The sequence below is a fragment of the Streptomyces sp. NBC_00878 genome (genome assembly GCF_026341515.1).
Classification (GTDB): domain Bacteria; phylum Actinomycetota; class Actinomycetes; order Streptomycetales; family Streptomycetaceae; genus Streptomyces.
Map to the genome: position 1 here is coordinate 7387298 of NZ_JAPEOK010000001.1, position 57671 is coordinate 7444968.

A 57671-nucleotide genomic window follows, 5' to 3' on the forward strand; every position below is an offset into this window, starting at 1 on the left:
GCCTCGTAGCCGCGCCGCCAGAACAGCTCGAGGGCCGACTGCAGCGCGGCGTCCGGATCGAACTCCTTGGTCCTGGCCACGTACCGCAGCCTAGGCCTTTCTGAAACGATCGGTCAAGATGAGATCCGGTGAGCGTGCCTACCGCGCCCGCACCTCGTACGTCGCCACCTTTACCGTCTCGTCGTCCAGGCACTGGCCCGACTCCAGGTCGAAACGCTGCTTGAGGAGTGGTGAGGCGACGAACGGGCGGCCCTGGTGGGTGCCCGTGAGCCCGCGGGAGAGGACGGCCGCACCGGAGAACGGGTCGCGGTTGTCGATCGCGTACATCTCGCCCGCGCGGTCCCTGAAGAGCGCGACCTGGCGGCCGTCCGGGAGCAGCGCCGCCACCCCGCGGCCGGGGGTCAGTACGGAGAGGTCGCAGACCGTGAACCAGCCGTCCGTCAGCTGGAGTTGGACCGTGGTGGTGGTCGTCGTGGTCGTCTCGGGGGCCAGGGTCATCGCTGGGCGCTTCCTTCCAGGGGACGTGTGCCGATGGTCAGCAGCGGCAGGTCGGGCTTGATCTGGTCGCGCTCGGGGACGAAGCCGACAACCGGGTCGGGGGTGTCCGGCGCGTTCACGAAGGAGACGAAGCGGGACAGCTTCTCCGGGTCGTTGATGGTCTCGGCCCACTCGTCGCGGTAGCCCGCGACATGCGCCGCCATCAGGGACTCCAGCTCCTCGCAGATGCCCAGCGAGTCCTCCACGACCACCTCGCGGATGTGGTCGAGCCCGCCGGGGATCCGCTCCAGCCAGGTCGAGGTGCGCTCCAGGCGGTCGGCCGTGCGGATGTAGAACATCAGGAAACGGTCGATCAGGCGGATCAGTTCGGCGTCCGAGAGGTCCTGGGCGAGGAGGTCGGCGTGGCGCGGGGTGGCGCCGCCGTTGCCGCCGACGTACAGGTTCCAGCCGTTCGCGGTGGCGATGATGCCGAAGTCCTTCGACTGGGCCTCGGCGCACTCGCGGGCGCACCCGGAGACCGCCGACTTGAGCTTGTGCGGGGAGCGCAGACCCCGGTAGCGCAGCTCCAGGTCGATCGCCATCCGTACCGAGTCCTGGACGCCGTACCGGCACCAGGTCTGCCCGACACAGGACTTGACCGTCCGCAGCGACTTTCCGTACGCGTGCCCGGACTCGAAGCCCGCGTCCACCAACCGGGCCCAGATCAGCGGCAGTTGTTCGACGCGCGCGCCGAACATGTCGATCCGCTGACCGCCGGTGATCTTCGTGTAGAGGCCGAAGTCCCGGGCCACCTCGCCGATCACGATGAGCTTCTCGGGGGTGATCTCGCCGCCGGGGATGCGCGGCACGATCGAATAGGAGCCGTTCTTCTGGAGGTTGGCGAGGAAGTGGTCGTTGGTGTCCTGGAGCGAGGCCTGCTCGCCGTCCAGGACATAGCCGTTGGCGCCGATCGTGGGCGCCAGCGAGGCGATGATCGAGCCGACCGTGGGCTTGCAGATCTCGCAGCCGTCGCCGCCGCGCGCGTTCTCGCGGCCGTAGCGGTCCAGGAGTTGCCGGTACGAGGTGATGCGCAGGGCGAGGACGATCTCGTACAGCTCCTCGCGGGTCTGGGCGAAGCAGCCGCACAGGCCCTTGTCGACCTCGATGCCGCTCGCCTCCAGCTCGGAGGTGACCAGCTGGCCGAGAACCTTGACGCAACTCCCGCAGCCCGTACCGGCCTTGGTGCACTTCTTCACCTCGGGCACCGTCGTGCACTCGTGGTCGGTGACCGCGCCGCGGATCGCGCCCTTGGTGACGTTGTGGCAGGAGCAGATGATCGCCTCGTCCGGCAGCGCGGACGGACCGAGCTGGACGGACGCGCCGGCGCCGGCCGGGAGGACCAGCTGCTCCGGGGAGACCGGCGGGACCGAGCCGGTGAACGCGCGCAGCGTGCCGTACGCCTCCGCGTCGCCGACCAGGATGCCGCCGAGCAGCTCGCCGTTCCGGCCGATGACCAGCTTCTTGTACGTACCGGAGCGGGAGTCCGAGTAGACGACGTCGAGGCAGTCCTCGGCCGTGCCGTGCGCGTCGCCGAAGGACGCCACGTCCACGCCGAGCAGCTTCAGCTTGGTGGACAGGTCGGCGCCGGTGAACGACAACTGCTCGCTCTCGTCGGCGGCGATGGACGTGGTGGCCGAGATGGCCGCGGCGGCCGTCTCGGCCTGCTCGTAGCCGGGCGCGACCAGGCCGTACACCCGGCCGTCCGACGCGAGCGCGCACTCGCCGATCGCGAACACGTGCGGGTCGTTGACGGTCCGGCACTGCTCGTCGACCGTGATGCCGCCGCGCTCGCCGACCGTCAGACCGCAGTCGCGGGCGAGCTGGTCGCGGGGGCGGACACCGGCCGAGAACACCACCAGGTCGGTGGCGAGCTCGGAGCCGTCGGACAGCTTCATGCCGGTCACGGCGCCCGAGGCGTCCGTGACGATCTCCTGCGTACCCACTCCGGTGTGGACGCTCAGGCCCATGTCCTCGATGGTGCGCAGCAGGGCCGCGCCACCGCCGTCGTCGACCTGCACCGGCATCAGGCGCGGCGCGAACTCCACGATGTGGGACGTGAGTCCGAGCCCCTTGAGCGCGCCCGCCGCCTCCAGTCCGAGCAGCCCGCCGCCGACCACGGCACCGGTCGTCGCCTTGGCCTTCGCGTACTCCTCGATCGCGAGCAGGTCCTCGATCGTGCGGTAGACGAAGCAGCCCTCGGCGTCCTTGTTCGGGACCGGCGGCACGAACGGGTACGAGCCGGTGGCCAGGACGAGCGTGTCGTAGTCAACTGTCAGGCCGGAGCGGGCCGTTACCCGCTTCGCGGCCCGGTCGACCGTTTCCGCCGGGTCGCCGACGTGCAGCTCGATTCCGTGGTCCTTGATGAACTCCATGTCCGTCATGGACAGTTCCTCGGGCGTGGTGCCCGAGAAGTACGAGGTCAGCTGCACGCGGTCGTACGCGGGACGCGGCTCCTCGCACAGCACGACCACGCGGTGTGTGGCGGTCAGGCCGCGCTCGGCGAGCGCTTCGAGGAAGCGCTGGCCGACCATGCCGTGGCCGACGAGCACGATCGTGGGGGTGGCCCCCAGGCTGGCGGTCATTCAGGAGCCTCCATCGTTGGTGAGCAGGTGGAGCAGAGGGCCGCCGTCGGAGGGCAGCGGCTCTGCTCCCTCCCAGGCGCGCGCGAGCGCGCCGACGGTGCCGAGCTCGCCGACGAGCACCCCGCCGACCAGGCGGTCGTCGCGGACGACGACCTTGCGGTACGTGCCGCGGGTGGCGTCGGCGAGCTGGATGACGTCGTCGCCGGGGCGCGGGGTGTGCTCCCCGAAGGCGGCGAGGTCGAGCGGGGTGCCGGAGGCGAGGGCGGGGCGGGTGAGGGTGAGCCGGGTGAGGGCTCGGGTGCCGGTGTAGCCCGCGGGAGCCCTGGTCGCATCCGCGTAGGCGTTGCCGTCCGCGTCCGCGACTGCGTCCGCATTCGCGCCCCGGTTCCCTCCGGCCAGCAACTCGGCCAGGACATCGGCCTGTTCGAGGGCGGGCGCGGCGAGACCGTAGACGTTTCCGTCGTGCTGCGCGCAGTCGCCGATGGCCCGGATGTGCGGGTCGGAGGTGCGCAGTTGGTCGTCGACGATGACGCCCTTGTGCACGGCGAGGCCCGCGTCCTGGGCGAGGCCCACGCGCGGGTGCACCCCGCAGGCCAGGACCACCAGGTCGGCGTCGAGCGTGTACCCGTCGGCCATCGCGACCGAGCGGACCGCGCCGTCGACGCAGCGCACATCGCGCACCCGGCACTCGGTGTGCACCTCGACGCCGAGGTCCTTGAGGTGCCGGAGCACCAACTTGGATGCGGACGGGTCGAGTTGACGCTCCATCAGCCGTTCGGACTGCTGGGCCAGCACTACCTGCGCCCCGCGCTCGGCGAGGGCACGGGCCGCCGAGACACCGAGCAGGCCGCCGCCGATGACGACGGCCCGGGAGTCGTGCCGTACGGCCTCGGACAGGCCAAGGCAGTCGTCCATCGTGCGGAACGCGTGGACGCCCGCGGGCAGTTCGTGCCGGTCAGGGCCGAACAGGCCGCGCAGGGGCGGAAGGACCGGGTTCGAACCGGTGGCCAGGACCAGCGTGTCGTATGCGATCACCGATCCGTCGGCGAAGTGCACCTGCCGCTCCGCGCGGTCGATGTGCACCGCCCGGCCGCGGGTCAGCCGCTCGGGCGTCGGCAGCGCGATGACCTCGGGGGCGTACCGCCCGGCCAGGACCTCCGCGAGCAGGACCCGGTTGTAGGGGGTGTGCTCCTCGTCACCGACGAGCACGGCGGACACACCGAGCTCTCCGAGCCTGCGGGCGAGCCGTACGCCCGCGAGGCCGGCGCCGATCACCACCACACGCGTTTTCGAGGTCATGCATCGCAGCGTGCGGTGCCGGTGTTACCCGGTCGCATCACCACTGTTTCCCGCGGGGAACGCTGCCCTCAGCGGGGGCGGGGCGGGGATGTGAGGGTTTTCGGCGGGCGGGGAGAGGGCGCTGTGAGTCGGTGGGGCGACTCGGCCAGGGGCCGCCGAGGACCTGGTGAGGGCATGACGGGGGCATGACGGGGCCTGGTGGGGGCCTGGCGGGCCGGGCCGGGCCGGGTCGGGTGGGTCCGGCCTGAGGTGCGGATGAAGGCAAGTGGGTTCTCGTCGTCGGCGCCCTGTCCGTGACCACGCTGGGGTTGTGGGTGCTGGCACTGACCGTACGGGGCACGCTCGCACTCGGGTCGGCCCAACGGGCCCTGGCCCGACGGCTGTTGGGCCTGGAGATCGAAAAACCGCCGACGCCTCCCGCCCAGGGGGTTCTCGGCAGGCGGCGGGCCCTGCTCCTCGGCCGGACCGGATGGCGGGCCGTCGGCTGCGCGCTGGGCACACCCTTCACGGCCATCCTCGGATACGTGGCGCTGCTGGGCACGTACGCGTACGGAGCCCAACTCGCCCTGCACCCGCTGCTCAAGCGGTGGTCGGACGCGGCGGCGCGGCGAATCGGCGTGGGCTCCGGGCTCACCGGCCTGCTGACCCGCGTACGGACCGTCGACGGCACGCTCACCTGCGACAGCCCGCCGGCAGGGCCTACGGTGGTCACGGTCGAACTGCCGTACTGAGCCGCCGAAGTCCCATACTGAAGTCCCATACCGAGCCGCCGTACCGAACTGCCTTACTGATCACGGGGGTCAGATGCGCGTCGTCATCGCCGAGGACTCCGCCCTCCTGCGCGACGGGCTGGCCCAGCTCCTCCAGTTGCGGGGCGTCGAGGTCGCCGCGGCCGTCGGGGACGCCGACGCGCTGCTCGCCGCCGTGGCCGAGCACCGCCCGGACGCCGCCGTCGTCGACATCCGGCTGCCGCCGACCCAGACGGACGAGGGGCTCCGGGCCGCCGTACGCCTGCGCGCGGACCACCCCGGCACGGGCGTGCTGATCTTCTCCCAGTACGTCGAGACGAAGTACGCCGCACAGCTCCTGGGCACCAACCCGGGCGGCGTCGGCTACCTGCTCAAGGAACGGGTCGTCGACATCGGGGAGTTCGTGGACGCGCTGGAACGGGTCGCCGCCGGCGGCACCGCCCTCGACCCCGAGGTCGTCGCACAGCTCTTCGGCGCCGGCCGCCGCGCGACCGCCCTGGACACCCTCACGCCCCGCGAACGCGAGGTGCTCGCCCTGATGGCCGAGGGCCGTACGAACCACGGCATCGCCACGTCCTTCACCGTCTCCGAGCGAGCCGTCGAGAAGCACATCGCCAACATCTTCACCAAGCTCGGCCTGATGCCCTCCGACACGGGAAACCGCCGGGTGCTGGCGGTCCTGCGCTACTTGGAAACGGCGAGCCGAACCCCGTAGCCCACTGGCGTGGAACCTCTGAAGATCCTCAAGGTTCCCAGGATCCGTGGACGGCACATCTACCTCGTCCCTAGGGTCGCGATCATGCCCGACATATCGCTGACCATGGTCGTTGCCCTGTGCCTGGCCGCTCTCGCGGCGGGCTGGATCGACGCGGTGGTGGGCGGCGGCGGCCTCCTGCTGCTCCCCGTGCTGCTGCTCGGCCTGCCGAACTCGGGATCGGCCGCCCAGTACGCCCTCGGCACCAACAAGGCCGTGGCGATCGTCGGGACCACGGGCGCGGCGGTGACGTACGCGCGCAAGGCGCCGGTGGACGTCGGCACGGCCGTACGGATCGGCCTCGCGGCGCTCGCCGGATCCACGGCCGGCGCGTTCGTCGCCGCCGGGATGAGCACCGATGTGCTGAAGCCGGTGGTCATGGTCGTCCTGCTCGGCGTCGGCACCTTCGTGATCCTGCGGCCCGCGTTCGGTACGGCGCCCTCGACCGAGCCCGTGTCCCCGCGCCGCGTCCTCGCCGCGATCGGGCTCGCGGGCCTCGGCATCGGCTTCTACGACGGACTCATCGGCCCCGGCACGGGAACGTTCCTCGTCCTCGCCCTCACCGCGCTGCTGCACCTCGACCTGGTGACCGCCTCCGCCACCGCGAAGATCGTCAACTGCTGCACCAACGCGGGAGCGCTCGCGATGTTCGCCTGGCAGGGCACGGTGTACTGGCAGCTGGCGGCCCTGATGGCCGTCTTCAACCTGGTCGGCGGGACGGTCGGGGCGCACACCGCGCTCAAGAAGGGCAGCGGTTTCGTCAGGATCGTGCTGCTGACGGTGGTCTTCGCGCTGGTGGCGAACCTGGCGTACCAGCAGTGGCTGGCATAGAGGCCGGTGCGGGGGCCGGTATGGAGGCCTGCGCAGGGGCTGGCACAGCGGTCGGCGTAGAGGCAGTCATGGCCGTCGGCTTCTACCGGCTGCCCGTCAGGTGGGCGAAGACGACCACGTTGCTCTGGTAGCCCGTCACCTCCGAGAAGCTGCCGCCGCAGGTGATGACGCGCAGCTCCGGGCGGCGCGCGGCCCCGTACACCTTCTCGTCCGGAAAGTCCCGGGCGTCGTACGCCTCGACCGCGTCGACCGAGAAGAGGGCGACCGTGCCGTCGCGGCGCCCGACCTCGATCGTGCTGCCCTTCTTCAGGGCGCCGAGCCGGTAGAAGACGGCGGGCCCTTCGGCGTTGTCGACATGGCCGGCGACGATCGCGGTACCCGTCTGGCCCGGCGCGGTACCGGCCTCGTACCAGCCCGCGAGGTTCTTCCGGTCGGCCGGCGGTATGCCGAGGCTGCCCTGCGGGGTGAGGCCGAGGCCCAGGAGGGGGGCGTCCACCCGGATCGAGGGGATACGGATGCGGTCGGGCGGGACGGGCGGCAGCGCGGGGGCCGCGGGCCGGTCCGAGTGAGCGTCCACGCGGGCGTCGGCGCGGGCCTGCGCGGCCGAGGGCTGCGGCGGGGCGTGCGTCGCGGCGCCGCTGCGCAGCAGCCAGGCGCCGGAGAGGAGGGCGACGAGGGTGACGGCGGCTATGGAGAGGGTGGCGAACCGGCGCACGTATGCCTCCTCTCTGGATCCGGGCGTCTTTGATCCGCGGCCTCTGATCCGCGGCCTCTGATCCGCGGTCTCTGATCCGCGGTCTCTGATCCGCGGTCTCTGAGCCTTGGGTCTGGTCCCGCGTCCCCCTCCGGGCCGCGAGGGGCGTCGGGCCAGGAGGGGGAGGGGACGGCGGTACCGGCGGACGGACAGCGGAGGGTGTCCGTCAGATCCCGTCGCCTCTCGCCCGGCGATGCAGGAGCCAGGTACCGCCCGCGGCGGCGACGGCCAGGGCCGCCACTCCTGCCGCGGTCTGCACGGGATCGGGGCCCAGTCCGCCGCCGACCCCCGTCTTCACACTTCCTCGCGGGTGCACCTGCTGCCCGCTCTCGCGGGTGGAGGTGACCGTGACCACCAGGTCGCTCGCCATCCGCGTACCGCTACCGTTCGCACAGCGCGCGACGATCTCGTACGTGCCTGGCTGGGCGGACGCCGGCACCCGGAAGTGCCCGACCGCGTCGCCCTCGTGCGGGCTGGGCAGCAGCGTGAAGGCACCCGCGCCGACGGCTCCGGCGTCACCGGACACCGCGTCCACCGCACCGCACGCCGCCGTGTTGACGGTGACCTCGGCGCCCGGGGCGACAGAGGCCGGGTACAGCTCGATGGATCCTGATCCGATGGACCCCGATCCCATGGACCCCGATCCCATGGACCCCGATCCCATGGACCCCATATCGACATCGACGCCGTACGCGGGCGCGGCGGCGAGGCCCACCGCGGCGACGGCGACGGCGAGCGCGGTACCGGTCGGCGGACGGGCTGTGCGCATCGTGCTTGCTCCTCCGAGGGGCACGACCCGCGGCACCCCCATGTGCCGCTGCGTCGATCACGCCCTGCCCTTCCGAGATAAGTGGCAGTCGGGGACACACGCCTCCTGATGAGGTGTCAGAAAGGATGTGAACTGATGCCGGGCGGGTGGTTCCGGCGGGCCGTCCGGGCATGTTTCGGCAGGTCACCGGCGTGTCGCCGCCGCATCGGCAAAAGAACCCGAAGAGAACGGGCGACGCGTGTGAACGGGTGACCGGCTTTCCCGGGCGACCACCTGCCCGGCCGACTTGACCTGAAGTTTGGTTGAGGTATGAGGCTGGGTCCCATGAACTCCACGACAGAGGTTCCTGTCCCCGCTGCCGCGCCCGTCCCCGCCCCGCTCAAGGTGGTGATCATCGTCGGCAGCAATCGGGAGGGCCGTTTCGGTCCGGTCGTCGCGGACTGGCTGCTGAGCCGGGTCCGCGACCGGGAGGACCTGGCGGTGGATGTCGTCGACGCCGCCGAGGTACGCCTCCCGACGGCGCTCTCCCACTCCCCGTCCGCCGAGGTGACCGCCGAGCTGGGCAAGGTCAGCCCGCACCTGGCCGGCGCCGACGCCTTCGTCGTCCTCACTCCCGAGTACAACCACTCCTTCCCCGCGTCCCTCAAGACCCTCATCGACTGGCACTTCCACGAGTGGCGGGCCAAGCCCGTCGCCTTCGTCTCGTACGGAGGCCTCTCGGGCGGCCTCCGCGCCGTGGAACAACTCCGCCAGGTCTTCGCCGAACTCCACGCCGTCACCGTCCGCGACACGGTGTCCTTCCACAACGCGGGCGCGTCCTTCGACGACAAGGGCCACCACAAGGACCCCGCGGCGGCGGACGCGGCGGCGAAGGTGATGCTGGACCAACTGGCGTGGTGGGGGCTGGCGTTGAGGGAGGCCAAGTCGGTTCGGCCGTACGCGGGTTAGGTCGGTAAAGGTACCGGCTGCCGAGGTGATGAGCCGTCGGCGCACACGAAAACCGGGAGGCGCCGCGCGGCGCCTCCCGGCCAGAGTCAAGTGGCGAGGAGAGCGAAAGGACTTGAGTCCATTTGCAGTGAATGAGAAGGAAGCCCCGTCATGGCCTCGCCGTGGGCAACGCTAGCACCTAGGCCCTGTCGTTTGGATCATCTCGGCGTCGCGGGGCATGGCACGCGCATCTGCGGCGTTGTCGTCGGTCGCCAACGCTCCGCGTTGACTCCCTCCTCCGCCTTGCAGCTGCACGCGCCATGCCCCGCTCGGGTCGGCTGAGAAGAACCGCACCTCACGGCCGAGCTGATCCAAACGACAGGGCCTAGATGAATGAGTCCGAGGGGTGTCGTTGCGGTCAGTGATCGTAGGCGGTCAGTGATCGCTTGATCGGTTGTCCGGTCTTGTCGTTGTGCCAGATCGCGGCGGTGAGCGCGAGGATCCGGCACAGGACGCGGGCCGCTACCCCTGCCGGGCTCTTGCCGCCGTGTCGTTCCAGGTCGAGCTGTCCCTTGAGGGTCTGGTTGATCGATTCGATGACCTGCCGCAGGGGCTTGAACAGGTGTGACCCGGCCCGCTCGGCCTCTCCCTTGCGGGCCGGCCGCAGCAGCTGAAGGTGACGCTCGGCAAGATCATGCTCGAACTCGCGGCCGTAGTAGTTCTTGTCCCCGATGATCGTCTGGCCGGGGCGGGCGGCTGCGGCATCGGGTGCGGTGTCGAGCATGTCGCGCAGCGTCTCGCGCTCGTCGGCCTTCGCGCCGGTGAGGGCGAACAGGACCGGCAGCCCGCCGAGTGTGCACACCAGGTGCAGCCGCAGCCCCCAGAAGTACCGTGAGTGCGACGCGCAGTAACCGTACTCGGCCCAGCCTGCCAGGTCCGAGCGTTTCGCCGTCTCGCGGGAGCAGCCGCAGCCGACCGGGGTGGAGTCGACCAGCCACACATCGTCGCTCCACAGCGAGGTGTCCCGGGCCAGGATCCGGATCATGCTGGTGAGCAGCGAGGACGCGGCACGCAGCCGCTTGTTGTAGCCGGACTGCTGGGGCACGTAGGGGAAGAGGTGGCCGAAGTCCCGCCCGACGCGGCGCAGCCAGCGCCGCTCGGAGGTGTAACCGAGCAGCGCCGACGTGACTGCGAGGGTGACCAGTTCGGCGTCACTGAGCGTGGGCGCGATCCCGACGGCGGGCCGGTACGGGGCCAGCCACGGCGAAGCCTTCAACTCGTCGTCGATCCGGGCATAGAGTGCCGTTGCGAGGGTGTCCAGGTCTGTCTTCACACACTGACCTTGGACGCCCTCGTCTCATGTCCGCAGGCCATCCCTTGGACTCATTCATCTAGCCAGGGATCAAGTCGCGCAGATTTTCGAGGGTGATGATCCGGGAGTCCGGGTGCAGTCCCTCGGGACGTTCGAGACCGATGTACATCACGGGCTCGTCCGGGACCGGCTCGCCGTCCCACAGATCCACGGCCGTGCTGTCGCCGGACATCAGGTCGATCAAATACCCCACCGTCAACTGCTCGCGCTCCACGAGGGCGCGCACCACCTTCGACACCGACACCTGGTTCTCCTCGACCCGGTTGGCCGACGAGATGCCCTTCAGATACAGGTGCAGCCACTTCGCGCGCCACCGGCCGTCGTCCCCGCGCCGGAACACCAGCGGCAGCGCCACCCGGCCCACCCCGCGCAGCTCCGACTTCATCCGCACCGTGCGGGGCTCGAACGGTCGGCCTTTCTGCTCACCGTCGCGCAGCATGAAGCCGAAGAACGACTCCTCGACCTCCTCGAAGCTCTCGCCGGAGTAGATGTCGACCTGCGGAACGATGAATGCACTGCGCACCCGGTCCAGGGACAGGTTGATGAACTCCGAGGCCCCGTCGGGCGCCTCGGTGACATCGCCCGAATGCTCGCCCCCGACACCCGTGAGGGCCGTGTAGGAGAGCCAGGAGTCGGTGCTGTAGTCGCTGTGGAGAAGCAGCGCCGACAGGTCGTAGTCGGTCCGGTCCTCGGTCTCCTTCCAGTACACGAAGAAGCGGAGCTGTTCGCCGTCGACCGCCGAGACCGAACCTCGCGGCAGTACGCCGAGCCCGGCCGCGGTCGCCCTGCCGCTGAGCGGGAGCGCCACGTCGAGGACGTCGGGGTCGAGCAGCAGCCGGCCCGGAGCCGGGAGCCGACGGCGTATCTCGGCGTCGAGGGCGGCGATCAGACGGTCGCGGTCGGCGGCCGGTACCGGCCGCCGAAAGTCGGGGGTCACCCAGGCGCGGCCCCGGCGGTTGACGAAGATGCGGGGTTCGTCGCTCTCCCGCTCCCGGTTGTGGAAGTGCTCGCGTACCGAGAGCACGACCCGGCCGGAGACCTCGGGAGCGACCCGCACCGCGGCGGCCACCACCGCGTCCCGTTCCTCCTGGTCGGCGGCGATGCGCAGCAGGAGGTCCAGGGCGCGGAACAGCTTGCCGGGAGCGGACCGCAGCAGCTTCACAGCACCGGGGACGTCGGACTCGTCGAGCAGCTTCTCGACCCGGCTGTCGAAGGAGCGCGCCTCTTTCTCGCCCCGCGCGACGGCGAACACATCGGCGGCGTGCGGCCAGCGCGGGTACTCGTGCGGGTGGAGACGCTCACCGAGCCGCTTGAAGGGCTCGCGGTGTGCGTGCACGTCGGCGAGCTTGGCGGGGTTCGCCGCGACCACGGCGTCGAGGCCCGCGAGCAGCCCTCGACGCAGCGGCCGCGACAGCGCCCGGAACCGGGTCGGCTCCTGGAGCGTCACGTCGCCGCCCGACAGTGCGCAGGCCAGCCGCAGCACATCGGTGACGGTGTCGAGGAGAAGGTCCGCCCCGTCGCCGAGGCGGGCCTCGTTGACGACCGCCCGGTTCTCCCGCACGGGGATCGCCTCCGGCTGGGGGCCCAGCGCGCACCGCCCGGCGAGGGCCTTCAGGTCACGCAGGTCGTCCTCGCCCAGCGGCGTCGTGCTACCCGCCAATGCCAGGTACAGGTCGGTGAGTTCGTCGTCCAGGTCCCGGCCGAGATGCAGGACGGTGACCCGGTCGCCCGCCGAGGCGATCAGCTCGTCCTGCGCCGCGAGCATCTCCTCGTAGGTGTGCTGGTAGCGGCCGTACGCGGGGAGGCTGAGCAGGTCCAGCACCCCGTGCGCCAGCTGCGTCAGCACGTTCTCGCGCGACTTCTCGTCGCCGAGCGCCTTCGCCACGCACCGCATCCAGAACTCTTCGGTATCCGGCACGTTCGCCGGGAAGTCGATGAAGTACGAGTTGTGCCGGACGTGGTCGCCCACCATCTCGCTCACGGTACGCAGCGTCTGCTTGGCAGTGTGCACGACCGCGGCCTCGGACAGCCCCGACAGCCGCTCCAGCAGCTCCGCCGAGAGCTTGAAACCCACGGACGTCAGCGCCGCGTCGAACTGCCGCGCGGCGATGGCTCCTTCCCCGGCGGAGCCCTGGGGGAAAGAAAGGCGGTGGGTGTGCCGGATGACCAGCGATTCGAGACTGTGCGCCATCCAGGGATGATCGCAGAGGCATACGAGCCAACGCACAGCAGTTTCCGCACGCGCCCCGACGCCGCGATCACTCCCGCCGCAGCAATCCCATCTCACCCGCGACCGAAAGGAAGGTACGGGACAGCCACAAACGCTGTCCGCCGTCCCAAAGCGTCCATTCATGCTGGGTGGAAGCAGGCCTGAGGAATTGACGTGCCCAACGTGACCATGAGCGCTACGCCGTGTGTTCGTGCGGGTCGGCCCCCGCCGCGAGCAGAAGCGCGGCAGTTTCCGGATAGGGGCCGCGGATAGCCCAGTTGAGAGGAGTGCGGCCCGTGCCGTGGTCTTCGCGGAGGTTCGGGTCGGCGCCGTGAGCGAGCAACTCGCGCACGGTGTCGGTATGCCCCCAGCATGCGGCTGCGCACAGGGGTGTGCCTTCCGAGCCGTGTCCACTCTCGGTGTCGGGCGAGGCCCCGGCTGCGAGGAGCAGGCGGACAACGTCAGCGGCCCCCTGCACGGATGCCGCGTACAAAGGGGTGGTGCCCTCAGCGTTCGCTGCTTCTGCCTGAGCTCCAGTTCGCAGAAGCGCTGCGACATGCGCGGTGTCCTCCAACATGGCAGCCACGACAAGGTACTTGGAGAGTTTCTTCCGCCGACGCCGGTTCACGGGAGTTGAGGTTACCTGGGGGCGCAACTACGCCGCGCAGTCGGCGAGGGCTTCGGCCACCGCGCGATGCCCTACGGCGGCGAGTACGGGATTGGTGACCCGGTAATAGTGCTCCGCGACCAGCCCGAAACACAGGGCCCACCCCCGCCCCCGAGCCCAGGTGGCGTCGTCGACGTCGGCCGCGTCGCGGAAAAGACTGCGGGTCTCGGCATTGAAGACGGCCCAGGCGGCGACTGCGTCGGCCGCCGGGTCCCCGACGCCGAGGCCGCCGAAGTCGATGACCGCACTGAGGCGGCCTCCCCGGGCGAGCAGGTTGCCCGGCAGGAGGTCGCCGTGGAGCCAGACCGGGTCGCCGTCCCGCTGGGGGAGCCGCAGGGCGTCCTCCCAGGCGGCGGTCGCGATGTCCTCGTCCAGCGTGCTGACCGCGCCCAGGTCGCGGATCGCGGCACGGACGTCGTCGTCACCGCCGTCGGTGAGGGGTCCGCCACGCCAGGAGGGCGGCCCACCGGTGGCGTCGACTGTCCGCAGCGCAGCAACGAAACGCCCCAACTCGACGGCAGCGTACGCGAGTTCGGCGTCGCCGCTGAGCGGCGCGTCATAGACGTTGTCGCCGTCGAGCCAGCGGAACACGCTCCACGGCAGCGCGTACCCCTCGCCGGGCGCCCCCTTGGCGAGCGGCACGGGGACCGCGAGCGGCAGCTGCGGCGCGAGCCGCGGCAGCCACCGCTGCTCCTTGTCCACCTGCCGGGCCCCGTCGGGCAGCCGCGGCAGCCGTACGACCATGTCGTCGCCCAGCCGGTACATGGCGTTGTCGGTCCCGGCGGACACGACCTCCTTCACCGGCAGCCCGGCCCACTCGGGGAACTGCTCCGCGACCAGCCGACCGACGAGCGCCGCGCTGATGTCGAGTTCGTCGGGGTGCATTTTCGGACCGGGCATGGGCCTCCGTCGGTAGTCGTCGAGCGCTGGAGCGTATCCATGTCGACTCGTCGGCCTCCACAGCTTTTTGACGGTGTGAACGCGCGCAGCCGTGACACGGTGCGCAAGGGTGTGCAGTAACGATTCGGCAAAGCGTGCTGCCCAGACGTCGGCATAGCAGAGCGAACTGGATCTTTTCCGACCTTGTTTTTAGGTGTCCAGTGAATGAAAGTTCCTCCACAAGTTGTGCGCTGAGTGACCAGCGATGTGCACGGTGTGTAGGGGGCGGGGGAATTGCTGAGTTCTGTGTCTGCGCGCGCTCGCGTGCTGATCGTGGCGTTGGTGCTGTCCGTAGTCGCGGGCGGCGGCTGGCTGATCAGGGTCACGGTCGACGGGTCGGGCGGGTCGAGCGGGTCGACGAGCGAGGCGTACCGGGGTCCCCGACCGGCCGCACAGCAGGAAGCGGTATCGTCCAAGGAGCGGCGGGAGCAGACCAAGGACCTCGCCAAGGCGACGAAGCCGCACGGTCTGCCCGCGACGCGGACCAAGCCGACCACCGCCGCACAGATCCAGCTGCATGAGCAGAACCAGCGGCAGTTGAAGGCAGCTGGTCCCAAATCCGAGTCCGCGTCCAAGCCTGACAAGTCCGAGTCCGCGTCCAGGTCCGAGTCCAAGCCCGAGGGTGTGGCCTCCGGGTCTGGCGGCGGTATCCGTCCGGCCTCCTACGTGAGCGGTGCGGGTGCGGCAGCCGCGGCGTATTCGTCTGGTGCCCTGTGGCAGGTGACGGCCGATCCGTTCGGAAACACGGCTGCCCAGCAGGGCGGGTTCCTGATGTCGCTGGGCAACCACATCGGTGCCGCGGTCCCCGGGGAACCCCTGCAACTGTCCGCCGCGATCTACCAGGCCGGTGGTGCCATTGGTGAAGTGCACCCGGTCAAGGTGCGCTGGCAGCTTGAGGACTACTGCGCCGACGCACCGGATCAGTATTTCGATTTTGGCCAGACAGTGCAGGCGCCCACGCTGAACACCGGGGTTGAACTGCCGGTGGTCAACGCGTCGATCACGCTGCCCGCGACCAACTGCACGAAGGCGGATCCGAAGTACTTCATCTACGTCTGCACGACGGTGACGGACGATCCCACGGACGTGGAATCCTGCGGCTCGCAGAACTCCTACCAGATCGTTCCGGCTCTGCCGGAGGGCGCGGCGTGCGCGGCGGTGTGCGGCGACGCGAGCGGCTCGGTGGGTACCACGGTGATGCGTGCGGACCCTGTGAGTACGGCGACGGGCGCGTTCACCGAGCCGTTCACCGACGCCCAGGTCGCCGCGCCGGGTGTGCCGTTGACGGTCGGGCGGGTGTACTCCTCGGACAACACGCTGACCGGAGCGCTGGGCAAGGGCTGGCAACTGCCGTGGGAGACGCGGCTGCAGTTCGAGGCGGACGGTGACGCGGTCCTGGTCGGTGAGGGCGGTACCCGGCACACCTTCGCCAAGACGTCCGGCGGGACGTTCACCACTCCCGGGGAGTCCCGCTCCAAGCTGGCCGCGGACGGCAGCGGTTTCAAGGTCACGACCGCTGATCAATCGACGTACGGGTTCAACGCCTCAGGTCAGTTGACGGCCGTGAAGGATCGTACCGGCCGGGGTCTGACGCTGGCGTACACCGGCGGTCGGCCCACGGAGATCACGGACGCGGCCGGGCGGAAGGCTTCCCTTGCCTACGTCGGTGACCGGCTGGACAAGGTGACGCTGGCCGACGGCCGGTTCGTCGACTACGCCTACACCGGTGACCGGTTGACGGGCGTGACCGCGTTGGACGGCAAGGCGGAGATCTACGGCTACAACGCCTCCGGCTTCCTGGACAAGGTCACGAACGCACGGGGCAAGGCTGTCACGTCGAACATCTACGACGCGCAGGGCCGGGTGACGTCCCAGACCGACGCGACCGGCCACACGGCCAGGTTCGCGTACTCGAAGAACGGAGTGTTCGACCAGGTCGACGTCACCGCTCCGGACCAGGGTGTGTGGACGGACGTCTACTACAAGAACGTCCTGTTCACGCAGCTCGATCCGCTGAACAACAAGAGCTACTACCGCTACGACAAGTTCTTCAACCGCACGAGCGCGGTCGATGCGGAGATCCGCGAGACCCAGTGGGACTTCGACACGTCCGGCCGGATGAAGCGCCGGGCCAATGCCGCTTCGGACGAGTACTGGACGTACGACGCCAAGGGCAATGTCGCCACGTACGAGGACGGCGAGTCCAACGACACCGTCTTCGGCTACAACGCGAACAACCAGCTGATCTCGGTCAAGGACGCGCTGGGCAAGACGACGACGTACGGCTACAACGCCACCACCGGGCTGCTGGAGACGTCCACCACGGCGCGCGGCAAGACCACCGCGTACGGCTATGACACCAGCGGCAACCTGGCGTCGGTCACCACGCCGAAGGGCAACAAGACCACCTACACCCATGACGCTTCGGGCCGGGTGAAGACGGTCGTCGACCCGCGCGGCAACGTCAGCGGTGCGGATCCGGCAAAGTACACGACGGCGTTCACGTACGACGACGCCGACCGCACCACGTCGGTCACCGACGCCCGCGGCAGTACCACCGCCTACGACTACGACGAGGTCGGCAACCTCATCACGCTCACCGACGCCGCCCGGCGCGTCACCACCTACGCCTACAACGACGCCAGCCAGCTGTACCTGATCACCGATCCGGTCCAGAAGCAGACCAGTCTCGGCTACGACCCGGCGGGCCGCCTGAACCAGGAGATCAACCGCCGGGGCGCGAAGGTCACGTACCGGTACGACAAGGCCGGCAACCAGATCCAGGTCGTGAGCGCCCGTGGCAACGCCACCGGGGCCGACGCGTCGCAGTACACGTGGGCGATCGGCTACGACAAGGCCGGCAACCGCAAGACGGTCACCGACCCGCTGGGCAAGACCACGGCGTTCACCTGGGACGCGGACAACCAGCCGCTGTCCACCACGGACCCGCTGAACCACACCCGGCGTGTCGTCTATGACGACAACGGCAACGTCACCGAGACCTACGACGGTCTCAACCGCGGCATGAAGCTGGTCTACGACGACAACGACCGCCTCCTGTCGTCGAAGACCTGGGCCGGCTACCTCACCTCGTACGAGTACGACGACGACGGGAACCTGACCGCCGAGGTCTCCCCGGAGGCCGAGCGCACCACGCACGGTTATGACGACGACGGCAACCTGGCCGCCACGGTCGACCCGCGCGGCAACGTCACCGGCGTCGACCCGGCGAAATACACCTGGGCCTACGGCTACGACGTGGCGGGCCGTCCCACCTCGGTCACCGACCCGCTGGGCCACCAGACCAGGACCGGCTACGACGCGGTGGGCAATGTCGCCTCGGTCACCGACGCCCGCAGCAAGCAGACCGTCTACGAGTACGACGAACTGGGCCGCCCCAAGAAGATCACCGCCCCGGACACCGGAACCACCAGCCTCACCTACGATGCCGCCGGTTTCCTGGACACCAGCACCGACGCCAACACGCACACCACCACCTACGGCTACAACACCGAGGGCCAGCTGACCTCGGTCAAGAACCCGCTGGCCAAGACCGTCTCCTACGAGTACGACCTCGACGGCAACCGCACCAAGGTCACCAACGCCCGCGCACAGACCATCACCACCACCGTCGACGCCCGCAACCTGCCCACGCGGATCACCTACTCCGACGGCACACCGACGCAGACGTACATCTACGACGACGCCAGCCGCATCACCAATGTCACGGACGCGACCGGTTCCCGCACGCTGACCTACGACAACGACGACAAGATCCAGTCGATCACGTCACCGGGCGCGGCCAAGCCCTTCAGCTACGTCTGGAACACCGACGACACCCTCAAGTCGCGTACATATCCGGACAACCGGGCCACCAGCTACACGTACGACAAGGCCGGCCGGATCAAGAGCCAGACCACCAACAGCAAGGCCATCAGCTACGTCTACGACAAGGCGGGCAACGTCACCACGACGACGCTGCCCACCACCACGGCACGCAGCGAGACCCGCACCTACGACGAGGTCGGCCGCCTGGCCTCGATGACCACGCCGACCGGCAGCAACACCTACACCTACGACGAGAACAACCGCCTCACCCAGGACAAGCCCAGCACCGGCAACCCGACCCGCTACGCGTACGACGACGCGGGCCGCATCACCAGATCGTGCACTGACACCTCGGCCACGTCGTGCCTGACCGGCACCACCGGGAACACCCACACATACGACAAGGTCGGCAACCTCAAGACCTCGGCCACCTCCGGCACGACCACGACGTACCAGTACGACGCGGGCGACCAACTGTCCACGAGCACCGTCGGATCCGCGACCACCAGCTACACCTACGACGCGGACGGCAACCAGACCAAGGACGACGACGGCACCTACGCCTACGACCCGGCCGGCCGGGTCAAGTCCGCGACCATCGGCAGCGACAGCTTCTCGTTCCTGTACGACGCGGACGGCAACCGCACCGTCGCCAACAAGAACAACGCGCTGATCCGCACCTCGCGCTGGGACATCACCGGCGACCTCCCACAGATCGCCACCGACACCGACGCCTCCGGCGCGCTGATCGCCGACTACCACTTCGACCCCGACGGCACGGCCCGCTCCATGGACCGCACCGCCGGCACCTACTACTTCACCCAGGACCGCCAGAACTCCGTCAGTACCGTCTTCGACACGGCGGGCGTCGACAACTACCGCTACACGTACGGTCCTTGGGGCACCTCCACCGGTACCGCCACCATCAGCGGCGGCCAGTCCAGCGTCTACGGCTACACCGGCCAGTACAAAGACCAGTACCTGCCCGACCGCCTCCAACTGCGGGCCCGCTCCTACGACACCACCCAGCAGCGCTTCACCACGCAGGATCCGGTCTCGCCCACCGCGGACAACCCCAACCAGTCGTCCTACAACTACGCGGACAACGACCCCGCCAACCTCGCCGACCCCTCCGGCAACTGCCCGACATGCATCGGCGCAGGCATCGGAGCCGTCGTCAGCGGCGGCATCTACGCCTTCCAGCACCAGGACGACTTCGACTGGGGCGACTTCGCCGTCGCCACCGGCAAGGGCGCCCTCATCGGCGCGGGCGCGGGCTTCCTCGCCCCGGCCGGCATGGGCCTCGCGGGCTCCCTCGGCCTCTCCGGCGGCCGAGCCCTCGGCGTCGCAGCCGTCACCGACGCCGCCATCGGCATGGGCTACACGTGGGCCATTAACACTGCTCAGTGCCGGCCGACCACGCCTGGGGACCTCCTCTTCGGCGCACTTGGCGGCGCACTCGGTCCCCTGATCGGACCCGCTTGGCGGTGGGGTAAGGGCCTCTTTGGCAAGGCTTCCCCAACTCCAACTCGTTTTGGGCCTGGTGCCGCGCGTGCGGGTGATCCGGCGCTGCTGCCGAAGGGAGAGAAGGCCAACCCCTTCCCGCTTCGAGCGGATGCGGAAGCCGCAGCCTTCGACCTGGCGGGGGTGCCCTACGGGACGCTGCCAGACGCCGAATGGATTGTCACGGGAAATGTAAAGCTCTCATACATGCCCGGATATCTGTACTCGAGCAACCAGGCTCACTGGGGTCGTTTTAGGCAGTTTGAAACCGCACAAGGGTCGCGAGTCGTCGTCGAGCATACCTTCGACAGAGCAGGCTCACACTTCCATGCAGGGCAGCCGAAACTCTTCCCCAGCAGGACAGGCGTAAACTTCGGTTGGGATAACTCTCCTGGCGTCGGACGACGCTACAAAGACTACGCAAGGTACGGAAAAATGGACAAGCCTGGGGGAGATCATCACTTCTTCTATGTGAATGGCTGGGGAACGTGGAATTGACATAGTCGACGTGGATGGAGGCGACACGGCTATGGGGTCGGTTTCAGGTAAGGTCCGTTCGGTTTTGGCTTCAAGCGGTCTCCAGCTTTTTGAGGGGCAAATTCCTCCGGTCGAGTTCACTGCGCTGGATGCTCTCGAAATGGTGGAGAGTGCCTATTCGGAGCCGGTATTTTCCGTAAAGAAAGACGCCCCCGGCGCCGTGGAGCAACTGGGTAGAGAATGGCACAGTGAGGCAGAGAGGGCACAACTACCAGCAACGGACGGGAAGTTCTACGTGCTGCTGGCCGGTGACGATATTGACGATATTGGATGGCTGTGCGTGAAAGACTTGGTCGGTGAAAATTTGCCTGGGCGTCTACTTTCACAAAATGGGTCAATTGAATTTATCGCCATGTCGGAGAATGGTAGGCGGATCTGTGCTGCAGTGGATGAAGGAGACGAGTACTGGGTGCTTGTTGAAGAGGTTCCGTGAGTTCGGGGTGAAAAATGAGTACGGTGTCCGAGGATTGCGCTGCGGTTTCTGATGCGGCGTCCACTTCGAAAGAAAGGTAGGGGAATGGCGAACATAAGAAGAGTTGTCACCCTTGTTCTTGCGGCAGCCGCAATAACGGCGTCGGCGCCCGCGTTTGCGATCAACGCCTCGACTGATGGCGCGTATGCCTACACCTCCGGGTCCGACCACTACGCCAACATCAAGGACACCAAGAAGGACGGTCACCCGGTCAAGGCTCAGTACTCACGAAACTTCCCGGACCTCCAGGTGTACACCCTGTGGGAGAAAGCAGGGTACGGGAATACCGCCACGAGCGGGTATGGCGGGATGATCTATCAGATTCGGGCCTGCGAGTACATCAATAACTGGCCCGATGACTGCAGTGGGTGGGATGTCGACTGACGCGGTCAGGGGACGTCTGGCGCATCTGTATCTTTCGTAGAAGTTAAGTTGCGCACTCGAGGAATCGAGTGCAGGGGGAGGAATTCGATGAGGATAAAGAAGGCGGCGGCGGGCCTGATCGTGGCAGCGGCGCTCACTGCGAGCACGCCGGCGTTCGCTGGGGAGATCACCGCGGCGACCAACGGTGCTTCCGCCTCGACATCGGGCGGACGGCACTATGCAAACATCGCAGACATGGAGGCCGACGGACACCCTGTAAAGGCTCAGTACAGTTACCCGTATTTCTCCGACGACGTCTACAACTTGTGGGAGAAGCGGGGCAGGGGCTACAAGAACAAGAGCGCGTACAAGAGTAACGAAATCTGGCGCATAAAGGCCTGTGAGTACATCAACAACTGGCCGGATGACTGCAGTGTCTGGGATTCCGACTGATTCTCGGAAGTTTTCTCTTTGTATATCAGTATGCTTGAAGGCGGGGAAAGTGAACGCGATGGACGAGCTTGTGCTGGAGATATCTGATCTCCAGTACAAGGTGGGCGACCGGCTGATATTCGGGGGCGTTGACCTGAGGGTCGGGCCGGGAGAATCTGTCGCGATATCTGGTCCAAGCGGCAGTGGCAAATCGACCCTCCTCATGTGCGTCATGGGGCTGATCAGACCGGACAGCGGGTCGGTGATACTGCGCGGCAAGCAGTTGGAGCGGCTGTCCGGCCGTAGCCTGCTCCGGCACCGTCGCGAATCGGTGGGCATGGTCTTCCAGGCGGGCGAGCTTCTGCCCGAACTCGCCCCCGTGGAGAACGTGGCAATCGCAGGATTGCTCGCCGGCCTGCCACGCGTGGAGGCATTCTCTCGAGCAACTGAACTCCTGGACGAGCTGAACGTCAGGGGCACCTCTGCGGATACGGAGTCGCTGTCCGGCGGCGAAAGGCAACGAGTCGCGGTGGCTCGCGCACTGATCAACCGTCCCGCCCTGCTGCTCGCGGACGAGCCGACCGGTGCCCTGGACTCAGCCAATCGGCAGACCGTCGCCGAGCTGCTGTACAGCCTGCCGGAACGTCGGCAGTGCGGGCTTGTCGTCGTGACACACGACAGCTCTGTTGCCGCTCGGGCGCAGAGGCAACTGGTTCTTCATGACGGATCGCTCACGCCGGCCTCCAGTGCAGCCCCGGCTACAGGAGTTTCCGCATGAAGCGCAGGGCTCTTGCCGTTCAGCTGCTGAGTGCGGGGCGCACAACGGCGTTGTCAACCGAAGGTGGGCGTATCCGATTCTGGGGAATCTTCCTGGCCGCAGGCTTGATGATGCTCGGACTGAGTGGACTCGCCCTGGCGTACGCGACGTACGAGGGCCGGGATATGCGAGGAGCCGCCCGCACTCCGCAAATTCTTCAACAGGGCTCGGCCGACAAGGCTGTGGCGCTGTGGGCCTGGGGCAACGATGACGTCGCAGGACGCCAGCACTCTGTCACGTATATCGAACCGCTCGTCCAGAATGCTCCGTTGCCGCCTGGCTTGAACAAGTGGCCCGAGCCGGGTGAGGCCGTGCTTTCATCCGCTCTCATCAGAGCGGGTGCGCCTGAGGGAATCGAATCCCGGTACGGGAAACTTGCGGGCACCATCGGGAAGGAAGGACTGCAGGCTCCAGAAGAACGCTTCGCCTACGTGCGGCCTCGTGCGAACCTGCTCGACAAGCACGACATGTACCCGCTCAAGGGATTCGGGGTGCCCGCAGGATCGGCGGCCGGAGTGGGCGAGAGCATGTCGATCCCGGATTTCTCGGTCCTCGCGGCCGGAGTCGCCGGATTCGTCCTGCTGCCAGCGGGTGCGCTGCTCCTGGTGAGTGCTCGCGCAGGCTCAACGGCTCGCGAGCGCAGACTGGCACTCTTCGAAGCGCTGGGCGCGAGCCGCGGAGCGAGGGGAATCTTCACCCTCGGGGAAGCCGCAGTTCCCACCATCCTCGGGGCGGTTGTCGCGGCTTGCGTACTGCTCCCTGCATTCATGCTCGACATCCCATTCCCCCTGGTCGACTTCACGCTCAGTGCGGAAGACGTACGCCGTTGCGCAGCGTGGCTGGTAGCGGCCGCAGCCACCGCGATTCTTCTCGTACTGGCTGCTGCCGTGCTGCTCCACTCCAAGAGACGGAAGTCGGCCAGGGAAGTGAGGCCAACAGTCGGATCCCAGCGTTTGCGGGCATCAGGGCCTTGGATGTTTCCCTTTGCCCTGCTCTTCGCCGTACGCGGACCGGAATTGGCCGGTGACGATTTGCGGCTGCCGGTTTATGCGCTCGGCGTAGTAGCTGTGCTGGCGACGCTGCCCGTCGTCGTCGGTGCTTTCTGTGGCTGGCTCGGCATTCGGCTTGCCGCTGCGGGCCGACGGTTGGGTCTGCCGGGTCTGCTGATTGCGGGCCGCAGAATATCTGCCAAGCCTCGTGGTACGGCACGTTTCGTGACCGCGTTGATCGTGATGATCGGGCTGGTCGCGCAAGTACAGCTGTGGACCGGACTGCTGGGTGAGAACGCGACGCTCGCGAAGCAGACTCAGGAGCGGATCGGGTCAACGCTGCTTTCTGTCTCTCCCTACGCTGACGCAGACCGAGTACAAGACTTCGCTGCGGCGATGCCGGCCGACACCGAGCTGCTGTTGGTCCGGCAGACCCCGCCGAATGGAGAGTCACCCGGAAAGATCACTCTCAGCGGGACGTGCGCTGCCCTTCGCGCCTTGGACCTGCCCTGCAAGACTTCCCAGTTCAACGCCGCACGTAGTGGTCTCGATCCCAGAGTCGGGGAACTCGCCCGATGGAGTCTGGCCGGGGGTGACGGCGTGGTGACCGTTGCCCGGGGACCAGTGGAGGGAGCGAAGGCGCAAGGAGAAGAGTCCCTCTCGCTCGTCGCGGTCTCCAAGTCCGGGGAGGCTCTGTCTCTGCCCCGCCTTCGGGAGGCGGCGCGAACACACCTGGCAGCGGGCGCCAGTGCCGATCCGCTGGGGCAGAGCTGGTTGCTCGGCTCCAACGATCTTGCCGCCTTGGCTACTTGGGTCCGACTGCTCGGTTTGATCGGAGCCTTCCTGACCGTGCTGGCCATCGGCATCAGCGCGCTGGCCGAGTTCCTGCGGTTCAGCCGTGAAATAGCCCCCCTGTCAGTCCTGACAGGGGGCAACGGAGTCAACGGCTCCGTCGTCGCCTGGAGTCTCCTGTTCCCTGCGCTGCTGGCCTCTGCGCTGGGCAGCACCATTTCGATGTGGCTGACTACGCCCATAACCGTCGATGGCGGGGCCCCGGTGCCAGGGGACATGTACGTCCTTCTTGGTGTCGGAGCCGGAGTCTGTGCCGTCGCACTGTGTGCCTGGGGTTGGCGATCCACGAACAGAGCCGCGCTGCGCTGGAGACCGGCTCCGGACTGAGCCGCTCCACCACCGAGGGTCAGAGAGTCGGAAGCGGTTCACCCATGGGTGGCTCACGCTTCTCGGTCAGCCAGAACACATAGCCGCGCAGGTACTCCTCCAATCCGTCGTCCAGGTATGCGGCGTACGCCCGCAGTGCCTCCGGCTCGTTCTGGTCGTCCGCGAGTTCGGAGGCGATCCATGCGCGGATCGCCTCGCGCTGGGCCCACCACCTCACCGCGGGCGATCTCCACCATGCCTGCCACCTCACGGGGGTTTGCCGGCTGCCGGTGGACGAACTCGTAGCGCTGATCGCTGGAGAGCACGTGCTCAGGCAGGTAGTACGGGCCGTTCAGCCCGTCGTCGGTCTCACTCGCGTAGAACGGGCCAGGGACATTGAGCCAACTGCACCCCTCCCAGCGTCTGTTGCCCATCGACTCCGTGTGCTCGTGGGCCGTGGGGACCGGATCCCAGTACGCCAACTCCTGCCAGCGCCCCTCCGTCGGTACCGCATGAGCCGGTCGCGGCTGCGCGCGGCGGCCTGCTGAAGCTCGCGCTCGAAAGCAGTCACTACTGATTCCAGCCGGGCGTGGTGAAGCTGCCGTCTGCGAGGACGGTTTGGAAGGCCTCCCATGTGGCGGGCCGGACGCGGAGGGACGGGCCTGTGGGGTGCTTCGAGTCGCGTATGGCGATGGTGGTGGGGATGTTGGTGGCGACCTCTACGCACTCGCCCTGCGTGTCGCTGTAGGTGGACTTGCGGAACTGGTGAATGGGCACGGCTCAGAATTCCTTGCTCAGGTTGCGGAGGAACAGCAGGGAGTCCCGCTCGGAAAGGGAACGTTCGCTGATCGTCTCGAACAACTCGTCATAGGCGGCGGCTCCTTCCCCTCCTTCGACCCATGTCGGAGCGAACGTGGACTCCGAGTAGACGACGTCCATGGCTCCAGGCTCGGTGAACGAGATGATGTTGAAGGGACCGTTGAGGCCATGGTGCACTCCGCCGCTGAACGGGAAGACCTGGAGAGTGACGTTCGGTAGGTCGGCCACCTTGGTCAAGTGCTCGATCTGTCCGAGAGCCGCCTCCGTGCTGCTGGGGAAGTTTCGCAGCACTGCCTCGTAGAGCACGGCCCGGAGGGTAAGCGGCGGATCGTCGGTGAGCCGCCGCTGCCGTGCGAGTCGTGCAGCGACGAACTCTTCGTCCGGGACCTTGCGCTGGGCCACCTCTGCGGAAGTTGAAGGCCCGTCCCTGAGCGCTCGTACGTATTCGGGGGATTGAAGTAGGCCGGGGATGAACCCGGGTTGCCAGGCCCTGATGGTCGTCGCCGCGTTCTCCAGCGTGACGTACTCCTGCATGACGCCGAGCGTCGTGTAGTCGTCCCACCAGCCCTTGGCCTTCCGGCGCTCGCGGTCGATCCTCGCCAGCTCCAGGAGCCGTCCGACAACGCCGGGGTCATGGACGGCGTACAGCTCGCACAGCGCCCGGATGTCCGGGTCGCGCATGGGCACCCAGCCGCGCTCCATCTTCGCGACCTTCGTCGTGGATGCGGTGAGCGCCTTGGCCGCGTGGGTCTGTGTCAGGCCCGCCGTGACGCGCAAGTTCAGGAGTTCACCGCCCAATCGACGTCCCAGCACGGTGGACGTGCTGTTGCCCTGCGTCGACTGGCTCGCGCTCACGTTGGTGCTCCTCATGGCTGGTTGATGCGCCGCCAGTTTGGCGCGGTGCGTGGCGGCATCGCAAACCTCGTTCGGAGGAATTCCTCCGCGAGGAACTTGCGGGTTATGGAGCGGCGCCCCTACCGTCGGTGACGAATCGCTCGCAGAGCGGCGTCAGATGGCCTATGGCGCCGCTCGCCCCTGCCCGGAGGTGAGCCACATGGTCGCCCCGCAAGAATCAGCAGAGCCCGAAGCCCCGCTCCGTCACGACCGTCTCGACTACACGCCACTCCCCAAGAGCGTCACCCTCGCCCGCCGCCGGGCCCACCGCCTGCTCACTGAGTGGGGGCATCCCGAACTCGCCGCCGACACCGCCCTGTTGGTGTCCGAGCTGGGCGGCAACGCCGTACTGCACGGGTGCCTGCGTGATCGGCTCTTCCGGGTGGAACTCACCCTCACCGAGAGTGTCGTACGCATCTCCGTGTCCGACCCGAAGGGCGAGTTACGGCCGCACCTCCGTGAGGCGACCACTGACGACATGTTCGGGCGTGGGCTGCTGATCGTCGGACAGGTGGCCGACCGTTGGGGCGTACACGGGCTGACCGTCGGCAAGTCCGTCTGGTGCGAGCTGGACGTCGCACGCCAGGAGGCCGTGGCTGCCCACTGCCGTGTCCCCAACACCCTCCTCGACATCCGTGCCGCGCTCCCTGAGGAGCGGCGTGAGGTGGGTGCCGGAGGCCGTGCCCGACCCGGCGGGGCCGTAGGCCCCGGCCGGGCGGGGCCCGAAGCCCTCGGCCGAATCGGCACGCGACCCGTCAGGGACGAGCGTACGGCCGGGTCATGATCTCCATGTTGTGGCCGTCCGGGTCCGCGAAGTAGGCGCCTTTGCCGCCGAACAGGTCGTTGGTCCGGCCGGGTTCGGTGTGGCGGGGGTCCGCGTAGTACGTGACCCCGAGCGCCTCCAGGCGGGCGATCATGGCGTCGAACCGGGTCTCGGGCACGAGGAACGCGTAGTGCTGGGACTGGATCGGCTCGCTCCTGAACTCGTAGTAGTCGAGGGTCACGCCGTTGCCGAGGTCGACGGGGATGAAGGGCCCGAAGGGGGCGCCGACCTTCAACTCCAGGACCGCCGCGATGAACTCCGCCGACAGGTGCCGGTCCGTCGCGTAGACGGCGGTGTGGTTCAACTGGGCTGTGGTCGTGGGCAGTTCGGATGCGGGGGTGGGGTGCTGCTGGTCATGGGTCATCAGTGAGGGGTCTCCGTGGCTCTTGGGCTTGGGCGGATGCCTGCTGCAAAGACACGGAGAAAGGGCGGGGCTCTCGCCCGCCTCGCGCTCACGGCGAGGCCGGGAACCCCACTCGTGCATGGCCCATGGCCGACCCGGCAGTCACCCGACCGACCCTAAGTGCCGCGTACGGGCCGGGGCAACGTCATTTCACGGCCGTACGAGTGCGGCCGTGCGTGCGGGCGGTGCGACCGCAGTTGTGCTCGCCCCGCCCCGCCATGCCACGCCCCGTCGCGAAGGCGCAGGGGACGGGATCCCCAACACCCCGGTCCGCCCCCATCACCCGCTTGTCAGTTCACCGACACCGCCGACCAAGCACCCCCCACCGCCCGGTACTCCGCACTCCCCGCCCCGTACAGATCCCTCGCCGCGTTCAACGTGGCGACCCGCGCACCCGCGTACTTCGTCGACGACGTCATGTACACCGTCAGCGCCCGGTACCAGATCGCGCCGAGCTTGGCCCTGCCGATGCCCGTCACCGTCGTGCCGTTGCAGGTCGTGCCGTTGTGGGCGACGCCGCCGATGGTCTTCCGGCCGCTGCCCTCCGCGAGCAGGTACGCGAAGTGGTTGGCGACGCCCGAGGAGTAGTGGACGTCGAGGTTGCCGACCGTCGAGGTCCAGCAGTCCGCGGAGTTGCCGTCCTTGGAGGGCTGGTCCATGTAGCGCAGGGCGGAGCGGCCGAAGCCGGACTTCACGATCTTCTCGCCGATCAGCCAGTCCCCGGGGTCGGAGGGGTTCTTCGCGTAGAACTCCACCAGCGTGCCGAAGATGTCCGACGTGGCCTCGTTGAGACCGCCGGGCTCGCCCGAGTACGTCAGCGCCGCCGTCTTGGACGTCACGCCGTGGGACATCTCGTGCCCGGCCACGTCCAGGGAGACCAGCGGCCCGAAGGTCGTCCCGTCACCGTCCCCGTACGTCATGCAGAAGCAACTGTCGTCCCAGAAGGCGTTGTTGTACGCGCTGCCGTAGTGCACCCGGTTGTACGAGCCCTTGCCGTCCCCCGCGATACCGCTGCGCCCATGGACGTTCTTGTAGTAGTCCCAGGTGGTGTCGGTGCCGTACTGCGCGTCCACCGCCGCCGAGGCCCGGCTCGAAGTCGACCCGGTTCCCCAGTGGTTGTCGGCATCGGTGAGGACGGGCGCGGGGGCACGCTGGTAGCAGATGATGAGGATGCAGGAGTCCGTCTTGTTCTTGGTGTCGCCCGTGTACGTGTTTCCCCTTGTGGGGTCGGTCAGTTGGTACGTCGAACCGGAGCGCGTCGTCTCCAGCGGGACCGTGCCGCTGTAGAGGGAACGGCCGTCCCCGGTCGCCGTCTCGATGCTGTCCCACGCGTCGATCTGCCTGCCGGTCGCGGCGTCGGTGAGGACCACGCGCGCGACCGGGTTGCCCAGTGAGTCCTTGCCCCCGGCCTCGGTGCGCCAGGCCAGCTTGGGAGTGCCGTGCAGGGCGTCAACGACCAGTTGGGGCTTGGCCGTTATCTTGCGGAGCGTCTCTCCGACGTTCGCGAGGCGCAGCGCCGCGGCGGCCAGGTCGGCGGCCTTCGGGGCGGAGACCGACGGCGTGATGCTCGCGAGGGAGAGCGGACGAGTGGTGGCCCGGTCGGCAGCGCGGTAGGCGCCGGCCGCCGTCAGGTGGACCACGAAGTCGCCGCCCAGCACGGGGAGTTGGCGGTACGTCCGGTCGTAGCGCACATGCTGTGTGCCGTCCGCGTCGACGATCACGTCACGGGCCTCGGTGCCCTGCGCGGAGGTGAGACCCAGCCGGGCGGCCTGGTCGGCGAGCACCGCCGTCGCGTTGCCGAGGACGGTGTCCCGGGTCGGCCCGTCGGCCGTCATCGCGCTCGGGGCCAGCGCCCCCGCCAGCAGACTGGTGGCCGCCGCCGATATACCGACGGTGGCGAGGCGCGAGCCTCGGATGTGCCGTGTCCGACTCATCGAACTCCTCAAGAAGGCACGCGAAACGCGTGGTGGTGGGGGAATGGGGAGCGGGAGAAGGTTGGGTGGGGGTGTTCGCACAGTTCTAGGCGGCCCGGACATGGCATGTCCATAGCCGACTGCTGGGGGATGTGTGAGGGGTAAGAATCGTTTCTGCAAAGGTCAGGGCACCGGCGGAAGCCGGGGAGAGGAGACCGCCGGGATGAGCAGCCGACTGCCCTTCTTCGTCTACGGGACCCTGCGCCCCGGCGAGCACAACCACGACCTCTTCCTGCGCGGCCGTACGCGCTCGGAGGTGCCGGGACGACTCGCCGACGCGGTGCTCTACGACGGGCCGGGCTATCCGTACGCCGTCGAGGAACCAGGTGGCGTGGTGTGCGGGGACCTGGTCACCGCCGCATCGGACCAGTACGGCCAACTCCTCGGCACCCTCGACCAGTTGGAGGAGTACGCCCCGGGCGACCCCGCCAACCTCTACGAGCGCGTGGCCAGGGAGGTGACCCGCGAGGAGGACGGCATGAGCGTACGGGCCTGGGTGTACGTGGCCGCGCCCGCGGTCGCGGCCACGCTGCGGGCACGGGGCAGGCTCATCGAGGGCGGCGACTGGCGGGCGCGCTGAGACGCGGGATCACGCGATGCGAGGAGGCCGGGCCCCGGTACGTACGCAGGGCGTACGCAGAAGCCAGATTCCGGAACGTACGCAAAACCCGCACCCCGCACCCCGCACCCCAGAGATGCTGCTGGCGAATCCCGCCGGATGAGGGCAAGTGGGTTCTGCGTCCCAGCGACACGCCGTGCATGCGGCGTGTCGCTGGGACGCAGAACCCACTTGACTCGCTCGCGTGAACTCGCGGGCAGCGTTCCCGGGCTCCGCGGAACCTACGGGTGGAGCCGTGCCGCCATGACCGCCACGTCGTCCTCCGCCGTGCCGCCCGGGACCAAGCCGGCCAGGAGAACGGCCAGTTGGTCCTCCAGGGAACCGTTGCTGGGGAGGCGCTGCCGGGTGAGGCGGCTCAGCCACTCGTCGACGTCCTGTTCCCGGCGCTCCACCAGGCCGTCGGTGTAGAGGAGCAGAGTCCGGTCGGGGCCGCAGCAGCCGGTCACCGTCTCGTAGCCGCCGAACCCGGTGCCCAGCGGCGCGCCCACGGGAACGGGGAACAGGTTGACGCTGCCGTCGGCGTCCAGGACCGCGGGCGGCAGATGGCCGGCGCAGGCGAACAGGCACCTGTTGTTAGGCGCATCGACCAGGGCGAGCAGGCACGTGGCGGGACGGTCGGTGCCGGCGCGGGTGATCAGCGCGTCCAGGCGTTCCAGTACGGCGTGCGGTGGCAGGTCCTCGGTGGCCACGACGCGGAGCATCGCCCGGTAGTGGCTCATGTCCACCGCCGCCTCGACGCCGTGCCCCATCACGTCGCCCATGACCAGCAGCGTGCGCCGGCGGGTCAGCGGCATGATGTCGTACCAGTCGCCGCCGACCAACGCGCTGTCCCCGGCGGGCAGATAGCGCGTGGCCACGTCGATCCCGGGGTGGGGGCAGGGCCCTTCGGCCAGCAGTGCGCGCTGGAGTTCCACCGCGATGCCGTGCTCGCGGGCGTACCGGCGGGCGTTGTCGAAGGCGATCGCGGCGCGCCCCACCAGGTCCTGGGCCATCACCACGTCCTGCTGCTCGAAGGGCGGCGAGTCCCCGACCCTGACGAGGACGACCACGCCCATCAGATTGCCGCGGGCGGTCAGCGGCACGACCAGGTCGGAGTGGACACCGACCGCGCGATGGGCGGGGAAATGCTCCATGTCGGGTATGGAACGGCTCAGTTCCTCGGCGCTGAGCTGGTTCTCGACCATGGGCCGACCGGTGTCCAGACAGCGCTGCACGCTCGACCCGTGCCGGTACAGCAGCTGCTCGCCCACGGACGCGCTGATGTCCACGAGATAGTCCTGGAGATGCGGCACGGCCGAGACCCCCGCCATCCGCAGCCGAACCGGACCGGGCCGCTCGGCCGATGAACGGTGCTCGGCCGATGAGCGGTGTTCGGACGGCGAACGGTGCTCGGACGGCGAACGGTGTCCGGACGGCGAATGGTGTTCGGCCGGTGGACGGTGTTCGGGTGGCGGACGATGTTCCGCCAGGTGCTCCGAGCCGCCGTGCGGGGTCGGGGGGTACATCATCACCGCGGCCATGTCGGCGAGCTCGGAGGAGAGGAACTCGGCCAGCTCGGCGCAGGTGTCGTCGATGCGGAGCGTGGTGCCGATCCGGGTGGCCGCGCGGTCCAGCAGAGCCAGCCGTTTCCGGACCCGTTCCAGCTCCCTGTGCTGATGCCGCACCCCGTTGATCACCATGATGACCACGGCCACGCCCACGACATCCCCGTCCGCCTCCAGCCGGTGGTACGCGCCGCGCCAGCTGTGGTGTTCCAGGCCCGTCCCGGAGAGCGTCACTCCGTCGTTGATGCCCTCGCGGGACCGCCCGTCGGCGAGTACCTCGCGCAGTACGCCCTTGCCGCGACCGGTGAACGGCAACACCTCGTCGACGGCCCGGCCCAGGTGCTCGTGGGCCGGTTTCCCGCTGAGCCGGGCCAGCGCCGGGTTGACGTACAGATAGCGGAGTTCGGGATCGAGGATGCCGACACAGGCCGGGGTCGCGTCCAGCACCCCCAGCAACAGTCCGTCACCGAGGCCGTCCATGGCTCCATCCTGAACCGAGGCGCGCACCCGCGCATGTCGGGGATACCCCGGGGTGGCATGACCGTGAATTCTGTGCGTGGGCACACCGTTACGAAGAGTGCTCGGCGACCACACCTCGGCGACCACTCCTCAGCGACCACTCCTCAGCGATCACTCCTCGTCGATCATCTCTCGGTGATCAGCCTCACCAGCAGCACCCCCGGCTCGCCGGGCATCACCACCCGCACCGCCTCCCCGTCCCACTCCACCGCCCCCGCGCTCGCGCGCGCCGCCGCAGGGTGCAGTACCTCCACCCGTACGTCCTTCCGCCCCGCCAAATGCCGTACGGGCAACACCTGTTCGGAGCCGCCGCCCCGACGCCACACCGACAGATACGTGGCCCCCGAGACCGCCCCCATCCCTGTGACCGGCGCCCGCATCCCCAGCGCGAGCCACTCGTCCGACCAGCCCGGCAGCCCGAGCGGCCAGAACGGCAGCGCGGTGCGCAGATCGCCCCGGATCGCCTTGTAGACGGTCAAGGCGCCCCGCACCAACGACAATTGACTCTCCGTCATCTTGTCCAGATGCCCGGAGAGATGGATCCGGCCGAGCAGCGCCGAGCCGAGGGTGAAGCCGATCTCCGCGTCGGTGAAGGCCGGTTGGGGGTACGCCCACACGGCCCCCTGCTCGGGCGGTACGGCGGTGGGCGCGGCAGCCGCGATGGGCGGATAGCGCAGCGGGTCCTGCTGGTCGGAGGTGGACTGGAGCTGCGTGACGGCCAGGGACGCGCCGTCCATGCGCATGCCGCCCGACGCGCAGTTCTCGATCACGAGCGCGGGATAGCGGTCCAGGACGGACCCCAGCCAGGCCAGCCAGGCCCGGGAGTGGTCCAGCAGCCCCGGTACGGACGTGGTGATGTTGTAGTCGAGCTTGAGATAGCCCACGCCCCACTCGCCGACGATCCGGTCGACCGTCCGGTCGAGGTGGTCGCGGGCCGCCGGATGGGTCAGGTCCAACTGGTGGCGGCCCTGTTCGGTGACCCGGACCCCGCCCTCGTGGCGTAGGAACGCCTCGTCCGGCAGTTCGCGCGCCACGGGGCTGCGGACGCCGACCACCTCGGCCTCCAGCCACAGCCCGGGCACCATCCCGCGGTCCCGGATACGGTCCAGCACCGCGCGCAGTCCGCCGCCGGGGAACCGCCGCTCGGACGGCAGCCAGGCGCCGACGCTGTCCCACCAGCCCCCGGCCTCGTCGTCGTACCAGCCGGCATCGACACAGAAGTACTCCGCGCCCGCCCGGGCCGCCGCGTCGATCAGTGGCAGCAGCTTCTCGGCGGTCGGGTCGCCCAACAGCGTGTTCATGTAGTCGTTGAAGATGACGGGCAGCTGTTCGTGGTCGGGGTGCGGACGTCGGACGAGACGGCGGTACGACGTCAGCGCGGCCAGTGCCCCGTCGAACCCCTCGCCCAGGGCCAGCGCCGCCCACTCACCGGTGAACTCCTCCCCAGGACCGAGGACTTGGCGCCACTGATGCTCGTCCGCACCCGGCCCGCTCAGCGTCAGACACGTACGTCGGCCCGCCTCGCCCGCCTCCCACTGCCAGCTCGCGGCGGACTCGATCTGCCACAACCAGCCGCGCCCGTCCGCCTCGTGGGTGAACGCGCCCATCGCCAGGTGCCCGTCTGTGGGCCAACTGCCGCGCCCGGCGAGCCGTACCGCGGCCCTGCTGTCGTGCCCGTACAGTTCCCGGCCGATGTCGGGGACCGTGGCACGCAACGGCTCGTCGTACCAACGGCATTCGGCGACCCAGTCGTTGCGCGCCCGGAAGACGCGCAGGTCGTCGGGTGAGGGCAGCCCGCCGAGCAGCAGGCTGCTGACCGAGCGCACGGTGACGGGAGCGGGGCCGTCGTTGCGCAGCCGGACCCGGGAGCGCAGCACGGACACCGCGTCCGGCGAGGCGTACTCGGCGAAGACGGTCAACCCGCTTGCCGGGTCGGCGAGTTCGACGGTCAGGCGATGCCACCCGTCGCCGAACGTGGCGTGGTGCGCGCGGTAGCGCAGGCGCTGCCCGAGCGCCGTGCCCCCGAAGCGCGGCCCGGACCAGCCGGTACCGTCGCCGAACAGGGTCAGCTCGACGAGCGGCAGCGCGGCGTCCGCGGCGGCCCGCGAGGTCTCGGGTTCGGGTTCGGGTTCGGTCTCGGGGTCACCGGGCCGCGCCACCCGCACCAGCCGAGGCGTATCCCCGTCCTGGTCGGTCCGGGCCCCGGCCCCGGCCTCGGCCCCGACCCCTGCCTCGAACCCGTCTGCTGCCCCGAAGTCGAAGTCGACGGCCAGTTCGGAGTGGCCCCAGCGATAGCTGTGGTCCCGTGTCATGAAGTCCTTCCGGTCATGCGGCCTCCCCAGCTCAAACGATCCCTCCAGCCGATCCGGGACCCGATCCGCGTCCCGGCCCGCGACCCGATCCGCGTCCCGGCCCGGGTCCCGGCCCGGGTCCCGGCCCGGGCCCCGGCCCTAGACCCGGGACACGACCCGTTCCACGCCCCGTGTCCCGCCACGGCCCCGAGCTCTCTCGTACGATCAACTCCGGTTCCGCACAAGGACCCTGGGTCCCGGCCGACGGATCGAGCAGCCGGTGCAGCAGCCCGAACGCCGTACGCCCGAGCCCCTCGAAGTCCAGCCGTACGGTCGTCAGCGCCGGAGCCAGATACGCCGACGTCGGCATGTCGTCGAAGCCCACGACGCTCAGGTCCCGGGGCACCGACCGGCCCGTCTCCCGTGCCGCGCGCAGCACCCCGATCGCCAGATCGTCGTTGCCGCAGAGCACGGCGGTGACGTCCGCGCGCTCCAGCAGTGAGCGCGCCGCCAGATGGCCCGAGCGCGGCGTCCAGCCGCCCACCACCGGCTCCGGTTCCTCGACCCCCGCCTCGCGCAGGGCGTCCAGCCAGCCCTCGGTGCGCTGCGCGGTCCGCGCGGTGGACGACGGCAGGGCCAGGTAGTGGACGGTCCGGTGGCCGAGGCCCAGCAGATGGCGGGTCGCGCGGGCCGCCGCGAGCCGGTCGTCGAGCCACACGTGCCGCGGGCCGGGGTCCACGCCGGGCGGCCGCTCGACCAACGCGGCCACCGGCGCCTCCGCGGGCAGCAGTTCCAGCGCCCGGACGCCCGCCGCGTCGAAGGCGATCACGATCACCGGATCGCCCGGCCGCACCAGCCGCGCCCGCAACTCGTCCGCGTCCGGGGCCGCGTGCCGCGCGAGCACGCTGATCGAGACCGCGAACCCGGCCGTGCGCGCCGCCTCCTCGATACCGCGCAGCGCCGACGCGTTGCCGTAGAGGGAGGTGTCGGAGGTGAGCACGGTGAGCGAGCGCACGGTCTTGCCCGCGAGCTCGCGGGCGGCCTGGTTGGGCCGGTAGCCGAGCGTGTCGATCGCGGTCAGTACGCGTCGGCGCGTGCTGTCGGCGACGCGTTCGTTGCCGTTGATGACGCGCGAGACGGTCTGGTAGGAGACGCCGGCCGCGCGTGCGACGTCCCGGATGGTCACGGGGGAGACCCCGGCACCGTCCGGAACTGCGTGAACGGTCACGCGAACCTCCCCAATACCCCAGGTGACCGCGGATATCTCTGCGGATGCGCCTGCCATACGCCTGCTACCGGTGCTGCCACGGGTCTTGACATGTCCGACGCCGACGGGAGAATCATGCGCTGATGTGACCGTTCACGCAAGAGTCGTTCATCCACCCTCGCGCTCTCCGGAGGAGCCATGTCCGTGACCGCCGAGGCGCAGCCGGATCCCGCATCCGCATCCGCATCCGCATCCGTATCCGCATCCGCATCCGTATCCGCGTCTGCATCCGCCGCCGTCCGCCTCACCGTTGACCTCGACGCCTCCGAGGGCGCCGTCATGCGTGGCGCGAACGGCGCGCTGTACGGGCTGAGCGACGACGGTGTGCCCAGCGACGCCGCCCTCGCGCCCCTCAAGGTGACGAGCGTCTCGCAGAAGCCGGAGGGCGGCCTCCAGCACCCCAACGGCGACGCCGTCACCGTCTCGAAGTCCTTCCTCCGCAACGGCGGCGGCGACGTCCTCGTGCTCATGCAGGACATGTACCAGAAGTGGCCGTACGAGGACCTCGGTATCGAGGACTACCTCACCAAGGTCGACCGGATCACCAAGGATCTCGCCGAGGCCCCGGACAGCGAGCACTTCGTCCACGTGCCGTTCAACGAGCCCGACCAGATCTGGTACAACCTCGGCGTCGCCGACCAGGCCGCCTACGAGAAGAACCGTGACCGGTTCCTCAGGGACTGGAAGACCGTCGTCGACCGCATCCGCGCGATCGACCCGGACGCCAGGATCGCGGGCCCGAACGAATCCGGTTACCACACACGGCTGTTGACGGACTTCCTCGCCTTCGCGAAGCGCGAGAACGTCCTGCCGTACCTCACCACCTGGCACGAACTCGGCCCGGACTCCCTGCGCGACTTCCAGGCCCACTACGACGACTACCGCGCCATCGAGAAGACGCTCGGCATCGATCCCCTCCCCATCAACATCGACGAGTACGCCAACCGCCGCGACCTCTCCGTGCCGGGCCAACTCGCCCAGTGGGTCTCGATGTTCGAGCGCAACAAGGTGTACGCGAACCAGGCCTACTGGGACGCCGCGGGCAACCTCTCCGGCAATGTCGTCCGCACCAACATCCCCAACGGCGGCTGGTGGTTCTTCCGTTGGTACGCGGGACTGACCGGCGACACGGTGAGGGTGACCCCGCCCTCGCCGAACACCGTCGACTCACTCCAGGGCCTCGCCTCGTACGACACCGGGCGACGCCAGGCGCAGGTGCTGCTCGGCGGCGCGGCAGGCGACGCGGACGTCGTCGTCCGGCACGTCGACCCGAAGGTCTTCGGCCGGACCGTCACCGCGACGGTGGCGGAGGCGACCTGGTCCGGATACGAGGGCGCGCACCCGGCACCACAGGTCCTCAAGCGAGTCAAGGCGCGGGTCGCCGCGGACGGCACGGTCACCGTGCCCCTCACCGGCCTCCACCAGATGTCGGCCTACCGCGTCGTCCTCACCCCGGCCGGCTCCGGCACCCCCGCCGCCGCGCACGTCCCCTGGTCGGCGTCGTACGAGGCCGAGGAGGCGACCATCACCGACGGCCGCGTCGACACCCAGGGCACGGTCTCGAACGCCAACGGCTATGCCACGTCCGGCACCAAGGACGTCGGCTCGCTCAACTCGCCGACCAGCAAGGTGGAGTTCGCGGTCTCCGTCCCGCGCACGGACACGTACGGCCTCTCGATCCTGTACGGCAACCAGAGCGGCACCCCGTCCACCCAACTGCTGTCCGTGGACGGCGAAACGGTCACGACGGTGACGTACCCCTCGACGGAGAACTGGACCTACCGAGGCCGCAGGACCGTCCCCGTCACGCTCACCGAGGGGAGCCACACCCTGACCCTCGCCAAGGGAGACACCGGCGAGGCGACCCTCGACCGCGTGGATCTCACGGCCCGCACTACCCCCACGACCTCCTACGAGGCCACACTCGCCGACATCTCCGGCAGCCCGGCGTACGACTACCGCGACGCCTCCGGCACCGGTACGGGCGCCCTGCGACTCGGCCACGGCGACAAGGCCGTCTTCGACGTGTACGCCCCGCGCGACGGCTACTTCACGCTGACCCCGCGCGCCTCAGACACGGTCCGGCTGTCACTGCACGGAGAGACGGTGACCGCCCGTCCGGACAAGGCGCTGCGGCTCTACCTCGTGGCGGGCAACAACCGTGTGACGGCGACGAGTTCGGGACGGGCGGGAGGCTTGGAAGGCTGGGGAGGTTCGGGAGCCTCGGAGGTCTCACTGCGCTCACTCGACGTCACCGGCTCCGGCTCGACCCGCGGCACCCTCACCTACGAGGGCGCGGCGGCCACGCTGGCCGGGGGAGCGGAACTGGTGGACTCACCCTTCGCGTCGGCGGGCTCGTACATCGGCCGGCTCGGCAACTCGGCAGCCAGCACAGCCCAGTTCAGGGTCGAAGCCCCCGAGCCGGGCCGCTACGTCCTCGTCGTCTCCTACGCCAACAACGACCGCCGCGACAACGGCCACGCATACAACACGGACATCGTGTCCCGCACGGCCACGGTCACGGTGGGTTCGAAGTCCCAGTCAGTGACGTTCAAGAACACGTGGAGCTGGGACGACTACTGGACGATCGGCGTCCCTGTGACCTTGGCAAAGGGCACGAACACGATCACTTTCGCCAACGCATCGGCATGGGCCCCGAACATGGACAAGGTGGAACTCGCTCCCGTACGTGGCTGAGGGGACGTCTATAGGGGCGCGGGGAACTGCGCGACAAGCCACAACCGACGGGCACCCGAACGACGAGCTCAGCCCACCCGCTCAACCCGAACCGCACAAGCCTTGAATTCCGGCATCCGCGAGGTCGGATCGAGGGCCGGGTTGGTCAACGTGTTGGCCCGCCCCTCGCCCGGCCAGTGAAACGGCATGAACACGGTGTCGGGCCGAATGGAACTGGTGATCCGCGCGGGCGCCACCGCGCGCCCGCGCCGGGACACCACGGCCAGCGGTTCCCCCTCCACGGCCCCGACCCGCTCGGCGAGCCGGGGATGCAGCTCCACGAAGGAACTGGGCGCGGCGGCGTTCAGCTCGTCGACCCGGCGGGTCTGCGCACCGGACTGGTACTGCGAGACCACCCGCCCGGTGGTCAGCAGCACCGGATACTCCTCGTCCGGCTCCTCCGCCAACGGCCGATGGTTGACGGCGACGAACCGCGCCCGCCCGTCGGGCGTGGCGAACCGTTCGAGGAAGAGACGCGGGGTACCGGGATGGGCTCCAGCTTCCTGGCCGCCGCCCTCCCGCTCTCCGGCGGAGCCACTCGTGGAGCCACCCGCGGAGCGATCCGCCGGGCGGCCCGGCGGGCGGCCCGCCGGGCCGCCCGCCGAGTCGCCCGTCGAACCGCCCGCCGGGCATGGCCAAAACACCCCGTTCTCCTCCGCCAGGCGGCGATACGTGATGCCCGAATAGTCGGCGGGCCCGCCCGCGCTGGCCCGGCGCAGTTCCTCGAAGACCTCCTCCGGGTCCGTGGGGAAACCCTTCTCCACGCCCAGCCGGTCGGCCAGTTCGTGCATCACGTGCAGATCGCTGTGGACGCCCTCCGGGGGAGTGATCGCCTGCTTGCGCAGCAGGACCCGCCCCTCCAGATTGGTCGTCGTGCCGCTCTCCTCGGCCCACTGGGTGACGGGCAGGACGACGTCCGCGAGCGCGGCCGTCTCGGACAGCACCACGTCGGCGACCGCGAGGAAGTCGAGGGACTTGAGCCGCTCCTCGATGTGGGCGGCCCGAGGCGCCGACACCACCGGGTTGGAGGCCATCAGCAACAGCGCGCGGATGTCCGTACCCATGGCGTCCAGCAGCTCGTACGCGCTGCGGCCGGGCCCCGGCAGCGAGTCGGGGTCGACGCCCCAGACCTCCGCCACATGACGGCGGGCGGCGGGATCGTCGAGCTTGCGGTAGCCGGGCAACTGGTCGGCCTTCTGGCCGTGTTCACGCCCGCCCTGCCCGTTGCCCTGCCCGGTGAGACAACCGTATCCGGAGAAGGGGCGCCCCGGACGCCCGGTCGCCAGGCAGAGGTTGATCCACGCGCCGACGGTGTCCGTACCCTTGGAGTGCTGCTCGGGCCCGCGCGCGGTGAGCACCATCGCGGACTCCGGCTCGCAGAACATCCGCACCGTCTCCCGGAGTTGGGGGACGGACACGCCCGTGATCCGCTCCACGTACTCCGGCCAGTGCGCCATCGCGGCGGCCCGAGCCTCCTCCCAGCCGGTCGTACGCTCCTGGATGTACGCCTCGTCCGTAAGCCCCTCCGCCACCACCAGGTGCAACAGCCCGAGGGCCAGGGCGAGATCCGTCCCCGGGCGGGGCGCGAGATGCAGGTCCGCCTGTTCGGCGGTCCGGGTGCGGCGCGGGTCGATGACGACCAACGTGCCGCCGTTCTCCTTGAGTTCGGTGAGATAGCGGAGTGCCGGCGGCATGGTCTCGGCGAGGTTGGAACCGACCAGGATGACGCACCCCGTCTTCGGGATGTCCTCCAGGGGGAAGGGCAGTCCCCGGTCCAGGCCGAATGCCTTGATGCCACCGGCCGCCGCCGAGGACATGCAGAAGCGGCCGTTGTAGTCGATCTGCGAGGTGCCGAGCACGACCCGGGCGAACTTCCCGAGCGTGTACGCCTTCTCGTTGGTCAGCCCGCCCCCGCCGAACACCCCGCACGCGTCCGGGCCATGCTCCGTACGCGTGCGGGACAACTCCTCCGCGATCCGGTCGAGCGCCTCGTCCCAGTCGGCCGGTTCCAGCACTCCCGCCCTGCGGATCAAGGGCGAGGCCAGCCGTACCCCGGGGGAGAGCAGGGCGGGCGCCGTACGGCCCTTGCCGCACAGCGCGCCCCGGTTCACCGGAAAGTCCGTCCGTTCCGTCACATCGACCGTCACGGCGCCGCTGTCACCCGTCACGGGCGTCAGGTTCATTCCGCATTGCAGCGCGCAGTAGGGACAGTGGGTGGGCGTCGCGGAGGTCTGCATACCACTCAGCGTGCGTCGGACGTGTTACGCGGCGGGACGCTCCCCGTTACACGGCAGGCACGGGGACCTCCCCGCCGGAACCGGCGGGACGTGAGGCAGTCCCGCCGGCCCCGCTCAGGAGCAGCGCCCACTCAGCCGTCGGGTCAGCCGTCGGTTCAGTGGCCGGCTCAGCACTCGTACGCGTAGTACGGGACGTCACCCGGCTCCAGCCCGATGCGTCCGATCCCGCCGGGGCCGATCTGAATACAGCTCGGGTCGAACCCGTCGACTTCGACAGAGGCGGAGATCGTGTAGCCGCACACGTTGTGGATGTCGGCCCAACCGTCGCCGGAGGCGCCGAGCTTGGCGCACCTCGGCTCCTTCGCCGGCGCCTCGTCGTCCGCCACGGCGGTCGTCATGGCGGCCGGAGCCGAGAAGAGTGCGGCCGCCATGGCGGCTACGAAGGCGGTGCGAAGAGCAGTCATCATGTGTCCTTTCTCCTGAGCCCGGTTCGGATCCGGGCTCCCGAAGTAGACACTATCCGTAGTCAGTTGACTACGGAACGCCATGGAACCGCTTTCACGCGGCAGGGTGAGCAGCTCTCGCCAAACCCGCCGACCCGCGTGATCTGCGTCTCGTCGACTATCGGCCGGCCGCCGCCAACGCCCGTTCCACGCCCGGCTCTTCGGGCCCGAGGAACCGCGGATCCGGCTCGAACGCCGCGTCCAGGACCGCCTTCCCCGCCGCGAACACCTCCCGGGCGCCCCCGTAGTACCAGGTCGCGTCGTGCACGGCGGCCACCCCGACCCCGTACGACTCGACGCCCGCCTCCTGGCAGAGCGCGACCGCCCGCCGGATGTGGAAGCCCTGGCTGATCAGTACGGCCTTGTCGACACCGAAGATCTTCTTGGCGCGTACGCAGGAGTCCCAGGTGTCGAAGCCCGCGTAGTCGCTGACGATCCGCGCGTCGGGCACGCCCCGCTCCGTGAGGTACGCGCGCATGGCGTCCGGTTCGTCATAGTCCTCGCGGCTGTTGTCGCCGGTGACCAGAACCACCTCGACGCGCCCGTCCCGGTAGAGCTCGGCCGCCGCGTCCAGCCGGTGCGCGAGGTACGGCGACGGCTCGCCGCGCCACAGCCCCGCCCCGAAGACGACCACCACGTCGGTGCGCGGCACGTCCGCCGCCGTCCGCAGCCGGTCGCCCGTGACCACGTACATCCACGTCGACGGAAGCAGTGCGAGGACACACCCGGCCATCACGACCTGCACGGCCCGCCGCTGCCCGGTACGGGTGCGCGGCAGACGCGGTCGCGGCAGGCGTGGTCGCGGCGGCAGCTTCGGACGGCGCATTGGACGGTCCCTCCCAAGGTGGCCTTGACCCTGGAGGACGCCGAACACGGTGATCCGGTTCGCCCGGCGCGCAGTGACCAGCTTCACTCCGGGAGCCGTAACCGCAGGTCACGACACCTCACACACCCCCTGCACCCCACCGTGAACGCCCGGAAAAACCCCGTCATTGCCGCGCAACGGGAAGGCAACCTCTTCCCGGCATCATCGGTGCATGACGGCGTCGAATCCTTCTCGCGAGTCCACGCCCCGCTCCGGCGGCCAGCCGCTCCATGGCGCCCACCTCGACAGTACGGGGCAACTCTTGAACCGGATCACCAGCCAGCTCGGCAGTCAGCTCAGCCGCGTGTCCCTCGACGGCACCCGGCGTCCCGTCCCGCCGACGCTCGTCCTCGTGGGCCACGGCAGCCGTGACCCACGCGCCCTGAGCACCATCCGGACCCTCCTGGACCGGATCCGTGACCTGCGCCCCGGCCTGCCCGTGCGCCTGGGACACATCGAGCTGAACGAGCCCCTGCTCCCCGACACGCTCGCGGAGCTCGGCACCGGTGACGCCGTCCTCGTACCGCTGCTGCTCAGCCGCGGCTACCACGTCAAGCAGGACATCCCCGAGGCCGCGGCCGCCTCGCGGGCACGCACCCGGATCGCCGCGCCGCTCGGCCCGCACCCGCTGCTCGTGGAGACGCTCTACGAGCGCCTCGTGGAGGCCGGCTGGCGGGCGCCCCTGGACCACGCGGAGCGCCGGGCGAGCGGGGTCGTGCTCGCCGCTGCCGGATCCCGCGACCCGGACGCGGCCGTCGACACCCGCCGTACCGCGGCCCTCCTGGCCGAGCGGCTCGGCGTCCCCGTCGTCCCCGCGTACGCGTCCGCCGCCGCCCCCACCGTGCCGGCCGCGGTACGCGCCCTCGCCGCCCGCGGCCGCCACCGCGTCGCCGTCGCCTCCTACTTCACCGCCCCCGGCCGCTTCTCCACCGAGTGCGCGGCGGCGGCCCCCTGGATTGCAGCGTCCCCCCTGGGCGCCCACCCGGCAATGGCCCGCCTGGTCCTGCACCGCTACGACCGGACGCTGGCAACCCCGGCCACACCGGAACGGACACTGGCCTCGGCGTAAGCGCTCCGCTGGGCCTGGTGCGTCGGCTGCGGGTGCGTCGTGGCTGGTCGCGCCCCGCGGCGGAGCCGCATATGTCAGCGCCCCGCGCCCCTTCGGGGCACGGCCGGCGCCGATGCTTCTGGGGGCGCGGGGAACTGTGCGACCAGCCCGACTCAACCCGCACCCGCAAACGAACAGTCCCCGGCAGACGCGCAGGCGAGAACACTCACGCCCCAATTGTCGGCGGCTCCGCTTACTGTCAAAGCATGGAAGGCACCAGTACCAGCACCGACACCGCCCAACAGGCACACAAGAACAACACCCCACCCCCCGCCTACGACCCCACGTCAGTGGCCCGCTGGGCCGTGGAACCCGACAAACGCCCAGGCCGCACCGCCTTCCAGCGCGACCGCGCCCGCGTACTGCACTCCTCGGCCCTGCGCCGCCTCGCAGGCAAGACGCAGGTCGTCACGCCCGGCACACGGAGCCAGGTCTGGGACGCGAGCCCCCGCACCCGCCTGACCCACTCCCTGGAGTGCGCCCAGGTCGGCCGCGAGCTCGGTGCCGCCCTCGGCTGCGACCCCGACCTCGTCGAGGCGGCCTGCCTCTCCCACGACCTGGGCCACCCGCCCTTCGGGCACAACGGAGAGCAGGCACTGAACGAGTTCGCGGAGGACTGCGGCGGCTTCGAGGGCAACGCGCAGTCGCTCAGACTGCTCACCCGCATCGAGCCGAAGCGCTTCGTGCACAGCGACGCCGTGGCCTCGGCCGCCGCCGCGGCGGGCGACGAACTCGTCAGCGTCGGCCTCAACCTCACCCGTGCCGCCCTCGACGCCGCCACCAAGTACCCCTGGTCGCGCGGCGCCCACCCGACCGACCCGAAGTCCGGGAAATTCGGGGTCTACGACGACGACCGTCCCGTCTTCGACTGGATCCGCGAGGGCGCCCCCGGCACCCGCACCACCTTCGAGGCCCAGGTCATGGACTGGTCCGACGACGTGGCGTACTCCGTGCACGACGTCGAGGACGGCCTCCACGCGGGCCACATCGACCCCAACTGCCTGCACGCCGAGCCCGAGCGGCAGGAGATCTTCCAGGTCGCCATCGGGCGGTACGTCCCCGTGGACACCGACCCCGCCGAGCTGGCCGGGGCTCTCGACCGCCTCCTGGACCAGGAGTGGTGGCCGCACGGCTACGACGGCTCCGCGGTCGCGCAGGCCAGGCTGAAGGACGCCACCAGCCAGCTCATCGGCCGGTTCTGCCTCGCGGCGGAGGGCGCCACGCGCGCGGCGTACGGGACGGGCCGGCTCACGCGGTACGCCGCCGAGCTGGTCGTCCCGCGCGCGGCCCGCCTGGAGTGCGCGGTCCTCAAGGCCGTCGCCGACCGGTACGTGATGCAGCGCGCCGAGCAGGAGCGGCTCCGCGCCGACCAGCGGATCGTCGTCGCCGAGCTGGCGGAGGCGCTCACCGCCCGCGCGCCGGACGGCCTGGACCCGCAGTTTCGAGCGCTGTTCGACCGGGCGTCGGACGACCGCGCCCGCAAGCGGGTGATCGTTGACCAGATCGCGTCCCTCACGGACGCCTCCGCGCGATCACTACATGTGAGTCTCAGGGGGTAGCTGTGGCGTCGGGCCACTGAAAGCGTGACCCTGCGTGGCCTGATCGGGCCACACCCCCTTCCCCCATCACGCTCCGTGCGGGACGCTCGCAGGTGGCGACATCCTTACGAGGAGGCATCAAGTGGTCGACGCAGATCAGACATTCGTCATCGTCGGAGGCGGGCTGGCCGGCGCGAAGGCGGCCGAGACGCTCCGGGCGGAGGGTTTCAAGGGCCGCGTGATACTGATCTGCGACGAGCGCGACCACCCGTACGAACGACCTCCGCTGTCCAAGGGCTATCTGCTCGGCAAGGAGGAGCGCGACAGCGTCTTCGTGCACGAGCCCGCCTGGTACGCGCGCAACGACATCGAGCTGCATCTCGGCCAGACCGTCGACGCCATCGACCGGACCGCGAAGACCGTCCGCTTCGGTGACGACGGCACGCTCGTCCACTACGACAAGCTGCTGCTCGTGACCGGCGCCGAACCGCGCCGCCTCGACATCCCCGGCACCGACCTCGCGGGCGTCCACCACCTGCGGCGCCTCGCCCACGCGGAGCGCCTCAAGCACGTACTGACCGCCCTCGGCCGGGACAACGGCCACCTCGTCATCGCGGGCGCGGGCTGGATCGGCCTGGAAGTCGCCGCGGCCGCCCGTGAGTACGGCGCCGAGGTCACCGTCGTCGAGCACGGGCCGACCCCGCTGCACTCGGTCCTCGGCCCCGAGCTGGGCCAGCTCTTCGCCGAGCTGCACCGCGAGCACGGCGTCCGCTTCCACTTCGGCACGCGGCTCACGGAGATCACCGGCCAGGACGGCATGGTCCTGGCGGCCCGCACGGACGACGGCCAGGAGCACCCCGCGCACGACGTCCTGGCCGCCATCGGCGCCGCCCCGCGCACCGGCCTCGCCGAGGCCGCGGGCCTCACGATGGCCGACCGCGCGCACGGCGGCGGCATCGCGGTCGACGAGCGGTTGCGCACCTCCGACCCCGACATCTACGCGGCCGGTGACGTGGCCGCCTTCCCCCACGCGCTGTTCGACACCCGCATGCGCGTCGAGCACTGGGCGAACGCGCTGAACGGCGGCCCGGCGGCGGCCCGCGCGATGCTGGGCCGCGAGCTGACGTACGACAGGGTGCCCTATTTCTTCTCCGACCAGTACGACGTAGGGCTCGAGTACTCGGGCTGGGCGCCCCCGGGCACGTACGACCAAGTGGTGATCCGGGGAGACGCGGGCAAGCGGGAGTTCATCGCCTTCTGGACGAAGGACGGGCGGGTGCTGGCCGGGATGAACGTGAATGTGTGGGACGTCACGGACCCGATCCAGCAGCTGATCCGGACCCGGACCCGGGTGGACTCCGAGGCGCTCGCGGACCCGCACGTTCCGCTGGACAGTCTGGTCCCATGACCGACGGCGGCGCTCGACTGTCACACCCTCCCCGTAGAATCCACGCGTGGCTGGAAGGATCAACGACGAGGACGTGAAGGCTGTTCGGGACGCGGTCCCGATCGACGCCGTGGTCTCGGAGTACCTCCAGCTGCGCAACGCGGGCGGCGGAAACCTCAAGGGTCTCTGCCCCTTCCACGACGAGAAGTCACCGTCCTTCCAGGTCAGCCCGAGCAAGGGGCTCTTCCACTGCTTCGGCTGCCAGGAGGGCGGCGACACCATCACGTTCGTGATGAAGGTCGACCACCTCACCTTCTCGGAGTCGGTCGAGCGCCTCGCCGGCCAGGCGGGCATCACGCTGCGCTACGAGGAGGGCGGGTACAACCCCTCCCACCAGCGCGGTGAGCGCATCCGCCTGGTCGAGGCCCACAAGATCGCCGCCCAGTTCTACATCGAGCAGCTCGACACCAGCTCGGAGGCCGACACCGGCCGCAAGTTCCTCGCCGAGCGAGGTTTCGACCAGGCCGCGGCCACCCACTTCGGCGTCGGCTACAGCCCCCAGGGCTGGGACCACCTCACGCGCTACCTCCGCGGCAAGGGATTCACCGACAAGGAGATCCTCCTCTCCGGCCTCTCCCAGGAGGGCCGCCGCGGCCCCATCGACCGCTTCCGCGGCCGCCTGATGTGGCCGATCCGCGACATCGGCGGCGAGGTCGTCGGCTTCGGCGCGCGCAAGCTGTACGAGTCGGACAACGGCCCGAAATACCTCAACACACCCGACACACCGATCTACCGCAAGTCCCAGGTCCTGTACGGCATCGACCTCGCCAAGAAGGACATCGCCAAGAGCAGCCGGGCGGTCGTGGTCGAGGGCTACACGGACGTGATGGCCTGCCACCTGGCGGGTGTGACGACGGCGATCGCGACCTGCGGTACGGCTTTTGGCGGCGATCACATCAAGATCCTTCGCCGCCTATTGATGGACAATGGCACGGCGCGTGTCATCTTCACCTTCGACGGTGACTCAGCGGGTCAGAAGGCGGCGCTGCGGGCGTTCGAGGATGATCAGAAATTCGCTGCCTCGACGTACATTGCGATCGCTCCGGACGGCATGGACCCGTGCGAACTGCGCCTGGCGAAGGGCGACGGGGCCGTTGCGGAATTGGTTCAGCCGCACACGCCGCTGTTTAAGTTCGCACTGCAACAGATCGTGCGGCGCTACGACTTGGAGACTCCAGGAGGTCGAGCGGCGGCTCTAGACGAGGCGGCACCCGTGGCTGCCCGGATCAAGGAGCGCACCGCGCGGCGTGAGATGGCTGTGGAACTCGCTGGCCTGGTCGGCATCCTGGACCAGGAGTTCGTGGTGGATCGTGTCGGCTACCTCAACCGGCGTAGTGGTGGTCAGGGCCCCGTGCCCACGCCTGCACGTTCCTCTCAGACCGAGACAGCTCCATCGAGGGCATTCGGGGGCCCCCCTTTGAACTTGCGTAATCCTGCGCATAAGACGGAGCGCGAACTCCTCAAACTGGCGCTCCAACGCCCGGAACTAGTCTCTCCGGCTTTCGACGCATTCGAGGCTGACGAATTCACTGCGCCGCCCTACGCTGCCGTACGCGAGGTCATCGTAGAGGCGGGTGGTGCCGAGTACGGCGTCCAGGATCCTCAGGATTACCTAGTTAAGGCCCGCGAGGCCGCCCCGGACGACGCGGTCCGCGCCATGGTCACGGAGCTGGCCGTCGAGGCGATCATGCGCAAGACCGTCGACGAGCACTACGCGGGCGAGCAGCTCGTGACCGTCCGCCGCCGAGCCGTCGAGCGCCGCGTACGGGACGTCCAGGGCACCCTCGCCCGAGCCAGCGCCCAGGGCGACCCGGCCCAGCTGGCCGCCGTACAGAACGAGTTGTGGGTACTCCAGCAGTACGACCAGGCTTTGCGGGAGAAGGGCGCGGGCGCGCTCTGAGGCGGGGCGGGGCCCGGCCCGGGTACGCGATCCGATCGGGGGGGGTGCCTCTATGTTCTTCGTCAAGCGTGTGGGCAGCTTCGGCTTGGGGTCCGTTCTTCTTCGTGGGGCATGAGACTGTCTGGTCGTGCCAGAGATGATGAGTGGGTTGGAGGCGGCCTTGGCTGAGGCGTCGTCTCCTTCGTGGACGCAACGTGTTCGTGCCGGGCGCGACCTTGCTTCCTTCGCTGATGTTTCTGAGGCTGCGGAAGCGCTGGTGGGGCTGCTGCTGGACGTCGAGGACACGGCGGTGATCCGACAGACGGCAGAGGCCCTGGCCCGGGTGGGGACGGTGGCCGCCGTAAGGCTCATCGCTCTCGCGGTTGCCGAGGCTGACGACAACCAGGCTGACTGGCTGCAGACCGGGGTGCATGACGCGCTCGTGGGACCGGACGGTGTGCCGGACGTCGCAGCGGCCTGCGCGAACCTCGCCCGGGACCAGGAGGACGCTGTCCGACGGGCTGCCGCAGATATCTCGGCGTGGACAGACGACACAAGGCGTTGACCTGAATCGACCTGCCTGTGGGCTGGTTCATGCAGCTGTCGCTTGGGGAAGGCGGGGTTCGTAGAAGGTGCCGTCGCGGAGCATGGCGAACAGAACGCTGATGCGTTGGCGGGCGAGGCGGAGGATGGCCTGGGTGTGGGTCTTTCCGCGGGCCCGGCACTTGTCGTAGTAGGTGCGGGAGGCGGGATCGGCGTTCATGCAGGCAAAGGCGGACAGGAACATGGCGCGTTTGAGCTGGCGGTTGCCGCCTCGGGGTGCGTGTTCGCCATGGATCGAGGTGCCCGACGACTTCGTGGTCGGGGCGAGTCCGGCGTAGGAGGCCAGGTGGGCGGCGCTCGGGAAGCTGGTGCCGTCGCCGACGGTGACCAGCAGGACGGCGGCGGTCCTGACGCCGACGCCGGGCATCGACGTCAGGACCGGGGAAAGAGGGTGGGCCTCCAGCAGGGCGTTGATCTGGGCTTCCAGGGCCCGGCGCTGTTCGTGGACAGCGGCGAGAGAGCGGGCCAGGGAGGGCACGACGATGTCGAGGGTGCCGGTGCCCGGGACCACGACGGTCTGCTCGTCCAACGCCTCGAAGACATCGTCGATCAGCCGCTGGGCCATGCGCGGGGCCTTGGGCCGGATGAGCTCGACGAGCCTGCGGCGGCCGGCTTTGCGCAGTGCGGCCGGGGAGCCGTAGCGCTCCAGCAGCCAGGTGACGGCCTGGTGGTCGAGGCGGGGGCCCAGAACGCGTTCCAGCGACGGGTGGAACTGGGTGAGCAGGCCGCGTATCCGGTTGGACGTGCGGGTGGCCTCAGCGGCGAGGTCCTGGTCGAAGCCCACGAGGACCGTGAGTTCGGCGGTGATCTCGTCGGTGAGCTCCAGCGAGCGCAGGGTGTGCGGCATGGTGCGGGCCGCATCCGCGATCACCGCGGCGTCCTTCGCGTCGGTCTTGGCCTCACCCGGGTACAGGTCGGCGATCCGCCGCATGGCCAGGCCGGGCAGGTAGGCGACCTCGCAGCCGGCGTCCCGGGCCACGGTCAGGGGGAGAGCCCCGATCGAGGCGGGCTGGTCCACGATCACCAGCACGGTGCCGAACTTCGCGGTCAGCTTGTCGAAGACGGCCCGTAGTTTCGGCTCGCTGTTGGGCAGCTGCTTGTCGAGGACCTTCTTCCCGGCTGGCGTGAGCCCATGGCCGTGATGGGCGCTCTTGCCGACGTCCAGGCCGAGGAATACGCCCACGTCTTGGGTGTCGAACATCGCGCCCTTCCAGGGAAGTTGAACGTGCCGGCCTCGGCAGTGGTGTCGTACGCGCGCATCCACGTTATGCAGACCTGCCGCCCGCGAACTGCCCGGCATTGCGCCGGACCGGGCGGTGGCCGGACCTCTCATCAGCGTCTCCGACGGCACCTCCCGGGCCCGGTGACACCACCCCCCAGGTCATCCGTTCGACAGGGGGACACAGTCATGCCGGGCCCGGAGGCCAGCGGCCCTCTTGCAGGACCGCGGAAAACATAACGGGGGCGGCGTATAACGGCGTACTACGGCGTTATACGGCGTACTTCGGGGAACCCGTCACCGTGACCATCGGCCGAGCGTCAACGTGACCATCGGCCGAGCACCGACTGCGAAGGCATCGGGCCGCGGGCGGGCACGATGTGCGTTCGTTCCGTAAGGGAACCGCACACTCGGGGATCGTGCCAGATCAGGGTACGAACGGGCACACGAGTTTTCCGCCAGGGTAACCACGCGGTCACGGACCGGACTCAAAAAGTCACCGCACGCCCCTCGTGGCGACGATGTGTCGTACTCCACACTGGGTTCCGGTGCCTGAGTCCTCGGAGCGCGGCCGACCCGAACGCGACGGGTCCTATGTCCCCGCGGTTCCGCTCAACGTGTTCGGGACGGACAGCGGCAAGGCCGTCGGCTCCGCCCCTCGACGTACCGCTGCCGCACGCCTCAGCAGCGACATTCCTGGAGGTCGCCCCCGTGCAGACCCAGACCCTCTCCCAGACCGACAACGCCACCGACACGGACACGGATTCCGATTCCGACGTCATAGCGGCCGTACCGCCGCAGAGCCGTGTCGCGCACCACCCCGAGACGGCGGCGGAGCCTCAGGGCCCGTCGGCCGAGCCCGACGAGCCGCCCGTCACCCTCGTGGAGACCGAGACGCCGGAGCCGGTGGAAGTCCCCCGCGGGCGTACGGACACCGGTGGGCCCTCGTCCGACCTGTTCCGCCAGTACCTGCGGGAGATCGGCCGGATCCCGCTGCTCACCGCGGCGGAGGAGGTGGAGCTGGCGCGCCGGGTCGAGGCCGGCCTCTTCGCGGAGGAAAGGCTGCGGCTGGCTCCCGACCTGGACAGCCAACTCGCCCTGGACCTCGACAAGTTGGTGGTCATGGGCCGGATGGCCAAACGCCGTCTGATCGAGGCGAACCTCCGGCTCGTCGTCTCCGTCGCCAAGCGGTACGTGGGGCGCGGGCTGACCATGCTCGATCTGGTCCAGGAGGGAAACCTTGGCCTGATCAGGGCGGTCGAGAAGTTCGACTACGCCCGCGGGTACAAGTTCTCGACGTACGCGACCTGGTGGATCCGCCAGGCCATGTCCCGGGCCCTCGCCGACCAGGCCCGGACGATACGGGTGCCCGTCCATGTGGTCGAGCTGATCAACAGGGTGGTGCGGGTGCAGCGCCGCATGCTGCAGGAACGGGGGTACGAGCCGACGCCGGAGGAGGTCGCGGCGCACCTGGACCTGCCCAGCGAACGGGTCAGCGAGGTCCTGCGGCTGGCCCAGGAGCCGGTGTCCCTCCACGCGCCTGTGGGCGAGGAGGACGATGTGGCGCTCGGGGACCTGATCGAGGACGGGGATGCGACGAGTCCTGTGGAGTCGGCGGCGTTCCTGCTCCTGAGGGAGCACCTGGAAGCGGTCCTGTCGACCCTCGGCGAGCGTGAGCGCAAGGTCGTCCAACTCCGCTACGGCCTGGCCGACGGCCGCCCCCGCACGCTGGAGGAGATAGGCCGCATCTTCGGCGTCACCCGCGAACGGATCCGCCAGATCGAGTCCAAGACGCTGAACAAACTCCGCGACCACGCGTTCGCGGACCAACTGCGGGGCTACTTGGACTGACCTGGGGTTTTCTCGCCCCCGCCGCCCAGGCCCCCGCTGAAATTCAGCCCCTCCGGCGTTTGAGGAGCGGGGGTTCGGGGGCGGAGCCCCCGAAAGGGACGGGAATGGGTAGGGGCGGCGGGGGCGAAAAATGCCCTCAGTCCACCTCCACCACCGCCTGCGCGAACTGGGCCTGGTACAGGCGCGCGTACGCTCCCTCCGCCGCCAGCAGGTCCGTATGCGCGCCCTGCTCCACGATCGAACCGTTCTCCATCACGAGGATCGTGTCCGCGTCCCGGATCGTCGACAAGCGATGCGCGATCACGAACGACGTCCGACCGTGCGCGAGCTTCGCCATCGCCTTCTGGATGAGCACCTCCGTACGCGTGTCCACCGAACTCGTCGCCTCGTCCAGCACCAGAATCACCGGATCGGACAGGAACGCCCGAGCGATCGTGATGAGCTGCTTCTCGCCCGCGCTCACCCCCGACCCCTCGTCGTCGATGACGGTGTCGTACCCGTCGGGCAACGTACGGACGAAGCGGTCCGCGTGCGCCGCCCGGGCCGCCTCCTCGATCTCCCCACGCGTGACCTCACGCGAAGCCCCGTACGCGATGTTCTCCGCGATCGTCCCGCCGAACAGCCAGGTGTCCTGCAGCACCATGCCGATCCCGGCCCGCAGTTCGTCCCGGGACATCTTCGCGACGTCGACCCCGTCGAGGGTGATACGCCCGCCCGTCACTTCGTAGAACCGCATCAGCAGGTTCACGAGCGTCGTCTTGCCGGCGCCCGTCGGGCCGACGATCGCGACCGTGTGCCCCGGCTCCACCTTCAGCGACAGGTCCTCGATGAGCGGCTTCTCCGGGTCGTACCGGAAGGAGACCCCCTCCAGCGCCACCCGGCCCCGGAGTTCCTCCGGACGCGCGCCCGTCACCGGGTCCGCCTCCTGCTCCTCCGCGTCCAGCAGTTCGAAGATCCGCTCCGCCGAAGCGACCCCGGACTGCACGAGGTTCGCCATGGACGCGACCTGGGTGAGCGGCATGGAGAACTGCCGGGAGTACTGGATGAAGGCCTGGACGTCACCGATCGAGAGGGCGCCCGAGGCGACACGCAGTCCGCCGACCACGGCCACCAGCACATAGTTCAGGTTCGACACGAACATCATCAGCGGCTGCATGACCCCGCTGTTGAACTGCGCCCGGAACCCGGCCTCGTACAGCTTCTCGTTCTCCTCGGCGAACTGTGCCGCCGACTCGTCCTGCCGTCCGAAGACCTTCACGAGGTTGTGGCCGGTGTACATCTCCTCGATGTGCGCGTTGAGCTTGCCGGTGGTCCGCCACTGCTGCACGAAGTGCGGCTGCGACCGCTTCCCGACGAGCACGGCCACGTAGAACGACAGCGGCACGGTGACCAGCGCGACGAGCGCGAGCAGCCACGACACCCAGAACATCATCGCCAGCACACCGACGATGGTCAGCAGCGAGTTGACGAGCTGGCCCAGGGACTGCTGGAGGGTCTGCCCGATGTTGTCGATGTCGTTCGTGGCGCGGCTGAGCACCTCACCGCGCTGACGCTTGTCGAAGTACGACAGCGGCAGCCGCGACAGCTTCGTCTGCACGTCCTCGCGCATGTTGTACATCGTCTTGTTGACGGCCCGGTTCACCAGCCGCGTCGCCACGGCCATCAGCAGACCTGCCACCAGGAACGCCGCGAGCGCGAGCCCCAGCACCTCGCCGACCGTGCCGAAGTCGATGCCCTTGCCCGGGGTGAAGTCCGTCCCGGAGAGCATGTCGGCCGTACCGCCGTCGCCGCGCTCCCGCATCGCCGCGAGGACCTCGGCCTTCGTCCGGCCCGCGGGCATCTCCCGCCCGACGACCCCGGCGAAGACGAGGTCGGTGGCCCGGCCCAGGATCTTCGGCCCGAGGACCGAGAGGCCGACGCTGACCACCACGGCGACGAGCATTCCGTACAAGGTCGCGCGTTCCGGTCGGAACTGTTTCAGGAGCCGCTTTCCGGACCCCCTGAAGTCCATCGAGTGCTGGTCGGGACCGCCCCCGGCCATCATCCGCCCCATGGGCCCGGCCATCAGGCTGCCTCCGCTTCCGTCAGCTGGGAGAGCACGATCTCCCGGTATGTCTCGTTCTCCGCCATCAGTTCGTGGTGGCGGCCGGCGCCGACGACCCGGCCCTCGTCGAGGACCACGATCCGGTCGGCGTCCCGGATGGTCGACACCCGCTGGGCGACGATCACGACGGTCGCCTCGGCGGTCTCCTCGCCGAGGGCCCGGCGCAGCGCCGCGTCCGTCGCGTAGTCGAGCGCCGAGAAGGAGTCGTCGAAGAGGTAGATCTCGGGCCGCTGCACGAGGGTCCGGGCGATGGCGAGCCGCTGCCGCTGACCGCCCGACACATTCGTCCCGCCCTGCGCGATCGGCGCGTCCAGACCGTTCTCAAGACCCTCCACGAAGCCCTTGGCCTGCGCCACCTCCAGCGCGTGCCACAGCTCCTCGTCGGTCGCGTCCGGATTCCCGTACCGGAGATTGGTCGCCACCGTGCCCGCGAAGAGGTACGGCTTCTGCGGTACGAGGCCGACCGTGCGCGCGAGCAGCCGCGGCTCGACCGTGCGTACGTCGACGCCGTCCACCAGCACCTCGCCGTCGGTGGCGTCGAACAGCCGGGGGACGAGGCCGAGGAGCGTGGACTTGCCGCTGCCGGTCGAGCCGATCACGGCGGTGGTCTCGCCCGGCCGGGCCACCAGGTCGATGGTCCTGAGCACCGGTTCCTCGGCACCCGGGTAGCGGAACCCGGCGCCCCGGATCTCCAGATGCCCGTGCCGCCGCAGCTCCAGGACGGGCGCCTTCGGCGGGACCACGCTGCTGGAGGTGTCCAGAACCTCCTGGATGCGCTCGGCGCACACCTCCGCGCGCGGCACCATCATGAACATGAAGGTGGCCATCATCACGGACATGACGATCTGCATGAGGTAGGCGAGGAAGGCGGTCAGCGCGCCGATCTCCATCCCGCCGCTGTCGATCCGGTGGGCACCGAACCACACCACCGCGATCGAGGACACGTTCACGACCGTCATGACGATCGGGAACATCAGCGCCAGCATCCGTCCGGTGCCCAGGGACACCTCGGTGAGGTCGGCGTTCGCCTTCCGGAAGCGCTCCTCCTCGTAGCCGTCGCGTACGAAGGCGCGGATGACGCGGTTGCCGGTGATCTGCTCGCGCAGCACCCGGTTCACCGTGTCGAGCCGCACCTGCATGGTGCGGAACAGCGGCCGCAGCCGGCGCACGATGAGGCTGACCGAGATCCCGAGCACCGGCACGACGGCGAGCAGCACCCCCGACAGCGGTACGTCGAGACCGAGCGCGAGGACGATGCCGCCCACGCACATGATGGGGGCCGACACCAGCAGGGTGAACGTCATCAGGGTGAGCATCTGCACCTGCTGCACGTCGTTCGTCGTGCGGGTGATCAGCGAAGGCGCCCCGAAGTGGCCGACCTCACGCGCGGAGAACGACTGCACCCGGTCGAAGATGCCGGCCCGGATGTCCCGGCCGACCGCCGAGGCCGTACGAGCGCCGTAGTAGACGGCCCCGATGTTGCAGACGACCTGGGCGAGAGAGATGCCGATCATCACGGCGCCGAAGGACAGGATGTAGCCGGTGTCGCCGTCCACGACACCGTTGTCGATGATGTCCGCGTTGAGGGTGGGCAGGTAGAGCGTGGCGCAGGTCTGCAGGAACTGCAGCAGGACGAGCAGGGCGATGGGTTTCTTGTAGGGCGTGAGATAGGTACGCAGGAGTCGTATGAGCACGCTGGGTCTCTCGGAGTCGGCGGCGGGGCGGTTGGTTGCCCCTGGCCCCTATCGTCGGACACTCCCCCCGTGTTACCTCAACTCATTAACCCAAGAGAGGTCCAAGAGCGGACGGGGTCTCAGTCGGAAGGCGTAGGCCGTAGCAGTATGCCGTCCGAGCCGTCCCGCCGTCGGAAACTCTGCGCAACCCTCCGAGGGGCTCAGGGGCGGAAGGCACCCGGGTGGGTCTGGTCCCGTACCGACACGTACTGCTGCCGCACGGCCTGCCCCACCGCCAGCTCCTCGCCCGGCTCCAGGACCTGCGCGGCCGCGCCCTGCCAGACGGGCGGCAGCCCCGCCTGGATCGTGCCCTGCGAGACACCGAGCGCCCAGGCCGCCTGCCGGGCCGCACCGATCGCCGCGTAGTCCGCGGGCTGCGGCACCACGATCTGCGTACCGAGCAGCGCGGGCGCGCAGGCCTGCACCGCGCTCAGCTCGGCGGCCGGGCCCAGCAGGAAGGTCCGCCGCACCTCCACGCCCCGCTTGCGGAGCACGTCCAGCGCGTCCGCGAGCCCGCACAGCATGCCCTCGAAGGCGGCCCGCGCCAGGTGCTCGGGCTTCATCGACTCCCGCCGCAGCCCGGCCAGCGTCCCCGCCGTGTGCGGCAGGTTGGGCGTCCGCTCACCCTCCAGATAGGGCAGCATGACGAGCCCGTGGGAGCCCGGGGTGGACTTCATCGCCAGGTCCGACAGGCCCTCCAGGTCCGGTACGCCGAGGAGTTCGGCGGCGCCGCGCAGTGCCCGTACCGCGTTGAGCGTGGTGACGACCGGCAGGTGCATCCCGGTCGCGTCCGCGAGCGAGGTGATCATTCCGGAGGAGTCGACGAGCGCCTCGTGGTGCACGGCCATCACGGAACCGGAGGCGCCGAGCGACACCACCGCGTCCCCGAGCCCGATGCCCAGACCGAACGCCGCCGCCATCGTCTCGCCCGTCCCCGCCGAGATCAGCAGCCCCTCGGGCGTCGTCCCCGCGGCCTCCCACGGCCCGAGCACGTCCGGCAGCAGCGCCTGATGCCCGAGCGCCAGCTGTACGAGGTCGGGCCGGTACCCACCGGTCGCAGCCGACCAGTAGCCGGTGCCCGAGGCCCCGCCTCGGTCGGTGGTCCGACGGGCCGGGCGGCCGAGCAGCTGCCACACCAGCCAGTCGTGCGCCTGGAGCAGCACGGTGGTGCGCAGCGCGGCGTCGGGTTCGGTCTTCGCGAGCCAGCGCAGCTTCGTCACCGGCTGCGCGGCCTGCGGCACGCAGCCCACGGCCTGCGCCCAGGCCTCCCGCCCGCCGAGCGCGTCGACCAGGTCGGCGGCCGCGACCTGCGCCCGCTTGTCCCCGCCGACCATCGCCGGACGCACCGTGTTGCCCTGGGTGTCCACCGGCACGAGCCCGTTCTGCTGCGCGGAGACGCCGATGGCCTGGACACCTTCGAGGAGCCCGCCGCCCGCGGCCTCGCCCAGGGACAGCAGCCAGGCCTGCGGGTCGACGTCCGAGGGCCGGCCACCCTCGGACGGACCGTCGACCGGGTGCGGGGCATAGCCCTGCCTGAGCACGGCTCCGCTGTCCGCGTCGCAGACGACGATGCGAGTGAAATCGGGCGAACTGTCCAGCCCGGCGACTATCCCCATGGCGGAAATTCTGCCGTACGACCGGACCGGGCCGTACCGGACCGGCTGAGGCGGCCGTACCGGTTACGTATTGCCGGTGCCCCAGTCGTCATCGGTTCGCGTGCCGTTCGTGTTGCGCTCACGCAGGTGACGGACCCTTTCGGCCACCGAGTCCGGGACCCGGTCACCGACCTTCTCGCTCACCACGTGGTACGCCTTGCCGGCGAACTCACGCCCCTGCTGGGCCGCGGACTCGGCGGTGTTGCGCACCGCGGGGTTCTGAGCGACCTGCTGGGCGGTCTTCCTCAACTGCTCGTAGCGCTCGCGCCCGGCACGTGTGCCCAGCACGTAACCCAGGGCCAGTCCGGCGACGAACGTGAGCCGGTAGCGCATGACGGCCACCCTTCTCTTGTGAGTCGGTCCCTTACGGCGCGTAGGTCGCAGACGGGTTACCGATTGGCGGAGCACCCCCCTGCTTGCGCTAATGTATGTGTCGCAGCGAGCGCACGCCCTCTGGCGAATACCCAGGGAGGTACGTTCGATGCAACGAGGCAATCCTCCGTAGCTCAATTGGCAGAGCAGCCGGCTGTTAACCGGCAGGTTACTGGTTCGA

44 protein-coding genes, 1 tRNA gene and 1 pseudogene (2 of these 46 running past the window's edge) are annotated in these 57671 nt (G+C 69.4%); 20 read left to right on the plus strand and 26 right to left on the minus strand.

All coding sequences use genetic code 11. The annotated features are described in order from the left end of the window. The 4 genes in view from OHA11_RS32020 to OHA11_RS32035 are tightly spaced (at most 58 nt apart) and all read right to left on the minus strand, a layout consistent with a single transcriptional unit that may run on beyond the window. A protein-coding gene (locus OHA11_RS32020; RefSeq protein WP_266502321.1) for a TetR/AcrR family transcriptional regulator crosses the window boundary here: on the minus strand, positions 1-80 show its 5' portion. The gene continues 505 nt to the left of window position 1, outside the view; 80 of the gene's 585 nt are visible here — the first part of the coding sequence; its start codon is at positions 78-80; the stop codon falls past the left edge of the window. A 58-nt stretch (positions 81-138) separates the two neighbouring features. Continuing rightward, positions 139-498, minus strand: coding sequence for a nitrite reductase small subunit NirD (gene nirD / locus OHA11_RS32025; protein ID WP_266502322.1), 360 nt, complete (start codon positions 496-498; stop codon positions 139-141). After that, positions 495-3119 (minus strand): nitrite reductase large subunit NirB, encoded by a 2625-nt coding sequence (gene nirB / locus OHA11_RS32030; RefSeq protein WP_266502323.1) that lies wholly within the window; start codon positions 3117-3119, stop codon positions 495-497. Before nirB ends, nirD begins: the two co-directional genes overlap by 4 nt. Next, positions 3120-4418, minus strand: coding sequence for an NAD(P)/FAD-dependent oxidoreductase (locus tag OHA11_RS32035; RefSeq protein ID WP_266502324.1), 1299 nt, complete (start codon positions 4416-4418; stop codon positions 3120-3122). A 293-nt stretch (positions 4419-4711) separates the two neighbouring features. Here OHA11_RS32035 and OHA11_RS32040 point away from each other — a divergent pair, with 293 nt between their 5' ends. The 3 genes from OHA11_RS32040 to OHA11_RS32050 all read left to right on the plus strand — a co-directional run bounded on the left by OHA11_RS32040 (position 4712) and on the right by OHA11_RS32050 (position 6752). Further along, on the plus strand, positions 4712-5149 hold the full coding sequence (locus OHA11_RS32040) for a sensor domain-containing protein (protein ID WP_266502325.1): 438 nt from the start codon (positions 4712-4714) through the stop codon (positions 5147-5149). Positions 5150-5222: 73 nt separating this feature from the next. Next, the gene (locus OHA11_RS32045) at positions 5223-5882 is read left to right on the plus strand and encodes a response regulator transcription factor (RefSeq protein ID WP_266502326.1); all 660 of its coding nucleotides are present in this window, start codon (positions 5223-5225) and stop codon (positions 5880-5882) included. An 84-nt stretch (positions 5883-5966) separates the two neighbouring features. Continuing rightward, a complete protein-coding gene (locus OHA11_RS32050; RefSeq protein WP_266502327.1) occupies positions 5967-6752 on the plus strand; it encodes a TSUP family transporter in 786 nt (261 codons plus the stop codon). Positions 6753-6834: 82 nt separating this feature from the next. Here the strand turns inward: OHA11_RS32050 and OHA11_RS32055 are convergent, their stop codons facing one another. Beyond that, entirely contained in the window at positions 6835-7467 is a 633-nt protein-coding gene (locus OHA11_RS32055) for a class F sortase (RefSeq protein ID WP_266502328.1), read from the minus strand. Between the two features lie 205 nt (positions 7468-7672). Next, positions 7673-8275: a hypothetical protein gene (locus OHA11_RS32060; protein ID WP_266502329.1), complete on the minus strand. Its 603-nt coding sequence runs from the start codon at positions 8273-8275 to the stop codon at positions 7673-7675. A gap of 324 nt (positions 8276-8599) precedes the next feature. On the opposite strand from OHA11_RS32060, the gene OHA11_RS32065 reads away from it, so the two are divergent. Further along, complete coding sequence (locus tag OHA11_RS32065) at positions 8600-9223, plus strand: NADPH-dependent FMN reductase (protein ID WP_266502331.1); 624 nt, start codon at positions 8600-8602, stop codon at positions 9221-9223. Between the two features lie 397 nt (positions 9224-9620). Here the strand turns inward: OHA11_RS32065 and OHA11_RS32070 are convergent, their stop codons facing one another. The 4 genes from OHA11_RS32070 to OHA11_RS32085 form a co-directional block, all read right to left on the minus strand. Next, positions 9621-10535 carry an IS982 family transposase gene (locus OHA11_RS32070; protein WP_266502332.1) on the minus strand — a complete coding sequence of 305 codons (915 nt, stop codon included), beginning with the start codon at positions 10533-10535 and terminating at the stop codon, positions 9621-9623. Between the two features lie 58 nt (positions 10536-10593). After that, a complete protein-coding gene (locus OHA11_RS32075; protein WP_266502333.1) occupies positions 10594-12765 on the minus strand; it encodes a hypothetical protein in 2172 nt (723 codons plus the stop codon). A 214-nt stretch (positions 12766-12979) separates the two neighbouring features. Further along, positions 12980-13411 (minus strand): ankyrin repeat domain-containing protein, encoded by a 432-nt coding sequence (locus OHA11_RS32080; RefSeq protein WP_266502334.1) that lies wholly within the window; start codon positions 13409-13411, stop codon positions 12980-12982. Between the two features lie 27 nt (positions 13412-13438). Next, a complete protein-coding gene (locus tag OHA11_RS32085) occupies positions 13439-14350 on the minus strand; it encodes an aminoglycoside phosphotransferase family protein (RefSeq protein WP_266502336.1) in 912 nt (303 codons plus the stop codon). Positions 14351-14635: 285 nt separating this feature from the next. Here OHA11_RS32085 and OHA11_RS32090 point away from each other — a divergent pair, with 285 nt between their 5' ends. The 6 genes from OHA11_RS32090 (at position 14636) to OHA11_RS32115 (ending at position 24509) form a co-directional block, all read left to right on the plus strand. Continuing rightward, on the plus strand, positions 14636-20218 hold the full coding sequence (locus OHA11_RS32090) for a DUF6531 domain-containing protein (RefSeq protein ID WP_266502337.1): 5583 nt from the start codon (positions 14636-14638) through the stop codon (positions 20216-20218). A gap of 10 nt (positions 20219-20228) precedes the next feature. Beyond that, on the plus strand, positions 20229-20690 hold the full coding sequence (locus tag OHA11_RS32095) for a hypothetical protein (protein WP_266502338.1): 462 nt from the start codon (positions 20229-20231) through the stop codon (positions 20688-20690). 84 nt (positions 20691-20774) lie between these two features. Then, complete coding sequence (locus OHA11_RS32100; protein ID WP_266502340.1) at positions 20775-21113, plus strand: hypothetical protein; 339 nt, start codon at positions 20775-20777, stop codon at positions 21111-21113. Between the two features lie 87 nt (positions 21114-21200). Next, complete coding sequence (locus OHA11_RS32105) at positions 21201-21545, plus strand: hypothetical protein (RefSeq protein ID WP_266502341.1); 345 nt, start codon at positions 21201-21203, stop codon at positions 21543-21545. Between the two features lie 58 nt (positions 21546-21603). Beyond that, a complete protein-coding gene (locus tag OHA11_RS32110; RefSeq protein WP_266507610.1) occupies positions 21604-22302 on the plus strand; it encodes an ABC transporter ATP-binding protein in 699 nt (232 codons plus the stop codon). Next, a complete protein-coding gene (locus tag OHA11_RS32115; RefSeq protein WP_266502342.1) occupies positions 22299-24509 on the plus strand; it encodes a hypothetical protein in 2211 nt (736 codons plus the stop codon). The genes OHA11_RS32110 and OHA11_RS32115 overlap by 4 nt, the downstream gene beginning before the upstream one ends. A 19-nt stretch (positions 24510-24528) precedes the next feature. On the opposite strand, the gene OHA11_RS32120 is transcribed toward OHA11_RS32115, so the two are convergent. The 3 genes from OHA11_RS32120 to OHA11_RS32130 all read right to left on the minus strand — a co-directional run bounded on the left by OHA11_RS32120 (position 24529) and on the right by OHA11_RS32130 (position 26162). After that, a complete protein-coding gene (locus OHA11_RS32120) occupies positions 24529-24726 on the minus strand; it encodes a hypothetical protein (protein ID WP_266502343.1) in 198 nt (65 codons plus the stop codon). Between the two features lie 332 nt (positions 24727-25058). Then, complete coding sequence (locus OHA11_RS32125; RefSeq protein ID WP_266502344.1) at positions 25059-25265, minus strand: DUF397 domain-containing protein; 207 nt, start codon at positions 25263-25265, stop codon at positions 25059-25061. Between the two features lie 3 nt (positions 25266-25268). Beyond that, positions 25269-26162 (minus strand): helix-turn-helix transcriptional regulator, encoded by an 894-nt coding sequence (locus tag OHA11_RS32130; protein WP_266502345.1) that lies wholly within the window; start codon positions 26160-26162, stop codon positions 25269-25271. A 199-nt stretch (positions 26163-26361) separates the two neighbouring features. Here OHA11_RS32130 and OHA11_RS32135 point away from each other — a divergent pair, with 199 nt between their 5' ends. Further along, positions 26362-26985 (plus strand): ATP-binding protein, encoded by a 624-nt coding sequence (locus tag OHA11_RS32135; RefSeq protein ID WP_323186716.1) that lies wholly within the window; start codon positions 26362-26364, stop codon positions 26983-26985. On the opposite strand, the gene OHA11_RS32140 is transcribed toward OHA11_RS32135, so the two are convergent. Beyond that, complete coding sequence (locus OHA11_RS32140) at positions 26957-27388, minus strand: VOC family protein (protein ID WP_266502346.1); 432 nt, start codon at positions 27386-27388, stop codon at positions 26957-26959. The two genes, OHA11_RS32135 and OHA11_RS32140, sit on opposite strands and share 29 nt — an antisense overlap. Before the next feature lie 329 nt (positions 27389-27717). Then, the gene (locus OHA11_RS32145) at positions 27718-29361 is read right to left on the minus strand and encodes a M4 family metallopeptidase (RefSeq protein ID WP_266502348.1); all 1644 of its coding nucleotides are present in this window, start codon (positions 29359-29361) and stop codon (positions 27718-27720) included. A gap of 202 nt (positions 29362-29563) precedes the next feature. Between OHA11_RS32145 and OHA11_RS32150 the strand changes: the two genes are divergently transcribed. Continuing rightward, a complete protein-coding gene (locus OHA11_RS32150; protein ID WP_266502349.1) occupies positions 29564-29980 on the plus strand; it encodes a gamma-glutamylcyclotransferase family protein in 417 nt (138 codons plus the stop codon). Between the two features lie 260 nt (positions 29981-30240). On the opposite strand, the gene OHA11_RS32155 is transcribed toward OHA11_RS32150, so the two are convergent. From OHA11_RS32155 to OHA11_RS32165, 3 genes are all read right to left on the minus strand, one after another. Beyond that, positions 30241-32043, minus strand: a complete 1803-nt coding sequence (locus OHA11_RS32155) for a SpoIIE family protein phosphatase (RefSeq protein ID WP_266502350.1) — start codon at positions 32041-32043, stop codon at positions 30241-30243. Positions 32044-32207: 164 nt separating this feature from the next. Continuing rightward, the gene (locus OHA11_RS32160; RefSeq protein ID WP_266502351.1) at positions 32208-34394 is read right to left on the minus strand and encodes a glycoside hydrolase family 36 protein; all 2187 of its coding nucleotides are present in this window, start codon (positions 34392-34394) and stop codon (positions 32208-32210) included. Positions 34395-34425: 31 nt separating this feature from the next. Beyond that, entirely contained in the window at positions 34426-35601 is a 1176-nt protein-coding gene (locus tag OHA11_RS32165) for a LacI family DNA-binding transcriptional regulator (RefSeq protein WP_266502353.1), read from the minus strand. A gap of 177 nt (positions 35602-35778) precedes the next feature. On the opposite strand from OHA11_RS32165, the gene OHA11_RS32170 reads away from it, so the two are divergent. Beyond that, entirely contained in the window at positions 35779-38337 is a 2559-nt protein-coding gene (locus OHA11_RS32170; protein ID WP_266502355.1) for a CBM35 domain-containing protein, read from the plus strand. A gap of 68 nt (positions 38338-38405) precedes the next feature. Here OHA11_RS32170 and OHA11_RS32175 read toward each other — a convergent pair whose 3' ends face one another. The 3 genes from OHA11_RS32175 to OHA11_RS32185 form a co-directional block, all read right to left on the minus strand. After that, positions 38406-40613, minus strand: coding sequence for a molybdopterin oxidoreductase family protein (locus OHA11_RS32175; RefSeq protein WP_266502357.1), 2208 nt, complete (start codon positions 40611-40613; stop codon positions 38406-38408). A gap of 167 nt (positions 40614-40780) precedes the next feature. After that, entirely contained in the window at positions 40781-41080 is a 300-nt protein-coding gene (locus OHA11_RS32180; protein WP_266502358.1) for a hypothetical protein, read from the minus strand. A 154-nt stretch (positions 41081-41234) separates the two neighbouring features. Next, positions 41235-41942: a vancomycin high temperature exclusion protein gene (locus OHA11_RS32185; RefSeq protein ID WP_266502360.1), complete on the minus strand. Its 708-nt coding sequence runs from the start codon at positions 41940-41942 to the stop codon at positions 41235-41237. A gap of 211 nt (positions 41943-42153) precedes the next feature. Here OHA11_RS32185 and OHA11_RS32190 point away from each other — a divergent pair, with 211 nt between their 5' ends. The 5 genes from OHA11_RS32190 (at position 42154) to OHA11_RS32210 (ending at position 48518) form a co-directional block, all read left to right on the plus strand. Beyond that, on the plus strand, positions 42154-43050 hold the full coding sequence (locus OHA11_RS32190) for a sirohydrochlorin chelatase (RefSeq protein WP_266502362.1): 897 nt from the start codon (positions 42154-42156) through the stop codon (positions 43048-43050). A 245-nt stretch (positions 43051-43295) separates the two neighbouring features. Next, positions 43296-44648, plus strand: coding sequence for a deoxyguanosinetriphosphate triphosphohydrolase (locus OHA11_RS32195; RefSeq protein WP_266502364.1), 1353 nt, complete (start codon positions 43296-43298; stop codon positions 44646-44648). A 121-nt stretch (positions 44649-44769) separates the two neighbouring features. After that, positions 44770-46035, plus strand: coding sequence for an NAD(P)/FAD-dependent oxidoreductase (locus tag OHA11_RS32200; protein ID WP_266502366.1), 1266 nt, complete (start codon positions 44770-44772; stop codon positions 46033-46035). Between the two features lie 46 nt (positions 46036-46081). Continuing rightward, the gene (gene dnaG / locus OHA11_RS32205) at positions 46082-47974 is read left to right on the plus strand and encodes a DNA primase (protein WP_266502368.1); all 1893 of its coding nucleotides are present in this window, start codon (positions 46082-46084) and stop codon (positions 47972-47974) included. A gap of 136 nt (positions 47975-48110) precedes the next feature. Then, positions 48111-48518 (plus strand): hypothetical protein, encoded by a 408-nt coding sequence (locus OHA11_RS32210; protein ID WP_266507475.1) that lies wholly within the window; start codon positions 48111-48113, stop codon positions 48516-48518. 27 nt (positions 48519-48545) lie between these two features. Here the strand turns inward: OHA11_RS32210 and OHA11_RS32215 are convergent, their stop codons facing one another. After that, on the minus strand, positions 48546-49757 hold the full coding sequence (locus OHA11_RS32215; RefSeq protein ID WP_266492891.1) for an IS110 family transposase: 1212 nt from the start codon (positions 49755-49757) through the stop codon (positions 48546-48548). A 566-nt stretch (positions 49758-50323) separates the two neighbouring features. Between OHA11_RS32215 and OHA11_RS32220 the strand changes: the two are divergent. Beyond that, a pseudogene (locus OHA11_RS32220) lies at positions 50324-51626 on the plus strand (RNA polymerase sigma factor). A gap of 136 nt (positions 51627-51762) precedes the next feature. Here the strand turns inward: OHA11_RS32220 and OHA11_RS32225 are convergent. The 4 genes from OHA11_RS32225 to OHA11_RS32240 all read right to left on the minus strand — a co-directional run bounded on the left by OHA11_RS32225 (position 51763) and on the right by OHA11_RS32240 (position 57451). Beyond that, complete coding sequence (locus tag OHA11_RS32225; RefSeq protein WP_266502372.1) at positions 51763-53691, minus strand: ABC transporter ATP-binding protein; 1929 nt, start codon at positions 53689-53691, stop codon at positions 51763-51765. After that, a complete protein-coding gene (locus OHA11_RS32230) occupies positions 53691-55424 on the minus strand; it encodes an ABC transporter ATP-binding protein (protein WP_266502378.1) in 1734 nt (577 codons plus the stop codon). The genes OHA11_RS32225 and OHA11_RS32230 overlap by 1 nt, the downstream gene beginning before the upstream one ends. Positions 55425-55624: 200 nt before the next feature. Next, positions 55625-57079 carry an FGGY family carbohydrate kinase gene (locus tag OHA11_RS32235; RefSeq protein ID WP_266502380.1) on the minus strand — a complete coding sequence of 485 codons (1455 nt, stop codon included), beginning with the start codon at positions 57077-57079 and terminating at the stop codon, positions 55625-55627. Positions 57080-57142: 63 nt separating this feature from the next. Continuing rightward, positions 57143-57451 carry a YtxH domain-containing protein gene (locus tag OHA11_RS32240; protein ID WP_266502382.1) on the minus strand — a complete coding sequence of 103 codons (309 nt, stop codon included), beginning with the start codon at positions 57449-57451 and terminating at the stop codon, positions 57143-57145. A gap of 162 nt (positions 57452-57613) precedes the next feature. Here OHA11_RS32240 and OHA11_RS32245 point away from each other — a divergent pair. Continuing rightward, a tRNA-Asn gene (locus OHA11_RS32245) sits at positions 57614-57671 on the plus strand (it continues 15 nt past the right edge of the window).

Coding starts and splice junctions, on each gene's coding strand:
- OHA11_RS32105 (WP_266502341.1), top strand. CDS start 21,201: ATGAGGATAAAGAAGGCGGCGGCGGGCCTGATCGTGGCAGCGGCGCTC.
- OHA11_RS32180 (WP_266502358.1), bottom strand. CDS start 41,080: ATGATGACTGCTCTTCGCACCGCCTTCGTAGCCGCCATGGCGGCCGCA.
- OHA11_RS32235 (WP_266502380.1), bottom strand. CDS start 57,079: ATGGGGATAGTCGCCGGGCTGGACAGTTCGCCCGATTTCACTCGCATC.
- OHA11_RS32215 (WP_266492891.1), bottom strand. CDS start 49,757: ATGTTCGACACCCAAGACGTGGGCGTATTCCTCGGCCTGGACGTCGGC.
- OHA11_RS32190 (WP_266502362.1), top strand. CDS start 42,154: ATGACGGCGTCGAATCCTTCTCGCGAGTCCACGCCCCGCTCCGGCGGC.
- OHA11_RS32145 (WP_266502348.1), bottom strand. CDS start 29,361: ATGAGTCGGACACGGCACATCCGAGGCTCGCGCCTCGCCACCGTCGGT.
- OHA11_RS32160 (WP_266502351.1), bottom strand. CDS start 34,394: ATGACACGGGACCACAGCTATCGCTGGGGCCACTCCGAACTGGCCGTC.
- OHA11_RS32150 (WP_266502349.1), top strand. CDS start 29,564: ATGAGCAGCCGACTGCCCTTCTTCGTCTACGGGACCCTGCGCCCCGGC.
- OHA11_RS32140 (WP_266502346.1), bottom strand. CDS start 27,388: ATGACCCATGACCAGCAGCACCCCACCCCCGCATCCGAACTGCCCACG.
- OHA11_RS32240 (WP_266502382.1), bottom strand. CDS start 57,451: ATGCGCTACCGGCTCACGTTCGTCGCCGGACTGGCCCTGGGTTACGTG.
- OHA11_RS32155 (WP_266502350.1), bottom strand. CDS start 32,043: ATGGACGGCCTCGGTGACGGACTGTTGCTGGGGGTGCTGGACGCGACC.
- OHA11_RS32050 (WP_266502327.1), top strand. CDS start 5,967: ATGCCCGACATATCGCTGACCATGGTCGTTGCCCTGTGCCTGGCCGCT.
- OHA11_RS32110 (WP_266507610.1), top strand. CDS start 21,604: ATGGACGAGCTTGTGCTGGAGATATCTGATCTCCAGTACAAGGTGGGC.
- OHA11_RS32065 (WP_266502331.1), top strand. CDS start 8,600: ATGAACTCCACGACAGAGGTTCCTGTCCCCGCTGCCGCGCCCGTCCCC.
- OHA11_RS32170 (WP_266502355.1), top strand. CDS start 35,779: ATGTCCGTGACCGCCGAGGCGCAGCCGGATCCCGCATCCGCATCCGCA.
- OHA11_RS32035 (WP_266502324.1), bottom strand. CDS start 4,418: ATGACCTCGAAAACGCGTGTGGTGGTGATCGGCGCCGGCCTCGCGGGC.
- OHA11_RS32135 (WP_323186716.1), top strand. CDS start 26,362: ATGGTCGCCCCGCAAGAATCAGCAGAGCCCGAAGCCCCGCTCCGTCAC.
- OHA11_RS32100 (WP_266502340.1), top strand. CDS start 20,775: ATGGCGAACATAAGAAGAGTTGTCACCCTTGTTCTTGCGGCAGCCGCA.
- OHA11_RS32195 (WP_266502364.1), top strand. CDS start 43,296: ATGGAAGGCACCAGTACCAGCACCGACACCGCCCAACAGGCACACAAG.
- OHA11_RS32115 (WP_266502342.1), top strand. CDS start 22,299: ATGAAGCGCAGGGCTCTTGCCGTTCAGCTGCTGAGTGCGGGGCGCACA.
- OHA11_RS32210 (WP_266507475.1), top strand. CDS start 48,111: ATGATGAGTGGGTTGGAGGCGGCCTTGGCTGAGGCGTCGTCTCCTTCG.
- OHA11_RS32175 (WP_266502357.1), bottom strand. CDS start 40,613: ATGCAGACCTCCGCGACGCCCACCCACTGTCCCTACTGCGCGCTGCAA.
- OHA11_RS32085 (WP_266502336.1), bottom strand. CDS start 14,350: ATGCCCGGTCCGAAAATGCACCCCGACGAACTCGACATCAGCGCGGCG.
- nirD (WP_266502322.1), bottom strand. CDS start 498: ATGACCCTGGCCCCCGAGACGACCACGACGACCACCACCACGGTCCAA.
- OHA11_RS32225 (WP_266502372.1), bottom strand. CDS start 53,691: ATGGCCGGGCCCATGGGGCGGATGATGGCCGGGGGCGGTCCCGACCAG.
- OHA11_RS32185 (WP_266502360.1), bottom strand. CDS start 41,942: ATGCGCCGTCCGAAGCTGCCGCCGCGACCACGCCTGCCGCGACCGCGT.
- OHA11_RS32075 (WP_266502333.1), bottom strand. CDS start 12,765: ATGGCGCACAGTCTCGAATCGCTGGTCATCCGGCACACCCACCGCCTT.
- OHA11_RS32045 (WP_266502326.1), top strand. CDS start 5,223: ATGCGCGTCGTCATCGCCGAGGACTCCGCCCTCCTGCGCGACGGGCTG.
- OHA11_RS32060 (WP_266502329.1), bottom strand. CDS start 8,275: ATGCGCACAGCCCGTCCGCCGACCGGTACCGCGCTCGCCGTCGCCGTC.
- nirB (WP_266502323.1), bottom strand. CDS start 3,119: ATGACCGCCAGCCTGGGGGCCACCCCCACGATCGTGCTCGTCGGCCAC.